Annotated in this window: 55 protein-coding genes and 2 tRNA genes (1 of these 57 only partly in view); 28 read left to right on the forward strand and 29 right to left on the reverse strand. The window is 64.1% G+C overall.

The annotated features are described in order from the left end of the window. The coding region (locus tag OA2633_RS16265; protein WP_009802540.1) for a hypothetical protein at positions 1-551 on the reverse strand (551 nt) is incomplete at its 3' end. Between the two features lie 95 nt (positions 552-646). Beyond that, a complete protein-coding gene (locus OA2633_RS10580; protein WP_009802541.1) occupies positions 647-1384 on the reverse strand; it encodes a creatininase family protein in 738 nt (245 codons plus the stop codon). A 151-nt stretch (positions 1385-1535) separates the two neighbouring features. On the opposite strand from OA2633_RS10580, the gene acs reads away from it, so the two are divergent. The 4 genes from acs to OA2633_RS10600 all read left to right on the forward strand — a co-directional run bounded on the left by acs (position 1536) and on the right by OA2633_RS10600 (position 5364). After that, a complete protein-coding gene (gene acs, locus OA2633_RS10585) occupies positions 1536-3488 on the forward strand; it encodes an acetate--CoA ligase (RefSeq protein WP_009802542.1) in 1953 nt (650 codons plus the stop codon). Between the two features lie 57 nt (positions 3489-3545). Further along, positions 3546-4193, forward strand: a complete 648-nt coding sequence (locus tag OA2633_RS10590; RefSeq protein WP_009802543.1) for a hypothetical protein — start codon at positions 3546-3548, stop codon at positions 4191-4193. 1 nt (position 4194) lies between these two features. Continuing rightward, positions 4195-4536, forward strand: a complete 342-nt coding sequence (locus tag OA2633_RS10595; protein ID WP_009802544.1) for a hypothetical protein — start codon at positions 4195-4197, stop codon at positions 4534-4536. A gap of 162 nt (positions 4537-4698) precedes the next feature. Continuing rightward, on the forward strand, positions 4699-5364 hold the full coding sequence (locus OA2633_RS10600) for a hypothetical protein (protein WP_156776218.1): 666 nt from the start codon (positions 4699-4701) through the stop codon (positions 5362-5364). A gap of 58 nt (positions 5365-5422) precedes the next feature. Here OA2633_RS10600 and OA2633_RS10605 read toward each other — a convergent pair whose 3' ends face one another. After that, positions 5423-7471 (reverse strand): S9 family peptidase, encoded by a 2049-nt coding sequence (locus tag OA2633_RS10605; protein WP_009802546.1) that lies wholly within the window; start codon positions 7469-7471, stop codon positions 5423-5425. Between the two features lie 101 nt (positions 7472-7572). Next, entirely contained in the window at positions 7573-8253 is a 681-nt protein-coding gene (locus tag OA2633_RS10610) for a TetR/AcrR family transcriptional regulator (protein ID WP_009802547.1), read from the reverse strand. A 128-nt stretch (positions 8254-8381) separates the two neighbouring features. Here OA2633_RS10610 and OA2633_RS10615 point away from each other — a divergent pair, with 128 nt between their 5' ends. From OA2633_RS10615 to OA2633_RS10635, 5 genes are all read left to right on the forward strand, one after another. Next, positions 8382-10808: a TonB-dependent receptor gene (locus OA2633_RS10615; RefSeq protein ID WP_009802548.1), complete on the forward strand. Its 2427-nt coding sequence runs from the start codon at positions 8382-8384 to the stop codon at positions 10806-10808. A 20-nt stretch (positions 10809-10828) separates the two neighbouring features. Beyond that, a complete protein-coding gene (locus OA2633_RS10620) occupies positions 10829-12061 on the forward strand; it encodes a parallel beta-helix domain-containing protein (protein ID WP_009802549.1) in 1233 nt (410 codons plus the stop codon). Continuing rightward, entirely contained in the window at positions 12058-13212 is a 1155-nt protein-coding gene (locus OA2633_RS10625; protein WP_009802550.1) for an SO2930 family diheme c-type cytochrome, read from the forward strand. Before OA2633_RS10620 ends, OA2633_RS10625 begins: the two co-directional genes overlap by 4 nt. 84 nt (positions 13213-13296) lie before the next feature. After that, positions 13297-13785 carry a hypothetical protein gene (locus tag OA2633_RS10630; RefSeq protein WP_009802551.1) on the forward strand — a complete coding sequence of 163 codons (489 nt, stop codon included), beginning with the start codon at positions 13297-13299 and terminating at the stop codon, positions 13783-13785. An 81-nt stretch (positions 13786-13866) separates the two neighbouring features. Beyond that, the gene (locus OA2633_RS10635) at positions 13867-14358 is read left to right on the forward strand and encodes a host attachment protein (RefSeq protein WP_009802552.1); all 492 of its coding nucleotides are present in this window, start codon (positions 13867-13869) and stop codon (positions 14356-14358) included. On the opposite strand, the gene OA2633_RS10640 is transcribed toward OA2633_RS10635, so the two are convergent. From OA2633_RS10640 to htpX, 6 genes are all read right to left on the reverse strand, one after another. Then, positions 14355-14921: a GNAT family N-acetyltransferase gene (locus tag OA2633_RS10640; protein ID WP_009802553.1), complete on the reverse strand. Its 567-nt coding sequence runs from the start codon at positions 14919-14921 to the stop codon at positions 14355-14357. The genes OA2633_RS10635 and OA2633_RS10640 overlap by 4 nt on opposite strands. 75 nt (positions 14922-14996) lie before the next feature. Next, positions 14997-15278, reverse strand: coding sequence for a hypothetical protein (locus OA2633_RS10645; RefSeq protein ID WP_009802554.1), 282 nt, complete (start codon positions 15276-15278; stop codon positions 14997-14999). Positions 15279-15297: 19 nt separating this feature from the next. After that, positions 15298-15894 carry a phage tail protein gene (locus tag OA2633_RS10650; RefSeq protein ID WP_009802555.1) on the reverse strand — a complete coding sequence of 199 codons (597 nt, stop codon included), beginning with the start codon at positions 15892-15894 and terminating at the stop codon, positions 15298-15300. Positions 15895-16011: 117 nt separating this feature from the next. Further along, the gene (locus OA2633_RS10655) at positions 16012-17490 is read right to left on the reverse strand and encodes a methyl-accepting chemotaxis protein (protein ID WP_009802556.1); all 1479 of its coding nucleotides are present in this window, start codon (positions 17488-17490) and stop codon (positions 16012-16014) included. Then, on the reverse strand, positions 17474-17806 hold the full coding sequence (locus OA2633_RS10660; RefSeq protein ID WP_009802557.1) for a hypothetical protein: 333 nt from the start codon (positions 17804-17806) through the stop codon (positions 17474-17476). Before OA2633_RS10660 ends, OA2633_RS10655 begins: the two co-directional genes overlap by 17 nt. Before the next feature lie 74 nt (positions 17807-17880). After that, the gene (gene htpX / locus OA2633_RS10665) at positions 17881-18834 is read right to left on the reverse strand and encodes a zinc metalloprotease HtpX (RefSeq protein WP_009802558.1); all 954 of its coding nucleotides are present in this window, start codon (positions 18832-18834) and stop codon (positions 17881-17883) included. A gap of 76 nt (positions 18835-18910) precedes the next feature. Between htpX and OA2633_RS10670 the strand changes: the two genes are divergently transcribed. From OA2633_RS10670 to OA2633_RS10680, 3 genes are all read left to right on the forward strand, one after another. Then, positions 18911-19114, forward strand: a complete 204-nt coding sequence (locus OA2633_RS10670; protein ID WP_009802559.1) for a DUF1674 domain-containing protein — start codon at positions 18911-18913, stop codon at positions 19112-19114. 50 nt (positions 19115-19164) lie between these two features. Further along, complete coding sequence (locus OA2633_RS10675; RefSeq protein ID WP_009802560.1) at positions 19165-19506, forward strand: hypothetical protein; 342 nt, start codon at positions 19165-19167, stop codon at positions 19504-19506. Positions 19507-19580: 74 nt separating this feature from the next. Beyond that, positions 19581-20051: a thermonuclease family protein gene (locus OA2633_RS10680; RefSeq protein WP_083783258.1), complete on the forward strand. Its 471-nt coding sequence runs from the start codon at positions 19581-19583 to the stop codon at positions 20049-20051. Here the strand turns inward: OA2633_RS10680 and OA2633_RS10685 are convergent. The 10 genes from OA2633_RS10685 to aroA form a co-directional block, all read right to left on the reverse strand. After that, entirely contained in the window at positions 20020-20292 is a 273-nt protein-coding gene (locus OA2633_RS10685) for a DUF2061 domain-containing protein (protein WP_009802562.1), read from the reverse strand. The two genes, OA2633_RS10680 and OA2633_RS10685, sit on opposite strands and share 32 nt — an antisense overlap. Before the next feature lie 102 nt (positions 20293-20394). Further along, positions 20395-21717, reverse strand: a complete 1323-nt coding sequence (locus OA2633_RS10690) for a folylpolyglutamate synthase/dihydrofolate synthase family protein (RefSeq protein ID WP_009802563.1) — start codon at positions 21715-21717, stop codon at positions 20395-20397. A 17-nt stretch (positions 21718-21734) separates the two neighbouring features. Then, positions 21735-22610, reverse strand: a complete 876-nt coding sequence (accD, locus tag OA2633_RS10695; protein WP_009802564.1) for an acetyl-CoA carboxylase, carboxyltransferase subunit beta — start codon at positions 22608-22610, stop codon at positions 21735-21737. Positions 22611-22663: 53 nt separating this feature from the next. After that, positions 22664-23455 (reverse strand): tryptophan synthase subunit alpha, encoded by a 792-nt coding sequence (trpA, locus tag OA2633_RS10700; protein ID WP_009802565.1) that lies wholly within the window; start codon positions 23453-23455, stop codon positions 22664-22666. A gap of 4 nt (positions 23456-23459) precedes the next feature. Beyond that, positions 23460-24671: a tryptophan synthase subunit beta gene (gene trpB, locus OA2633_RS10705; protein ID WP_009802566.1), complete on the reverse strand. Its 1212-nt coding sequence runs from the start codon at positions 24669-24671 to the stop codon at positions 23460-23462. 100 nt (positions 24672-24771) lie between these two features. After that, complete coding sequence (locus OA2633_RS10710; protein ID WP_009802567.1) at positions 24772-25422, reverse strand: phosphoribosylanthranilate isomerase; 651 nt, start codon at positions 25420-25422, stop codon at positions 24772-24774. Between the two features lie 56 nt (positions 25423-25478). Beyond that, positions 25479-26330, reverse strand: a complete 852-nt coding sequence (locus tag OA2633_RS15475) for a putative metalloprotease CJM1_0395 family protein (protein WP_009802568.1) — start codon at positions 26328-26330, stop codon at positions 25479-25481. Positions 26331-26405: 75 nt separating this feature from the next. Continuing rightward, positions 26406-26690 carry an integration host factor subunit beta gene (locus OA2633_RS10720; protein ID WP_009802569.1) on the reverse strand — a complete coding sequence of 95 codons (285 nt, stop codon included), beginning with the start codon at positions 26688-26690 and terminating at the stop codon, positions 26406-26408. A 150-nt stretch (positions 26691-26840) separates the two neighbouring features. Continuing rightward, a complete protein-coding gene (rpsA, locus tag OA2633_RS10725; protein ID WP_009802570.1) occupies positions 26841-28538 on the reverse strand; it encodes a 30S ribosomal protein S1 in 1698 nt (565 codons plus the stop codon). 334 nt (positions 28539-28872) lie between these two features. Further along, entirely contained in the window at positions 28873-30222 is a 1350-nt protein-coding gene (aroA, locus tag OA2633_RS10730) for a 3-phosphoshikimate 1-carboxyvinyltransferase (protein ID WP_040613501.1), read from the reverse strand. Between the two features lie 118 nt (positions 30223-30340). Between aroA and OA2633_RS10735 the strand changes: the two genes are divergently transcribed. From OA2633_RS10735 to OA2633_RS10750, 4 genes are all read left to right on the forward strand, one after another. Next, positions 30341-30796: a TIGR02300 family protein gene (locus OA2633_RS10735; protein WP_009802572.1), complete on the forward strand. Its 456-nt coding sequence runs from the start codon at positions 30341-30343 to the stop codon at positions 30794-30796. A gap of 125 nt (positions 30797-30921) precedes the next feature. After that, positions 30922-30997: transfer RNA gene (locus OA2633_RS10740), tRNA-Ala, on the forward strand. A gap of 126 nt (positions 30998-31123) precedes the next feature. Beyond that, positions 31124-31357 carry a DUF1150 family protein gene (locus OA2633_RS10745; protein ID WP_009802573.1) on the forward strand — a complete coding sequence of 78 codons (234 nt, stop codon included), beginning with the start codon at positions 31124-31126 and terminating at the stop codon, positions 31355-31357. 108 nt (positions 31358-31465) lie between these two features. Then, positions 31466-31987 (forward strand): RNA methyltransferase, encoded by a 522-nt coding sequence (locus tag OA2633_RS10750; RefSeq protein ID WP_009802574.1) that lies wholly within the window; start codon positions 31466-31468, stop codon positions 31985-31987. Positions 31988-32008: 21 nt separating this feature from the next. On the opposite strand, the gene OA2633_RS10755 is transcribed toward OA2633_RS10750, so the two are convergent. The 3 genes from OA2633_RS10755 to OA2633_RS10765 all read right to left on the reverse strand — a co-directional run bounded on the left by OA2633_RS10755 (position 32009) and on the right by OA2633_RS10765 (position 34722). Then, positions 32009-33280 (reverse strand): UbiH/UbiF/VisC/COQ6 family ubiquinone biosynthesis hydroxylase, encoded by a 1272-nt coding sequence (locus OA2633_RS10755; RefSeq protein ID WP_009802575.1) that lies wholly within the window; start codon positions 33278-33280, stop codon positions 32009-32011. A gap of 59 nt (positions 33281-33339) precedes the next feature. Further along, the gene (locus OA2633_RS15480; protein ID WP_009802576.1) at positions 33340-34038 is read right to left on the reverse strand and encodes a cupin domain-containing protein; all 699 of its coding nucleotides are present in this window, start codon (positions 34036-34038) and stop codon (positions 33340-33342) included. Positions 34039-34140: 102 nt separating this feature from the next. Next, entirely contained in the window at positions 34141-34722 is a 582-nt protein-coding gene (locus OA2633_RS10765) for a sigma-70 family RNA polymerase sigma factor (protein ID WP_009802577.1), read from the reverse strand. A 166-nt stretch (positions 34723-34888) separates the two neighbouring features. Between OA2633_RS10765 and OA2633_RS10770 the strand changes: the two genes are divergently transcribed. Beyond that, positions 34889-35398 carry an invasion associated locus B family protein gene (locus tag OA2633_RS10770; RefSeq protein ID WP_009802578.1) on the forward strand — a complete coding sequence of 170 codons (510 nt, stop codon included), beginning with the start codon at positions 34889-34891 and terminating at the stop codon, positions 35396-35398. Here the strand turns inward: OA2633_RS10770 and OA2633_RS15485 are convergent. Next, complete coding sequence (locus tag OA2633_RS15485; protein WP_009802579.1) at positions 35395-36264, reverse strand: LysR family transcriptional regulator; 870 nt, start codon at positions 36262-36264, stop codon at positions 35395-35397. The genes OA2633_RS10770 and OA2633_RS15485 overlap by 4 nt on opposite strands. A gap of 90 nt (positions 36265-36354) precedes the next feature. Here OA2633_RS15485 and OA2633_RS10780 point away from each other — a divergent pair, with 90 nt between their 5' ends. Continuing rightward, entirely contained in the window at positions 36355-37149 is a 795-nt protein-coding gene (locus tag OA2633_RS10780) for a sterol desaturase family protein (protein ID WP_009802580.1), read from the forward strand. Positions 37150-37152: 3 nt separating this feature from the next. Here OA2633_RS10780 and OA2633_RS10785 read toward each other — a convergent pair whose 3' ends face one another. After that, entirely contained in the window at positions 37153-37950 is a 798-nt protein-coding gene (locus OA2633_RS10785; RefSeq protein WP_009802581.1) for a DUF6065 family protein, read from the reverse strand. Positions 37951-38000: 50 nt separating this feature from the next. Between OA2633_RS10785 and rlmN the strand changes: the two genes are divergently transcribed. Together rlmN and OA2633_RS10795 are read left to right on the forward strand one after the other, a co-directional pair. Further along, entirely contained in the window at positions 38001-39188 is a 1188-nt protein-coding gene (rlmN, locus tag OA2633_RS10790; RefSeq protein ID WP_040612636.1) for a 23S rRNA (adenine(2503)-C(2))-methyltransferase RlmN, read from the forward strand. Further along, the gene (locus OA2633_RS10795; protein ID WP_009802583.1) at positions 39185-40537 is read left to right on the forward strand and encodes an RsmB/NOP family class I SAM-dependent RNA methyltransferase; all 1353 of its coding nucleotides are present in this window, start codon (positions 39185-39187) and stop codon (positions 40535-40537) included. The genes rlmN and OA2633_RS10795 overlap by 4 nt, the downstream gene beginning before the upstream one ends. 151 nt (positions 40538-40688) lie before the next feature. On the opposite strand, the gene OA2633_RS10800 is transcribed toward OA2633_RS10795, so the two are convergent. Further along, the gene (locus OA2633_RS10800; protein WP_009802584.1) at positions 40689-42176 is read right to left on the reverse strand and encodes an NADP-dependent isocitrate dehydrogenase; all 1488 of its coding nucleotides are present in this window, start codon (positions 42174-42176) and stop codon (positions 40689-40691) included. 138 nt (positions 42177-42314) lie between these two features. Here OA2633_RS10800 and OA2633_RS10805 point away from each other — a divergent pair, with 138 nt between their 5' ends. Beyond that, positions 42315-43184: a LysR family transcriptional regulator gene (locus OA2633_RS10805; RefSeq protein WP_009802585.1), complete on the forward strand. Its 870-nt coding sequence runs from the start codon at positions 42315-42317 to the stop codon at positions 43182-43184. Positions 43185-43190: 6 nt separating this feature from the next. On the opposite strand, the gene OA2633_RS10810 is transcribed toward OA2633_RS10805, so the two are convergent. Next, positions 43191-43871 (reverse strand): tellurite resistance TerB family protein, encoded by a 681-nt coding sequence (locus tag OA2633_RS10810; protein WP_009802586.1) that lies wholly within the window; start codon positions 43869-43871, stop codon positions 43191-43193. A 189-nt stretch (positions 43872-44060) separates the two neighbouring features. Between OA2633_RS10810 and OA2633_RS10815 the strand changes: the two genes are divergently transcribed. The 4 genes from OA2633_RS10815 (at position 44061) to OA2633_RS10830 (ending at position 48234) form a co-directional block, all read left to right on the forward strand. After that, positions 44061-44150: transfer RNA gene (locus OA2633_RS10815), tRNA-Ser, on the forward strand. A gap of 163 nt (positions 44151-44313) precedes the next feature. Next, positions 44314-45606: a tetratricopeptide repeat protein gene (locus tag OA2633_RS10820; RefSeq protein WP_009802587.1), complete on the forward strand. Its 1293-nt coding sequence runs from the start codon at positions 44314-44316 to the stop codon at positions 45604-45606. Positions 45607-45709: 103 nt separating this feature from the next. Further along, on the forward strand, positions 45710-47605 hold the full coding sequence (locus OA2633_RS10825; RefSeq protein WP_009802588.1) for an ATP-binding protein: 1896 nt from the start codon (positions 45710-45712) through the stop codon (positions 47603-47605). Then, positions 47602-48234: a response regulator transcription factor gene (locus tag OA2633_RS10830; protein ID WP_009802589.1), complete on the forward strand. Its 633-nt coding sequence runs from the start codon at positions 47602-47604 to the stop codon at positions 48232-48234. The genes OA2633_RS10825 and OA2633_RS10830 overlap by 4 nt, the downstream gene beginning before the upstream one ends. 5 nt (positions 48235-48239) lie before the next feature. Here the strand turns inward: OA2633_RS10830 and OA2633_RS10835 are convergent, their stop codons facing one another. Beyond that, positions 48240-48884: a glutathione S-transferase gene (locus OA2633_RS10835; RefSeq protein WP_009802590.1), complete on the reverse strand. Its 645-nt coding sequence runs from the start codon at positions 48882-48884 to the stop codon at positions 48240-48242. Then, complete coding sequence (locus OA2633_RS10840) at positions 48877-49815, reverse strand: rhodanese-related sulfurtransferase (RefSeq protein ID WP_009802591.1); 939 nt, start codon at positions 49813-49815, stop codon at positions 48877-48879. The genes OA2633_RS10835 and OA2633_RS10840 overlap by 8 nt, the downstream gene beginning before the upstream one ends. Positions 49816-50167: 352 nt before the next feature. On the opposite strand from OA2633_RS10840, the gene OA2633_RS16545 reads away from it, so the two are divergent. The 3 genes from OA2633_RS16545 to OA2633_RS10855 all read left to right on the forward strand — a co-directional run. Continuing rightward, positions 50168-52786 (forward strand): TonB-dependent receptor, encoded by a 2619-nt coding sequence (locus OA2633_RS16545; RefSeq protein WP_009802592.1) that lies wholly within the window; start codon positions 50168-50170, stop codon positions 52784-52786. Positions 52787-52882: 96 nt separating this feature from the next. Next, the gene (locus tag OA2633_RS10850) at positions 52883-54907 is read left to right on the forward strand and encodes a tetratricopeptide repeat-containing sulfotransferase family protein (protein WP_050752912.1); all 2025 of its coding nucleotides are present in this window, start codon (positions 52883-52885) and stop codon (positions 54905-54907) included. 15 nt (positions 54908-54922) lie between these two features. Next, positions 54923-55973, forward strand: partial view of a BCCT family transporter gene (locus OA2633_RS10855; protein ID WP_009802594.1) — the 5' portion only. 896 nt of this gene lie beyond the right edge of the window; only the first 1051 of its 1947 coding nucleotides appear in the window; the start codon lies at positions 54923-54925; the stop codon falls past the right edge of the window.

The raw sequence follows: 55973 nt of genomic DNA on the forward strand, positions 1-55973 counted from the left end.
TATTCTGATGCGCGTTCGAGCTTTGGCTCGAGCGTCCGCCAGGCCGCGATCAGCGGTTCGATGGCGTCGCGTTCGGTCTGAAGCACGCACAAGCCGCCGTCACGTCTGCGGTCAGCGCCAGTGAGATCGCGGTTCGGGGCGTCGCGCTCCATGTTCCAGCGCTGAAAATCCCCCACCGCAAGGTCGAACGGCAGGCGGTCATCCAGCTGCACATCGGGCGTGAAGATCACATGCTGTTCGGCGACGCCATTCTGGTTCCAGCCCACAAACACGCGGCCATCCCCGCCGCGGGCCGCAAAGGCTGTGCCGGGCTCGAGCAGGGCGGCGAACTCGCCTTCGACGGCGCCGCACAACTCACGCGCCTTGCGGTCGGTGGGGCGCAGATCGTCCCCGGCCTCTTCGAACGAGGCCTCCCCGGCAACGTCCGCGCCTTGTTGCGCAACGCCATCCGGGCCGCCGGCATAGGGCGACAGATCCGGCTCCTGGGGTTCGCCGCAGGCGGCGATCATCAGGGCAAGGGCGGACACACTGAGAAAACGCATGGGATTCATGAGATGTCTCCAGATGAAAAAGGCCGGGCCGAAATCTAGCCCAGCCCTTGCCGCTGCGGGAGGGGAATTGCGCCCTGTCGCTGAAGCTTCAAGCTCTAGCGGCTGAAGAAGGTCTTCACATCGCTGATCAGCGCCTTGCGGGCGGCGGCGACGATGGTCGCGCCCTTTTCCGGGGTGGCCTGGGCAGGGTCCGAGCCGATCCGGCCGTCCGGAAAGCTCTTGCGATAATTGTCTGCGTCGGTGAATCGGCCGTTCGGCGCGATCTTCGGGCTCATCTCGACCGTTTTGACATGCTCGGGATAGGCGTAATAGGTCACAGAGACCTCGGACGCCGTCGCATGACTGCCTTCACCGACGGGGAAGAGCGAGCGGCACACATCCATCACGCCGGGCAATTCCCACCAGTTCATCTGCTTGAGCTCATAGGGGCAGGCTTCGCCGTCATAGGACCAGTTGGCATAGCTTTCGGCGAAAGCGGCGGCGATTGTGGCGATATTGCCGCCATGCCCGTTGAGGAAGTAGATTTTCTCAAAGCCGTGCCGGGCCAGGGAGTCGATCCAGTCATTGATCGCCGCGATCATGGTCGTCGGACGCAGGGTCATCGAGCCCGGAAAACCCAGATGGTGCTGCGCGACGCCCACGTTGAAGGTGGGGCCCACCAGAATGCCCGCTTCCGCGCCGGCTTCGCGGGCGATCACTTCCGGGCAGATGGCGTCCGTGCCCACCAGGCCATTGGGACCATGCTGCTCGGTCGAGCCGATGGGAATGATGATGCCCTTGCTGGTCTTGAGATAGGCTTCCACCTCGGGCCAGGACGCGGTGTGCAGCAGCATGAAAGTCACTCCAGCCATCAATGTTGAGGCGTGACTGGATACCAGACCGTCGCGCTTCACAAGAGGGCGTAACACGTTCGTCTGCCTTGCGGTGGCCCGTCCGGCGCCGCACATCTACATAAAAGACTGACCCCGAGGGAGGAGAGCGATCATGTCCGAGACCGTCATTCCGGTTCCGCAAAGCTTCGCAGACGCCAGGATCAACGCCGAGCGCTACAAGGAAATGTATGAGCGCTCCATCAAGGATCCCGACGGGTTCTGGGCCGATGAGGCCAAGCGGCTCGACTGGTTCACAGCGCCCACGAAGATCTCCGACGTCTCCTTCTCCAAGGATGACCTGCACATTCGCTGGTTCGAGGACGGCGTCCTCAATGTCAGCTATAACTGCATTGACCGGCACCTGCCCAAGCGCGCCAACAAGGTGGCGCTGATCTGGGAGGGCGATAACCCGGCCTTCCACCACTCGATCACCTATGCCCAGCTGCACAACCATGTCTGCCGCTTCGCCAACGAGCTGAAGAAGATCGGCGTGAAGAAGGGCGACCGGGTCACGCTCTACATGCCGATGATCCCAGAAGCGGCCTACGCCATGCTGGCCTGCACGCGCATCGGCGCGGTGCACTCGGTGGTGTTCGGCGGCTTCAGCCCCGAGGCGCTGGCGGGCCGCATCAATGACTGCCAGTCCGAGTTCGTGGTCACCGCCGATCAGGGCGTGCGCGGCAACAAGGGCGTGCCGCTGAAAGCCAATGTGGACAAGGCGATCGAGCATGCTCCGGGCGTCAAGGCGGTGCTGTGCATCCGCCATACGGGCGCGGACGTGCCCTGGGTGGAAGGCCGTGATTTCTGGCACCATGATCTGGCGCTCGAGGTGGACGCCAAGTGCGAGCCCGAACCCATGAAGGCGGAGGATCCGCTCTTCATCCTCTACACCTCGGGCTCCACCGGCAAACCCAAGGGCGTGCTGCACACCACGGGCGGTTATCTCGTCTGGGCGTCCATGACCCATGAATACACCTTCGATCATCGCGAGGATGACGTGTTCTGGTGCACCGCCGATGTCGGCTGGGTGACCGGACACACCTATATCGTCTATGGCCCGCTGGCGAATGGCGCGACCTCTCTGATGTATGAGGGCGTGCCCACCTGGCCGGGGCCGGACCGCTGCTGGCGGATCGTCGCCAAGCACAAGGTCACCACCATCTACACCGCCCCCACCGCCATCCGCGCCCTGATGCGCGAGGGCGACGAGCCGGTCAGCAAGCATGACCGTTCCTCCCTGCGCCTGCTGGGTTCGGTGGGCGAGCCGATCAATCCTGAAGCCTGGCGCTGGTATCATGAAGTGGTGGGCGACAAGCGCTGCCCGATCGTGGACACCTGGTGGCAGACCGAGACCGGCGGGCATCTCATCACGCCTCTGCCGGGCGCCCATGACCTGAAACCGGGCTCGGCGAGCTTCCCCATGTTCGGCGTGCAGCCCGCCTTGATGGATGCGGAAGGCAATCGCCTGCCCGATGACGGCCCGCAGGAGGGCAATCTGGTGCTGCTGGGCAGCTGGCCGGGCCAGATGCGCACCGTCTATGGCGACCATCAGCGCTTTGTGGAGACCTATTTCTCCACCTACGACAACATGTACTTCACCGGCGACGGCGCGCGCCGCGATGCTGACGGCTACTGGTGGATCACGGGCCGGGTCGATGACGTTCTGAACGTCTCCGGCCACCGCCTCGGCACTGCCGAAATCGAGAGCGCTCTGGTCGCCCATGAACTGGTCGCCGAAGCCGCCGTCGTGGGCTATCCCCATGACCTCAAGGGGCAGGGCATCTATTGCTATGTGACTTTGGTGGCGGGCCTGACCCCGACCGAAGACACCGAGAAGACCCTCAAGGCCCATGTGCGCTCCGAGATCGGGCCGGTGGCGACGCCTGACGTCATCCAGTTCGCGCCGGGCCTTCCGAAGACCCGTTCGGGCAAGATCATGCGCCGCATCCTCAGGAAGATCGCCGAGGGCGAGTACGACAAGCTGGGCGATACCTCGACGCTGGCTGAGCCGGGCGTGGTCGAGGATCTGATCGAGGGCCACAAGGTCGCGACCGGCCAGGATTGAATATGTTAATTACCCGCTGATTGGTGTATGCAGGTCTCCTCATTGGGGAGGCCTGCCATGCTGCTAATGGTGAAATCCGTTCTGGCGTCCGGCGTGATGCTGGCGACGTTGGGCATGTGTTCCAGCGTCCAGATCATCGCGCCCTATGATGCGTCGCTGGAGCAGGCGCTGTCGGAGCGAAACGAGGAATTTGTCGAGCTCGTCGCAGCGCTCGAGAGCGATTTGAGCGATGGCGTGCCCGCCTATGCCGAGTATGAACCGCGCTATATCGCTCTGGCCGCCAGGCTCGAGACGGCGTCCACGCGCGCGCGCCTGACCAGTCTGGGCGCCGCCGAACCGGTCTGCGCCCTTCCCGAGATGATGCGCGCGCGCCTTGAGGCCCGTCTGGGCGCCAGCGCGCTCAGAACCATCGCGGCGGGATCGACTCAGGATGAAGCGGATGAGGACACGGTCCGGGGGTGCACCGCCCGGCTGATGAGCAATGTCCAGGAGCAGTTTTCCAACTTCACAAGCATGCATTATTGCGCCTCGGTCAGCCGGCCGGAGGACAGCCTTGCTCAACAGGCCTGGGACCGACGCTGCCCGGATGGGCGCCTGATGCTCAACACGCTGGTGCTGGAAACCGCCAGCGGCCAGATGAAGCAGACTCTGGAATACGCCTGGGCTGTCGAGCTCGCCAAGAAACCGTCGGGTGAGGAGAGCTAGCATGTCCCTGGATGTTGAAGCGATCGTTCAAAAGATGATGTCCTCGGCCAGTACGGCCTTTGGCGAGAAATGGAGCCAGGTCGAAGATTTCGCTGAGTCCGAGTTCAAGGCTCTGGCGACCTCCATGGTCGAGATTTCCAGGAATGTCGCGCGCCATGAGCTCGGACAGGGCGGCTATGACCTGCCCACGGGCAAGGCGCTGTTCCGAATGCACCGCTTGACGCTGGAGCAGGCCTTCGTGGCGGTGACGGCCATGGTCCTTGTGGCTGTGCAGTCCGCTCTGGACGCTATTCTGGGCGTTCTGGCCGAAGCCTTCTCAGAGCTCGTGGATCTGATCCTCTAGGCTCAGGCAGGCTTCGGCTCCGGGCCGACAGAGCCTGCTTGAAGCGGTCAAACCCCTACTTTTCATATCCCTATAATCTGTAAGCGCGCCGGGGTCGCATCCTCGCGCGCGCGTCCAGCGTCTAGATACGGCGTCAGATAACAACAGATGTTGGACGATCTCATGCGACACCTCCCCTACTGGATCGGCGGCTTCATGCTGCTGCCCTTCATGCTCTGGGCCGGGATGTTCCTGGCCTTTCCGGGCGACAAGCCCGGGATCACGGATTCTCCGCTGACTGCGGCGCTTGTGGCGGTCTCCCTGCCGCTGGCGCTGTTTCACTACATTGCCGGGCTGGGCTTTGTGGCCAATTCCATGAGCGGGCAGGCCGGCGAAGTCCTGCCTGTCTGGGGACCGGCGCGCTGGGCGCAGCGGGCGATGGCGCCCCTGACCGTGGTGCTTTCGGTGCTGGCGGTGGTGTTCCTCACTCAGGCGGGCGAGGGCTGGCTGACCGCGCTTGCGGTGGGGCTGGGCGGTCTGGTGATGGCGGGCGTCATGGTCGCCGCGCGTCGTCCCACGCGCTCGGCGGTCCTGCATGTGCGCCCTGGCGAGTGGCTGGACAGCCTTGTGATGGCGCTCGGTCGCGGCTTGCTTTACGTGCCGGTGTTGGGCGGGCTGCTGCGTGAAGCGGGGCGCGACCCGCATCGCGGCGTGCCGATGCTGCTGCTGAATCTGGCGCTTCTTATGGGCGTTCTGGTCGCGCTGTTCGGGTTCTCCGTCCTGGTGATCCCGGCATTCCTGGCCCTGCCCTTTGTCTTCTACGTGCTGCTGGTCCTGGCGGCGGGCTAGGCCATGACAAAGCCCCGGCGCCTGAGGCGCCGGGGCTCATGCTCCGTCTGTCGGCGGATCAGTTGTCGTTGGAGGCGTCTTCCTCGCTCTCGGGTTCGCCATGGGTTTCAAACCATTGGCGCAGATAGAGCTGGGTCCGCATCATGTTGGACGGTTTGGACGTCGTGCCATGATACTCGTCATTCATGGCGATGAGCATGGTGGGCACGCCGCGCCGACGCAGATTGGCGTAGAATTCCTCGGCCTGGGCCAGAGGCGTCCGCAAATCCTTCACGCCGGTCATCAACAGGGTCGGCGTCGTGACCTGATGGGCGTGCATGATCGGGGAGTGGTCCAGCCAGAGCTGGGGGTCTTCCCAATAGTGCGGACGGAAACGCTCGAACGCCCAGGCGGAAATGTCGGCCTGACCGGTGAAGGAGATCCAGTTCGTCACCGGGCAGAGCGAGGCCGCCGCGGCGAACCGGTCGGTCTGGGTCACGATCCAGGCGGTCAGCACGCCGCCGCCCGAACAGCCGGTCACATACATCCGGCTTTCATCGACGAAGCCGCGCTCCAGAACCGCATCCACGCCCGCCATCAGGTCGCCATAGTCGACCGGCCCAGGATAGGCGTTGTCGATGGCGTTTGCGAATTCGGGCGTATAGCCGGTCGAGCCGCGCGGATTGGTGTAGAGCACCACATAGCCGTTCGCGGCCCATTCCTGGAAGCGGTAGTTGAAATCCACACCATACATGGCGTGCGGACCGCCATGGATGTTCAGCACCATGGGATAGGTTTCGTTCGGATCGAAGTCCGGCGGGTAGATGATCCAGCCCTGGATCTGCTCGCCGTCAAAGGACGGGTACCAGATCTCCTCGATGTCGCCGAGCTCGACGCCGTCCAGGATGTCGCCATTGAGATCCGTCAGAAGGCGGATGTCGCCGCGCCGGTCGATCAGGGCCACATTCGGCGTGGACTGCGGCGCGGAGTGGACGGCGGCGGCGACGCCATCCTCGCTGATGGAGGAGACATAGAGCCGGTGCATGCCTTCGGTGATCTGGCGGTCAGAGCCGCCCGTGGTGATGTAGTGCAGGTCCGTCGAGCCATGATAGTTCATGGTGTAGTACAGGCCGCGGCTATCGTCTGACCAGGTGGGGTTGCCCACCCCGTCCGGCAGATCGGCGCGCAGGACGCGCTTGTCCGAGCCATCGAGATCCATCCGCATCAGATGACTGGCGGGATAATTGACCTCGGAGGCGGCGTGGCCGCTATAGACCACATAGCGCCCATTGGGCGAGACGCGCGGATTGGCCCAGTTGCCGTCGCCATCGGTCAGGGTGGTGATATCGCCGCTGGCCAGGACCACCCGATGAATATCGGACTGACGCGACGCCGCTTCGTCCTCGGGGTCCAGAATGCCGTCGAAGACAAGGCTGGCGCTGTCCGGCGTCCAGTCAAAGGAGCCTGCGCCGACGCCTGAAAACTTCGAGGTAGCGTCCCAGTCTCCGGCCGTGATCTGGCGAGGCGTGCCGCCTTCGGCGGACACTACGAACAGATGGTCATACCCGCTTTTCAGACCCTGACGATCGATGCGGTAATTCATTCGGTCGGTGACCAGCGGATCGGCCGTCCATTGCGCGCCCTCGGGGCGGGCCGGCAGGGAGATCTGCATCGCCGGTTCTAGCGGGGTCTCCGCCAGGAACGCGATGGACTCCCCGTCCGGCGACCAGCGGAACTGCTTGATCGTCAGCTGTTCATGGGTGATCTGGGATTCCGCGCCTTCCGCATCCATCCAGCGCACGAAGAGCTGGGTGTGCCCGTCCACGCCGCGAATGAAGGCCAGACGACGTCCGTCCGGAGACCATTGCGCGCTTGAGCCGCGCGTGAGGAAGCGGTGGCGTTCCCCGTCGCTGTCCATCGCCCACAATTCGCTGGCGAAGCCGTCATTGACGGCGTCCACGCGGGTGCGCGTGTAGACGATGTCCTCCCCGTCGGGTGCGATTTGCGGACTGCCCGCCTGCTCCCAGTCGAAATAATGCTCGAGCTGAAGCGTGTCGGGTCGTTCCTGAGCGGAAGCGAGCGACACGCCAGCCACAGCCAGCCCGAAGGCGGCGAGTAATGCTTTCATGAGTGTTCCCCTTGCATGCGAGGCGCTTCTTGTGGCGCTGACGCAAGCCTATGGGTCGCAAGGCAGGCAGGCAAGTTGAGGTTAATAACCCCCGGCCAGGATCAGGGCGCCGGGGCGTCTTCATCGGGCGCCGTGTTCAGGTAGAGCGACAGATAGGCTTCGAGCGCCTTCACAAGTTCGGCGAACATTTCGCTCAGGGCCTTGGGGTCGCGCATCTGGGCGCAGCGCGTTTCGATCGACATGAAGATCTCGACCGTGAACCTCGCCACCAGATCGGGATCGCCGCCAGAAAAGCCATCCTGGCCCTGGCGCCAGCGCGCGCTGAGCATGTCGGCCACATGACCGATCATCACCGCCTTGGCGTCCCGCAATTCCTGGCTGGTCTGCATCACCAGGAGGAGTTTCCAGTAGCCCGGATTCTCCATCAGGAAGAGATGCAGGCGGGTGATGATCGTGCCGGTCACCTCGCGCCAGTCATCCCAGCCGGGTTGGGAATTGGCGAGACACTCCTCGATGACCGCAATGATCTCCTCGTTCAGGTCCTCGAACAGATAGGCGAACACCGCCGACACATTCTTGAAGTAGCGATAGACCGAACTCACCGGAACGCCGGCGCGATCCGCAATCAGGTTGGTGGTGATGGCTTCGGCGTCCATCTCCTCCACCAGCTTTTCAGCGGCGTTCAGAATGGCGTCCAGACGCTGGCGAGCCCGGCGTTGTTGCGGCTTGTCGCGCAGGCGTGATTGCCGGGGCAGGGCGTCATTGGCGGGTGTTCCGGGCACAGGGCGATCCTTGGTTCTACAGGCTCTAACTAGTGTGGCTTGATCCAATTTGCAAAATGAGAATAGTATTCTGTTTCTAAAACCGGGATGAGGGAATACCCCACCGGTCTCTGGGGGAGAGGAACACCATGAAACAGGCGCTCTTTATCGGCGTATCCGCAGGCGTGATGGCTCTGGCCGCACCGCTTGCGCCGGCGACGGCTCAGGAAGGCGTGTCCAATACAGGTGTGGACACGATCACGGTCACCGCCCAGCGACGGACGCAAAGCATCCAGGACGTGCCGCTGGCCATCGAGGTGGTGACGGCGGACAATATCGATGCGATCGCCGCGACCAGCCTCAGCGATCTCGACCAGTTCGTGCCGGGACTTGATGTCAGCGGCGGCAGTCCGACCCAGCCGCGATTTTCCATCCGCGGCGTGTCCACTTCCGATTTCGGCGTAGGCACCGACCCGGCGGTCGGGGTGTATGTGGACGGCATCTACGCCGCCCGTTCGGGCGCGTCCCTGCTGGCGTTCAACGATGTCAGCCGCGTCGAGGTGATCAAGGGCCCGCAAGGCACGCTGTTCGGTCGCAACTCGGCGGCGGGCGCCATTTCGGTGACGTCCAATGACCCTAATGTGGAAGAGGTGGAGGCCGAGCTCGGCCTGCGCCTGGGTGAGAACAATCTGCGCCGGTTCGAGGGTTTGCTGAACATTCCCTTCGCCGAGACTTTCGCCCTGCGACTGAACATGGTGGTGAACCAGCGCGACGGCCTGCTGACGGATGCTGCAACCGGCGAGGATTACGACCGTCAGGATAATTGGGCGGTGCGTGGCGCGATCGGCTGGGAGCCGACGGCGCTCACCGATGTGGTCTTCCGCTACACCCGGGAGAAGCTCGATGAGGACGCGCGTCCGGCCATCGGCATCACGCCTCTGCCCGCCGCGCCGGCGCGGCCCGGCGTGCCGGTGGACCCGTCAACGCTTCTCAATCCGTTCGACACGCCCATCACCAATGACGTGACGTCCAATCTGGAAGCGCGGGACCTGGATGAGGCGTCCCTGCACATCACCCATGACTTCGGTGCGTTCACCCTGCAGTCGATCTCGGCCTTCCGGTATTTTGAAACCTCGAACCGTCAGGACGAGGACGGCACCAACCGGATCGAGCTCTATTTCGACACCAACAATATCGAGCAGAACCAGAGCTGGTATCAGGAGTTCCGGCTGTCCGGCGCCAATGATCGCTTCGACTGGGTCGCCGGGATCAGCTATTATGACGAGAACGCCACCCAGACGAGCGAGACCGACGCCTTCACGGACTCCATCGAGACCGTGTTGTTCAATCTGGGAGCGGGCACGCCCTTCACCGATCTGCAATATGGTCTGCTGATCCCTTACAATCTGCCCCAGCGTCTTCTTGGTCTGAGCTGGGACGAGTCCATGTACAATCGCGGCGATTTCTCCGCGTTTGCCGCCTTTGCGGACGTGGAGTGGCGCATCACCGACCGGTTCTCGCTGATCGGCGGCGCGCGCTATACTCGTGACGAGAAAACTTTCAGCTGGCTCAACGGCCCGCGCGTCGCGCCGGAACTGGATCAGGCCCTGGCCGAACTGGACGCCCTGGGCGTTCTGGCGCTGGCGGGCGTCAGCCCTGCCGATTTCGGCTTTGACGTGGTGTTCGACCTTTCCAGTGCGGCGGGCCTCGCCTGTGACAATGGCGTCACCGTCGCGGAGGGCGTCGTCTGCGAACGGTCAGACAGCTGGAATGATATCAGCCCGCGTCTGGTGGCGAACTTCCGGGCGATGGACAACCTGCTGCTCTTCGCGTCCTACACACAGGGCTACAAGGCGGGCGGATACAATTCGGTCGAAGTGGGCTCACGTTTCGAGAACGAGGATGTGGACAATTTCGAAGCCGGCCTGAAATGGACCGCGCCGGACAATTCCATGCGGGTCGCCGCCTCGATCTTCCACTATCTGTACAAGGACAAACAGGCCGTGCGCTTGGTCAACAATGTGGGCGGTTCCGGCGTGCCGCAATATGTGGTCGAGACGTCTGACGAGACCGGGACCGGCGTGGACTTCCAGGTGGACTGGGCGCCGCTGGCCGGGTTCGAGGCCTATCTGAACCTGCAGTATATCGATGTGACCTTTGACGAGCGGATCACCCGTTCAGGCGTCGACCTGTCCGGTCAGCCCACAGGCACGCCGGAATGGTCCATCTCGACCGGCGCCAGCCAGACCTGGGCGATGCCGAACGGATCCGAGGTCGAGCTCCTGGGCGCTTACGCCTATACCAGCGAACGCCGGTGCAATACCGAAAGCCGCCAGCAGCTCGGTTGCGCCGTCATTGGCGGCGTGCAGAACGGCGAGGCCACGCAGCGTCTGGACCTCCGGGCGTATTGGCGTGACGCCAATGATCGGCTCCAGCTTGGCGCCTACGTCAATAACGTCTTTGATGAGCAATATATCGACGGCGTGGGCACGCTGACGGCGGACACTTTCGGAACCGTGCACGCCCAGATCACTCCGCCGCGCATGTGGGGTGTGGACCTGCGGGTCCGGTACTGATTTCCGGGGAGGATGAACCAATGAAGACCATCAAGACCGCCCTTGTGGGCGCCAGCCTGCTCACCCTCGCGGCATGCGGGGCTCCGGAAGAGAGCCGTGATGTCTCCGGATTTGACCGGGTGTATCAGAACACCCTGATGAACGCCTTGCTGGATGCCCAGCCGGGCGATGTGATCGAGATTCCCGAGGGGGAGTTCATCATTGAACGCGGCCTGTCCCTCACGGTGGACAATGTCACCATACGCGGCGCGGGCATGCATCACACCGTATTGTCCTTCGCCGAACAGCGCCAGGGGGCGGAAGGCCTTCTGGTGTCGGGCGTGGAGGGTTTCACGCTCGAGAATCTCGCTTTCGAGGATACGGTAGGAGATTCCGTGAAAATCTCGGACTCCACCGATGTGGTGATCCGCAATGTGCGCGTTGAGTGGACCAATGGTCCGTCTACGGATAACGGGGCCTATGGCCTCTATCCGGTCCAGTCCACCAATGTGCTGATCGATGGCGCGGTGGCGATCGGCGCCTCGGACGCCGGCATCTATGTCGGCCAGTCGGAAAACGTCATCGTCCGGAACTCCCGCGCCGAATACAATGTGGCGGGGATCGAGATCGAGAACTGCAACAATGCCGACGTTTACGGCAATACCGCCATCAACAACACCGGCGGCATCCTGATCTTCAACATGCCCAACCTGCCCCGTCCGGGCGCCGGAACCCGGGTCTTCGACAACGATGTGTTCGAAAACAACACCAGTAATTTCGGCCATGCCGGGACACCGGTCGCCAGCGTGCCGGCCGGTTCGGGCATTCTGATCAACTCCAATGACGATGTGGAGATCTTCAACAACCGGCTGAGCGATAACCGCACCGCCCACGTGATCATCTCTTCCCTGTACACGTCGGGTTATGAGGATCTGGGCGTGACCGAGGGGTTCGATCCCTATCCGGAAGCCATCTACATCCATGACAACATCTATTCCGGCGGCGGCGGCAATCCGGATGGTCTGGAGCTCCAGGCCCTGCGCGTGGCGCTCTTCGGCCCGACCGGGCGTCTGCCGGGCGTGCTCTGGGACGGCTATGTGGATGAAGAGAAGATGATCAATGGCTCCCTGCCGGATGATCTGCGTCTGTGCGTGACCGACGCCCAGGTCGTCAATGCGGACGCGCCCAACGGCTTCTCCAGCCCGCATGTGGCGGACTCGGCGCTGTTTGACTGCACTCTCGAGCCGCGTCCGGCGGTGGAGCTGGACCTGTGATCCGCAGCCTGCTCGCGAGCCTGTGCCTGTTATGCCTCCTGTGCGCCTGCGCACAGGAGGCGCCGCCCGAACCGCCGACGCCGACCTTTGTTCCTGACGGGCGGCCCGAAGCGCTGTCAGACTGGGGCCAGCTTGCCGTCGGCGGCGGAACGCTGGTTCTGGGCGAGGCGGTGACGCCGTATCATCTGGCGACGGCGCTTTTCACCGATTACGCCCAGAAGCTGCGCACGGTCTGGATTCCGGCTGACGCCGGTCCCGCCGGCTATGACCCCGAGGGCGCGTTCGACTTTCCGGTCGGGACGGTGATCACCAAGACCTTTTACTATCCCCGCGCCGGCGGCGGTTTCGAACGCGTCCTGAAGTCGAATGACGGCATGGCGCATTACACGGATCGCCAGATCGATCTGGACGCCGTGCGCCTGATCGAGACACGGGTGCTGGTGCATCGCGAAACCGGCTGGGAAACCCTGCCCTATGTCTGGAATGCCGAGCAGACCGAGGCCTATCTCAGCCGCGCAGGAGCCTTTGTGGATCTGACCCTGGTCTCGGACGCCGGGGAGGAGGCGCTGGGCTATATGGTGCCCAATGTGAACCAGTGCGCCGGCTGTCACGAGACCGACACCACGGACGGGATCGGCGCCCGCCCCATTGGCCCGCGCGCGCGACACATGAACACCGATTTTGAGTATTTCGACGGTGTGGCGAACCAGATCGATCACTGGTCCGAACAGGGCCTGTTGCGCGGCGCTCCCCCCGCACAGGCGGCGCCCCGCAACGCGTCCTGGCAGGGGGAGCCGCCCCTGATCGGCGCAGCGCTTGATGAGGCTGCGCGCGCCTATCTCGACATCAACTGCTCGCATTGCCATTCGCGAACGGGACCGGCGGACACCTCCGGCCTGTATCTGGAAGCGGATGAACCCGTGGGGCCGCATCTGGGCGTGTGCAAGCTGCCGATCGCAGCCGGGCGCGGCACGGGTGACCGTCGCTATGACATCGTTCCCGGGGCGTCAGAGGAATCCATTCTGACCCACAGGCTCGCCAGCGTGCAGTCCGATGTGATGATGCCCGAACTGGGGCGCGCCCTTGATCATGAGGAAGGGGTGGCGCTCATCACCGCCTGGATTGATGCGATGAGCGGCGGTTGCGGTTAAACCGTCATGGTTTAGCGCTTGGCGGACGGGACAGGTTTGGGCACACTGCGGCCTCTCAGTCCTGTCCCGCTGCCGGAGCCCTCCATGTTCGTTCGCTCGATTTCCGCCTGCGCTCTCGCCAGCATCGCCCTGACCGCCTGCGCGACGTCCCAACCGGTGTGTCGTCCGGCGGATCCGATGGAGCGGGCGGCGTTCGGCGCGGTGGTCGCCCATGACCAGGCGCGCCTGGCGCAACTGATGGCCCAGGGTCCGACGGCTGACGAGGTCCGGGCTCTGGATCCGCGGATCGAGGCACAGGTCTTCGGCCAGCGCATGGGGGACACGGCCGTGCGCACTGTCCTGATGCAACCGCCCCTGTGCGTGGTGGACGGCGCCGCCAGTAATGGCGCCCGGATCAGCTATGTCTTCCCGCAAGCCCGGTTCGACGCCTTGCAGAATCCTGATCTGGAAGGGCTGGAACGTGGACGGCCCGGCCAGGACCACATCGCCTGCCGCTATGAGGAGACGGCGGAAGGCTGGCGCCTGTCGGATGCATGCCTGAGCACCTTCGCGCCGCCGCCGTCTGCAAGCTGAGCCCACGCGACCTTTCGCCGTCTGGGCGCATTGCGACGAGGGTTTACACTGGCTCATCCAACCTGATGGGAGGACGAGCATATGCCATTTCGCAAAGGTCCGCTCTGGGTCGTCGCCTTCGACGGCGGCCAGGCGAAAATCTTCCTCAAGAGCGGGGCGCTGACCGCCCCCGCGCTGGACCTGCTCAAGACGTTCGAGATCGACAACCCGCCCGATCATGAGCAGAGCCGTGACGCCGAGGGGCGTTTCGCGGACGGGGCGGGGCGCAAGGGCGGGCGCGGACTGCCCGCCGGCGTGGCCGTGGGCGCGTCCAGGGTTGAAGGCCAGGATGCGCACGAGCAGGCCGAGACCCGGTTCATTGCAGAGTTGATCGCTCATCTCAACGCCAGGGCTGACGCGGATGCGTTCGCCGAGCTGGTCGTGCTGGGCGCGCCTCAGGCGCTGGGCGTGGCGCGACCATTGATGAGTTCTGAGCTGAGTTCGCGCGTTCGGGTCGAGGCCGCCAAGGATGTGGTTGGTGCGACGCCCGAGGACATCGCCATGCATGTCGGCCAGCTGCTGCGGCCGGATTAACGCGACCCGGCCGGCGTGGCTGTCACGTCCCGCCATTCCATCTCGAGGAACGAGCCAGCCCCGGGCGAATTGTCTGTTCGCGTCCCCAGTTCGCGGAAGCCGAGACGCGTGTAGAGCTGGCGCGCCGGGTTCATGGGATGGACCTGCAAGGTCACGGGCATGCGCTGGGCGGCCGCCTGGGCGCACAGGCTGCGGATCAGGATCTCGCCGATCCTCTTGCCGCGATAGGGCGGCAGGATATTGATGTCGAGCAGGCGGATTTCATGGTCGCGGAAGTCGGCGTACAGGCGTCCGATCGGCTGCCCGCACCACTCGATCACTGCGTAATGGGCCAGCGTGAAGGCATTGAAATAGACGTCGTGCTGGGCGCTGTACTGCTGCTGGTAGATCGTCTCGATCAGCGCATCGTCCACCTGACCCTTGAGCGCCTGGAATTCCCAGGCGCGGCCGGCGTCATGGACGGATTTGAGAAACGCCTCGTCCCGGGCGGAGGCTGGCCGCAAATGCAGGTCCAGCGGGTTCACATCGGCGGAATTGGCGGGTCGGGCGTGAGTCTGGATCATGCGTCAGTACCGGTCAGCGGTCAGTCAGGGACAAGCTTTCGCCCCGGGCCGCAAGGCCCGGGGCGACAGGGCGTCTTAGTTGAAAACGATTTCGAATTGCGCGCCCTTGGGGGACGCAATCCGGTGCACCATCAGCTCAAGTTCGCCGATCGCGTCATGCTGGACCGGGACCACATCCGCCAGTTTCAGGGCTTCGGGACCTGAGAAGATCAGGCTGAACGGAGCGCGAAAATCAGGATGGGGCGCGTCGCGGGTGTCGATTTCCTTCAGAACCAGGGTGTGATTGTGAGCCAGAGTGAAGTTCTGGCCGACCAGCGGTTTGAAATCGTCAACGGTCAGGTTTTCAATGGGTTTCATGGCTTGGACCTCCTCGCGCCTAGGACCGGCTCGGATAAATGCCGTACATGCAGATCTGATAGTTCAATGCCTGATAGGGCGATTGAACGAAGAGCGACTGGCCGCCGCCGGTGTTGTAGGTGGTGCCGGAGACCGACACGGGCTGGCCTGGAATCGGAATCGGACCCATGCTGCCCGGCGGGGTGGAAAGGGTTGTTGAATAGGGCCGCACCGAGCCGCTCGTGACGCCAAGATATGCGCCATCCGGATCCGAACCGATCGCCGCGTCAGAGGAAACCGGCAATTCCGTCGTGGTGGGCTGGGTTGAACCGACCACGCTGAAGGTGTGGCTGTGCGGCGGCAGGTTCACATTGGTGATGGTGGAGTATTCAACCCCGCCCATCTGCCCAAGGCTCATGGGATTGAGGCCCGGGCCATTGCCCCAGCCAGCCGGAGACCGACCCCGCAGATCCGGCAGTCCGAACGTGCTGGTCGCGTTGCCGCCGAAATTGTCGCCCAGCAGCGAGAACAGCGCACTGTACTGCCCCACCGAGAGCAAACCGCCCCAGCAGGCGCCCCAGTTGCGAATGACGAAATTGCACCCGAATGGGGTGATCATGGACATGAATGCTTCCATCTGTCCCTCCCTGTTATCAATGAAGGGGAGAGTGACAGACAGATTTTCGCCCGCAACAAGAATTTCCCCCTTTTGGGGAAATTCTTGTCAGATAATATCGTGTTGCGGGTGCGAAGCTCAGGCGGCGCTGTCGAGATCGGTGCGGAACTTTCCAAGCTCCTGGGAGAGGTGTCGCGCCGCGGTCCGCAATCCTTCCGCCGCTTCATCGAACTGACCGGCAGCCTGGGTGGCGCGTTCCGCCGCGCCCGTCACGGCCGTCACCTCATTGCTGACGCGACTGGTGGACTGGGCGGCGTCGGCCGCCAGACGGGCGATCTCGTCGGTCGCGCTGGATTGCTGGCTGAAGGCGTCACGCGCGCTGGAGGACGCATTGCGGATCTCGCCAATGGTGGAGCCGATCTGGGTCAGCGCCGAGCTGGCTGCATCGGCGGCCTCACGCATGGCGTTGATCTTCTTGTGAATGTCCTCGGTGGCCTTGCCGGTCTGGTTGGCGAGCTCCTTGACCTCGCTGGCGACGACGGCGAAGCCCTTGCCGGCTTCGCCAGCGCGGGCGGCCTCGATGGTGGCGTTCAGCGCCAGAAGGTTGGTCTGCTCGGCGATATCACTCACCAGCTTGGCGATGTCCTCGATCTCGCGGGCCGCTTCATGAAGCTCCTTCATGGAGCCGTCTGCCCGGCCGGCTTCTGATTCCGCGCGAACGGAAATCTCGTCGGCGGTCGTAAGGGTGCGAGTCACCTCGGCAATGGAGGCGGCGAGCTCCTGCGCGGCAGAGGCCACAGCCTCCACATGGCCGCTGGTCTGATAGGCCTGATCAGAAGCCGATCCTGCACTGGCCGCGGTGGCGTTGGAATCCGTGCGCAGCTGGTCAGCCAGCGCGCCCAGCTCCGAGGAGGCGTTCTGCAAGCGATCCAGAACGCTCGCGACGGTCTGTTCAAAGGCGTTGGCGATGCCGGAGATGGTCTGGCGCGACTGCTCGATCTCGGCCTGACGTTCCTTGTCGGCGTCAAACAGCTGGCGCGCCTGGATGTTGGCGGCTTCGGCTTCCGTGACCGCCTGATCGGCGTCAGTCAGCGCCTTGGAGACCGCCTGGGCCAGCCACAGCAGAACGGCCGTCTCCGCGATGACGACAACGGCGTGGAACAACACGCGCAGTATGTCTCCTCCGCCCGGGAAGACTGCGGAGGGCAGGATGAAGTTCAGACCCAGATGGTGAACCGCGGTGACCCCTGCGGCCGCCACCAGCGCCCGCCAGTCGCACATGAGCGTGACCATCGCCAGCGCGGCGAAGAAGGTCATGTGCATGTCGATCTGCCAGGCCTGGCCGCCCATCATGTAGGTGAGCATGGCGGGAAACCCGACCATGCCGGCGCCGACGACCATGCGGCTGGAGGCCTGGCGCGGCGCAGTCTTCCACACAAAGGCGGACATGCCTGCGATCAGGCCCAGCATGACAGCGCCAAATATGGCCTTCCCGGGGTCCAGGAAGACGGCCTTCAACAGATAGAGCGGGATGGCGGCGAACTGGATGCCGACCAGGACCATCATGGCTTTGGTCTGCAGTTGCTCGAGACGGGTCATGTCAGAGAATTCCCCCATTCTGGGATCCAAGTTCCGAGCAGCCGCCCAGAATGACCGGATCCGCAATGATCCAGGCCCCCGCAGCACGCAGTTCGGCGGGGCCTGACGCTGGCGTCATGTTCACGATGACCGCTCCGGGGACTGCGCCGAAGCGGACGAGTTCCGCGCCTGCGTCGGATATCCGGCGTAACTGGTCAGCGCGACTGAGTGACGGATTGAGTAAGACCGCCGCCTGGCCCTGTTCAGGCGCGGAGGCGATGGCGCCCGTAAAGGGCGCGCTGGTGATGAGCGCGACCATCAGGCCGAGACAGATCTGGGGCGGTGACAGGCGCATTCCACTCATTCCCATGCATAATAACATTCAGGAATGACTGAAGAAGATTAACCCAGTATTGAGCTATTTGCGTCTCAACCCCAGGGCCCGCCATAGTTCCCGCCAGAAGATGCGTCTTTGCCGCCAGCCTCGCTCCAGGGGCCCAGATCGCCCCAGGGACCGGAGGCGGAGCCCGGCGCAGCGCCGCCCATCCGACGCAGGCGCGCAATGCGATTCGCGGTCGCCGGATGAGTGGAGAACAGATTGTCAGCGCCCTGCCCATTCAAGGGGTTGATGATAAACATGTGCGCTGTGGCCGGATTGCGCTCGGCCGCAACATTCATCGTGCGCCGCGCGCCGCGTTCGATCTTCTCGAGCGCCGAGGCCAGCCAGAGCGGATCACCGCAAATCTCGGCGCCGCCCTTGTCTGCGTCATATTCACGCGCCCGCGAAATCGCCATCTGGACCAGACCGGCCGCCATGGGCGCCAGGATGGCGAGCGCCAGCGCTCCCAGAAAACCGCCGCGATCGCGACCGCCGCCAAAGAACAGCGCGAAGTTCGCCAGAAATCCGATGGCGCCCGCGAGGGTCGCCGTCACCGTCATGGTCAGCGTGTCGCGGTGGCGGATATGCGCCAGCTCATGGGCCATCACGCCCATCACTTCCTGCCGGTTCAGCGTTGCCAGAAGCCCGGTCGTCGCCGCCACGGCCGCGTTGTTGGGGTCGCGGCCTGTGGCGAAGGCGTTGGGCTGGTCGCTCTCGATCACATAGACCCGCGGATAGGGCATGCCTGCGCGTTCGGCCATGCCGACCGTGTCGGACGCGAACTGGCGAAGCGCCGGATTGCGCTCCTCGGGCGTGATCTCGCGCGCGCCATGCATGCGCAGCACCATCTTGTCCGCATTCCAGTAGGCGAACAGGTTCATGCCGCCTGCGATCACCAGTGCGATCAGCGCGCCGCCGCTCCCGCCGATCAGATAGCCCACGGCCATGAACAGGCCGGTCAGGGCGGCGAGCAGAATGAAAGTGCGAAGCGTGTTTGCGGTCATTGATGCGGTCACCTGTCTTGGCGGAGCGCGCTCCGCGACTTAGGTAAATGGGCGCGAGACAAAAGGACCGCAAGTGATGAGCGATGCACAAACGCCTGAACCGGACGAGCCCCGCAAACCCCTGAGCGAGGCGGCGAAACGCGCCCTGGCCGAAGCCGAAGAGCGCCGCCGGCAGGCGGAGGCCGATGCTGAACGGGAAAAGGAGCTGGGCGGCCCCAAAGGCCCTGAACCCACCCGCTTTGGCGACTGGGAGAAGAAGGGCATCACCTACGATTTCTAGCCGCGCCTGTCCTGGCTTCAGTCTCTTCGGGACTGTGCTATATTGAAACGATGATAACCCTGCTCGCCTTCACCCTGATCACGGTCGAGCCCGCCCAATTGCTGGGCGGCCAGGAGGATGTGCGCGAACAACAGCCTCAGGGCGTCATCGTCTATGAAGAGCAGGCTTATCGCGCCGAAGGGTCTTATGAGCGGTATCGTCATGAGCGGTCCCGCTTTGGCGGATACGCCGACGCCTTGACCGCTGCGCCCCGCAGACCCGTGCAGGCCGGCGACCCCGTACAGCTGGATGAGGCCTTCTTTCAGGGCCCGCTCACAGGCGGCGTCGGCGGCGAACCGCCGCGCCTGATCGTGGTCCGTCATTCCGGACATCCATATTACCGCTGGCGGTAGGATGTGAGCGCAGACGCCGGCCTGACGCGCCAGTGTCGCTTTTCTGAATCTGATAATTTTCCTATATTGGCGACATGATCGGAATTATCGCCAGTATCGCGAGCGCTTTCGCCTCAACACACCTACAGGCTGCAGACCGGATCGCCGGGCCTGTCGCTGCGGATGTGGTCGAGGTGATCGACGGCGACACGATCGCCGTGCGCGCACATATCTGGCCGGGGCATATCGTGGAGACGCGAGTACGGCTCGACCGCGTGGACACACCCGAAACCCGGCGCCCCGATTGTGAGGCCGAGCGCGAGGTGGGCCATCGCGCGACCGCGTTCACCCGTGACTGGCTGGCTCAGCATCCGTCTGTGACCCTGCATCAGGTGCGGCTGGGCAGTTTTGCGGGTCGGGTGATCGCGGACATGCAGGATGAGCAAAGCCATCAAAGCCTGTCGGACGCGCTGCTGGAGGCCGGACTCGCCACACGCTATGGCGAGGACGGACTCTGGTGCCAGAACTCGTCTGTCAGTGGGCCGACGCCGTCGCGTCCACGCTAGGCGCAGGGGCCCGGTTCCAGGCGCGCTCGTGCAGGGTGTAGGCGACCGTCTGCACGGCCGGTTCGATGAGGCCGATCGCCAGCGCCGCCGTCCAGCTGCCCGTCAGAACGAAGGCGACGCTGATCGCGACCACCAGGTGCATAAGCCCATAGGTGACAGGCTTGAGCGCACGCAGCGGCATGGAGACCGGAAAATCTAACAGCAGGCCCTTGCGGGGGATGGCGTTCAGGATGACGGACATCGGGGCTTCCTCATGCGAACCATTCGCAAAAGAAAGATAGAAAACCCACGCTCATTTGTCACATGAATGCTTCTGATCGTTTCTATCGAGAACGCCTATGGCCTAGCCGGGCGTGGATTGCACCGATCCGCCTTCGCTGAGCGCCAGCACTTCGCCTGCCAGATAAAGCGAGCCGCAGATCACCACGCGCGCGCCGGGATAATCGCTGATGGCGTCGCGGACGGCTTCGATCAGGTCCGAGGCGGTCTGGGCGGGCAGGCCCGCCATGCGGGCGGCTTTGGCCACGGCGCCAGGGGGCTGGGCGCCCTCGCGTCCACCTTGAAAATCAATGGCGATAACGCGGGCGGCGAGGCCTTCGAAATACGCAAGGAAGCCCTGCGCATCCTTGTTGTTGGAGAAGGCGCAGATCAGCACCAGCGGACGCTCGCGCCCCGCTTCCATCTCCCCAAGGCTGGCGGCGAGGGATTCCGCGGCGGAGAGGTTGTGCCCGCCATCAAGCCAGAGCGCGCCTTCGCCCTCTGACACGATCTCGGTCAGCGGACCGTCGGTGAGCCGTTGCAGGCGCGCGGGCCAGCGGGCGGTTTCCAGCCCGGCGCTGACCGCTTGCTGGCTGTAGCCGCAGGCGCGCGCCGCAGCGGCGGCGACCCCGGCATTGATGATCTGGTGTGAGCCGGCGAGGCTGGGCGGGTTGAGATCCCACAACTCGTCCTCGGCTTCAAACACCAGCCGTCCATGTTCGGTATAGGCGCGGAAATCCTGCCCCCAGATCGAGACGGGCGCGGCCATCGCCTCGGCCGTGGCGCGGATCATGTGTTCGGCTTCCAGGGTTTGCGGGCCAACGATGACCGGAACATCGCGCTTGATGATCCCCGCCTTCTCCGCCGCAATCAACTCGATGGTGTCGCCCAGAAACGCCTGATGATCGAGGCTGACCGGGGTGATCACCGTGCATTGGGGTTTGGGCAGCACATTGGTGGCGTCCACCCGTCCGCCGAGCCCGACCTCCAGGATCAGCCGGTCCGCCGGGACTTCGGAGAACAGCAGGAAGGCCGCCGCCGTGGTGATCTCGAAGAAGGTGATCTCATGATCGCCATTGGCGGCCTCACACCGTGCAAAGGCGTCTTCCAGCCGGGCGTCATCAACGATCTCACCGGCCAGCACGATGCGCTCGTTAAAACGCACCAGATGCGGGGAGGTGTAGACATGGCAACGTTCGCCCGCTGCTTCCGAAATCGCTTTCAGAAAGGCGCAGGTCGAGCCCTTGCCATTGGTTCCAGCCACATGAATGACGGGCGGCAAGCGGTCCTGCGGGCGGCCGAGCGCTTCAAGCAAGCGCTCGATCCGGCCCAGCGACAGGTCGATCTTCTTGGGGTGCAGGCGCGAGAGGCGTTGCAGCGCCGCCTCGATGGTTTCAGCGGTCGCCACGATGCCGTCTCCGCTCTCTAGGTGCGCGCCGGAGTGTTGTCCGCAGCGGCCGGGCGCTTCAGCATGGTCCGCATCAGATTGCCCAGCACCTTGCGCAGCTCGTGGCGGTGCACGACCTTGTCCACCATGCCCTTGTCCAGAAGGTATTCCGAGCGCTGGAAGCCTTCGGGCAGCTTTTCGCGAATGGTCTGCTCGATCACGCGCGGGCCGGCGAAACCGATCAGCGCGCCGGGCTCGGCCAGATGCACATCGCCCAGCATGGCGTAGGATGCGGTGACGCCGCCCGTGGTCGGGTCGGTCAGCACGACGATATAGGGCAGCTTGGCGTCTTTCAGCATTTCAACGCCCAGCGTGGTGCGCGGCATCTGCATCAGCGACAGGGCGCCTTCCTGCATGCGCGCGCCGCCGGCGGCGGTGAAGACGATCAGCGGCGTGCGACGCTCCACCGCGGTTTCACAGGCCTTGAGGAAGCCCTCGCCTGCGCCCATGCCCAGCGAACCGCCCATGAAGGAGAAGTCCTGCACGAGAACGGTGGTCTCGATATTCTTGATCGAACCCACGCCGATCGCCATCGCGTCCTCGCGCCCGGTCTTCTTGCGGGCGGCGGCGATGCGGCTGGTATAGGGCTTGTCGTCGCGGAATTTCAGCGGGTCCTTGGCGACCTCGGGCAGGGCCACTTCGGTATAATCGCCATCAAACGTGTACTTGAAGCGCAGGGCCGGACCGATGCGCATATGGTGGCCGGCTGGCGTGACGTGCTGGGACGCTTCAAGGTCCTTGTTGAAGACCATCTCGCCCGAAATCGGACACTTCACCCAGAGATTTTCCGGGGTGTCGCGCTTTTCGAACATTTTCTGGACGCCCGGCGGGGTCAGTCTTTGAAGCCAGCTCATATCGCGTCACACCTCTTCAAACGTTTCTTCTGCGCCCGGCGGGGCCGCTTCCGCTAGCGTGCGGAATGGGCGGCGTCCGCCAGCGTGCCGGCGAGATGCAAGGCCTGGTCCACACCCTTTGTCGCCAGCTCTTCCACAATCGCAGAGCCCACGACGACGGTGTCAGCCACCTTGCCGATCTCCTGGGCGCGCTCCGGCGTCTTCACGCCAAAGCCCACCGCCACCGGCAGACCGGAAGCCGCACGCACGCGTGCAACCGCCGCTTCGATATCCCCGGTCGCGCCTGATCCAGCGCCGGTCACGCCCGTTGTGGATACGTAATAAACAAATCCGGACGTGTGCGCGACCACTTGCGGCAGACGCTTGTCGTCGGTGGTGGGGGCGGCGAGGCGCACAAAGGACAGGCCATTGGCGTCCAGCGCGGATCGGAACTCGGTGTCTTCCTCGGGCGGAATGTCCACGCAGATCACCCCGTCCGCGCCCGCCGCTGCAGCGTCGGACGCAAACTTTTCAAAGCCATAGGCGAAGAACGGGTTGGCGTAGCCCATCAGCACGACGGGCGTGTCCTTGTGGGTCTCGCGGAAGCGTTTGACGAGCGCGAGCACGCCCTTGAGCGTCATGCCGCTCTCAAGCGCGCGGATCGCGGCGCGCTGGATGGTCGGGCCGTCCGCCATGGGATCGGTGAAGGGCACGCCGAGTTCCAGCACGTCTGCGCCTTTATCGGCGAGGCCCTGCATCATCTTCAGCGTGGTGTCCGCATCGGGATCCCCCGCCATGACATAGGCGACGAAGCCTGCGCGGTTGTCAGATTTCAAGGCAGCGAAGGTGGGGGCGAGGCGGGTCATGGTCTTACAGCTCCACACCAAGCGCTTCGGCGACGGAGAACACGTCCTTGTCGCCGCGGCCGCACATATTCATCAGGATAACGCCGTCCTTGCCCAGCTCTTTCGCCAGGTCGCGCACGCGGGCGAGGGCGTGGGCGGGCTCAAGGGCGGGGATGATGCCCTCTTTCTGCGAGCAGAGCTGGAACATCTCCAGCGCTTCGGCGTCGGTGGCCGAGCGGTATTCCGCCCGTCCCACATCATGCAGGAAGGCGTGTTCCGGGCCGATGCCGGGGTAATCCAGACCGGCGGAGATGGAGTGGCCCTCGGTGATCTGGCCGTCCTCATCCTGCAGCAGATAGGTCTTGTTGCCGTGAAGAATGCCCGGCCGACCGCCATTGAGGCTGGCGGCATGATCGGGCGTATCAAGACCCTTGCCCGCCGCTTCCACGCCAATCAGGCGCACGCCTTCGTCTTCCAGGAAGGGGTGGAACAGGCCCATGGCGTTCGAGCCGCCGCCAATACAGGCGACCGCCGCGTCGGGCAGGCGCCCGATCCGCTCAAGCATTTGTTCACGCGCCTCGCGGCCGATGACGGACTGGAAGTCACGCACCATGGCCGGATAAGGGTGCGGGCCCGCCACCGTGCCGATGACGTAGAAGGTCTCATCGGGATAGGTCACCCAGTCGCGCAGCGCCTCGTTCATGGCGTCCTTGAGTGTGCCGCGACCGGAGGTGACGGCATGGATCTTCGCGCCCAGTAGGTTCATGCGGAAGACGTTCGGCTTCTGACGCTTCACATCGGTCGCGCCCATGAACACTTCGCAGGGCAGACCAAAGCGCGCCGCCACGGTGGCCGTCGCCACGCCATGCTGGCCGGCGCCGGTTTCGGCGATGATGCGGGTCTTGCCCATGCGCTTGGCCAGCAGCACCTGGCCCAGGCAGTTATTGATCTTGTGCGCGCCGGTATGGTTGAGCTCGTCGCGCTTGAACCAGATCTTCGCCCCGCCAAATTCCTCGGTCAGGCGCTCGGCGAAATAGAGCGGGCTCGGACGACCCACGAAATCACGGCTGAACTCGTCAAACTCGGCGATGAAATCGGGATCGTTCTTGTAGTGCTCATACGCCTCTTCCAGCGCCAGAATGTTCGGCATCAGCGTCTCGGCTACATAGCGGCCGCCGAACTGTCCGAAACGCCCTTCAGCATCAGGCTGTTGGGAAAATGCGTTGGGTTGGGTCATGACGAGGTCTTTCACGACGACAGGGCGGTGGGGTCCACCATCCTGAAAGGGTCAGAAGGTCGGCCTCAGAGAAGCCGGTAAAGGGCGGCGGCGCAAGCCTTCAGGCTGCTTTGACGGCAGTGATGAAGGCCTTGATTTTGTCTACACATTTCACGCCCGGCGCGCTCTCGACGCCCGACACGACATCGACGCCCGGCGCGCCCGATTGCGCGATGGCGTCCGCCACGCTGTCGATGGTCAAGCCGCCCGCCAGAAGCCAGGGCTGGCCGGGATCAAAGCCCTTGAGAACGCCATAGTCCCACGCCTGACCCAAACCGCCGGGACGGTCGGCATGCTTGGGCGGTTTGGCGTCAAACACGAAGCCATCCACATGGTTCTGATAGGCGCGCGCCCTTTCAAGGTCTTGCGCTGTGGACACGCCCAACGCCTTCCAAACGCCCAGCTCGGCATAGTGGCGGGCGTCGAGGCACCGCATCGGGCTCTCCCCGCCATGCAGCTGGATGTAATCGGGCCGCATGGCGCGCAGCACTTCGCCCATCAGCGCTTCATCGGGATCGACCAGCACCGCCACCGATTTCGCAGCGCCCTTGCGAGCCGCGAGTTCGCGCATCTGCGCAAGTGAGACATGACGCGGGCTTTTGGGAAAATGGATGAAGCCCAGATAGTCCGCGCCTGCCGCCACGGCGGCGTCGACCGCCGCGATGGAATTGAGGCCGCAAATCTTGATCTGGGTATGGGATGACGCGCTCATGGAGCGGACTTAGCGCTGAAGCGCGGCGTCGCCAAGTCACAGCTGCAAAAGGCAGCCTATGCGAAGATGGCGCTGGTCTGGCGGATCGCTTGCGCCCGTGTGGTGGCGGTATAGGCGCCATTGGCCTGACTGAGCGCGGCGGGAGCAGGCTCGGCGCCGCTGAAGCCGAAGGCGGCGGCCTGGCTCTGATCGGTGTTGGCCTCTGACGCAGGGGCCACCTCATCGCGAGGCAGCACCGAGCCCGATTGCGTCGGATCATCAGGTTTGTCGCCTTCAAGCGCGGCCTGACGCTCCTCGCGGTCCTGCGCGGCGAGTTCCGCGCGCGCCTGTTGAGCGGCGGCGTCGGCGGCGGCGGCGACCTTGCGGTCCTGACCTGAGGGCTCAGCCGGGGCGAGAGCGGCGGCTTTGACCACGCGCATCTTCTCGATAGTCGCCTCGGGGTCGCCGGCAATCGGGCTTGAATCGATCTGGACCTCGCCGCCCACCGCGTATTGCTGACCGTCCGGGCCCTTCTGGTACTCGTAGGAGGGGGCGCTGGCGTATTGGCCGCCCGCGGCCTGGTGCGCCTGTTCATGCTGGCGCACTTCCCGATCGCGCTTCTTCAGCTCTGCGACCTGCTTCTGTTCGCCTTCGGAGAGCGTCTCGCCAGACGCGGACCGGGCGGCGCCGGGCTTGTCTGACGGCTCGGCGGAGCGCGTAGCGTCCTGAGCGCCGACCTGACGGGCCTGGGCGGAGAGGGTGACGGGATCAGAGATGACGCGGCGGGACGTATCCGCCAGTGCAGCGTCGGATGCAGGTTGAGTCCGCCCGTTCGCCTGGGCGCGCAGCTCAGGCGATAGGGGCGTCGCGCCATACCCGCCCTGATAGGCAAGGTCAGCGCCGCCGGCTGTCAGCGGCGAAAGCGCCATGCATCAACTCACAGGTGCAACCTGTCGATGAGCGTGGCCGATAAATCTTAAGGTTTGGGTAACGGGGGTTAAGGCCTAGGCCTTGCCGTCGACCCGTTCACGCAATTCCTTGCCGGTCTTGAAGAAAGGCACGTGCTTTTCCTTGACCGAAACGGGCTCGCCGGTGCGCGGATTACGACCCTGGCGCGGCGGGCGGTTGCGGACGGAAAACGCGCCGAAACCGCGCAGTTCAACGCGGTCGCCACGCTCGAGCGCCTGAGTGATTTCTTCCAGCACCGTATTCACCACCCGCTCCAGATCCTTCTGGTACAGATGGGGATTTTCTTCTGCGAGCTTCTCGATGAGTTCGGATTTGATCATGGTGCGGTCCCCTTGAAGGCCGTCAGTGTAGGAACACCTGAACAGACCCGTCAATCGGTTAGCCGGGCTGCAACCCAAAAAAGAACCCCCGATGCCGGGCATCGGGGGTTCACGCTCCCTCAGACGGGGAGAAAGTTGAAGATCAGACGATTAGTCCTCGTCTTGACCTTTCAGAGCGGCGCCCAGGATATCACCCAGGGACGCGCCGGAGTCCGAAGACCCGTACTGTTCGACGGCTTCTTTCTCTTCCGCCATTTCCAGCGCCTTGATGGACACCGAAACGCGGCGAGACGCCTTGTCGATATTGGTGACGCGCGCGTCGACCTTGTCGCCGACAGCAAAACGCTCGGGGCGCTGCTCGGCGCGGTCACGCGAGATGTCGGACTTGCGGATGAAGGCCTTGACCAGGTTGTCCGGGCCGAGGGTCACTTCGATGCCGCCGGTGGTGATTTCGGTGACGGTGCAGGTCACGGTCTCGCCGCGCTTGAAGCCGCCCTCGTCCATCGGATCGCCGCCCAGTTGCTTGACGCCCAGGGAGACGCGTTCCTTCTCGACATCGACGTCCAGAACCTTGGCGCGCACGGTGTCGCCTTTCTTGTAGTCCTGGATGGCGTCTTCGCCCGAACGATCCCAATCGAGATCGGACAGGTGCACCATGCCGTCGATTTCTTCGTCGACGCCGATGAACAGACCGAATTCGGTGATGTTCTTGACTTCGCCTTCGACTTCAGAGCCGACCGGGTGCGCTTCCGCAAAGACTTCCCACGGATTGCGCTGGGTCTGCTTGATGCCAAGCGACACGCGACGCTTGTCCGGATCCACGTCGAGCACCATCACGTCCACTTCCTGGGAGGTGGAGACGATCTTGCCCGGATGGACATTCTTCTTGGTCCAGCTCATCTCGGAGACGTGCACCAGGCCTTCGACGCCCGGCTCCAGCTCCACGAACGCGCCGTATTCGGCGATGTTCGTGACGCGGCCCTTGAAGACAGCGCCGTTCGGGTATTTCAGCGCCACGCCGTCCCACGGATCGGACTGCAGCTGCTTCATGCCGAGCGAGATGCGCTGGGTGTCCTTGTTGATCTTGATGATCTGCACCTGAACGGTCTGGCCAACCTCGACCACTTCGCTCGGGTGACCCACGCGCGACCAGCTCATGTCGGTGACGTGCAGCAGGCCGTCAATGCCGCCCAGATCCACGAACGCACCGTAATCGGTGATGTTCTTGACGACGCCTTCACGCACTTCGCCTTCGGCCAGCTGGCCGACGAGCTCAGCGCGCTGCTCGGCGCGGGATTCTTCCAGGACAGCGCGGCGGGAGACCACGATGTTGCCGCGCGGACGGTCCATTTTCAGGATCGCGAACGGCTGTTCCTTGTTCATGAGCGGAGCCACGTCGCGCACCGGACGGATGTCCACCTGAGAGCCCGGCAGGAACGCGGATGCGCCGCCCAGGTCCACGGTGAAGCCGCCTTTGACGCGGCCGACGATGGCGCCGTTGACCGGCTCTTTGGATTCGAACGTCTTCTCCAGACGGTCCCAGGCTTCTTCGCGGCGGGCTTTGTCGCGCGACAGAACCGCTTCACCCATCGCGTTCTCGATACGCTCAAGGTAGATGTCGACCTGATCGCCCAGTTTCGGGGCTTCAGAGCCGGGGCCGGTGAATTCACGCAGGGCCACGCGGCCTTCGGTTTTCAGACCGACGTCGATGACAACGGTGTCGTGCAGGACGGCAGTGACGGTGCCGCGCACCACCGTGCCTTCCATGAGGTCGCGGCCCGCAAGGGACGCTTCCAGCATTGAGGCGAAATCATCGCGGCTCGGGGCCGAGGTGTTGGTTTCAGACATGTTAGAGGATGGCTCCAGGGGTTTTCGTCGTTTCCGGCCGGCCGGTTGTGTCCGGCGGTCTTGCCGCGCGCGGCGGCTGGAAGTCTCCAAATCAGCCGCGAACGGCCGGAATACGCGTTCCAAATGAGCAGAGCGAAGCGGCAGGGCGGCGCGATCGAGCCGTAAGTCAGAACCGACGAACAAGATGAAGGCGCGCCAGGCCGCGGGACATCGCCCGCCCGGCGAATGACTGGCCTCTTCCTGTCCTCAGACGCAACAGGCCAATCGCGCGCGGACTTACCGCAAATTTGCTAGGAGAGCAAGGCTTACAGGGCTGGCTAACTGACTCCAGCCCCTAGGCGATTTCCGCGCCGAGCGCCGCCATGTGGCCAAAGAAGTCCGGATAGCTGGTGGCGATCATGCCGACATCATCCACGCTCACTGGCGCCTGCGCCCCGAGGCCCATGATCAGCGCGCTCATGGCAAGGCGATGATCATGATGGGTTTTCACCATTCCGCCGCCCGGAACGCCGTCCTGACCGCAACCGTGAACGGTCAGGGAATCCTCGCCCAGCTCGATCTCGACTCCGTTGGCTTGCAGGAGCGCGGCGCTGGCAGCCAGCCGATCACTTTCCTTGGCGCGCAATTCCGCCAGCCCCTTCATCACGGTCACCCCGTCTGCGAAGGCGGCGATGACCGAGAGGATCGGGTATTCATCGATCATGGAGGGCGCGATGGAGGCGGGAACCTCGACGCCGTGAAGGGCGCCCGAGCGGACGGTGATGTCCACCAGCTGTTCGCCGCAACGCTCGCCGGCGGGAGTCATCTCAAGGTCCGCGCCCATCATCTTCAAGACCTCGTAGAGTCCGAACCGGGCGCTGTTGGTCATCACGCCGGTGACCGTGATCTCGCTGTCGCGGGTCACCAGCGCCGCAGCCACCGGGAAGGCCGCCGAGGACGGATCGCCGGGAATGGAGACATTCGCCGGGCTGAGCGTCCGTCCGCCGCGCACCCGGGCGATCAGGCCTGCGCCCTGGCGCTCGACGCTCAGATCGGCGCCATAGACCGGGGCCATGACCTCGGTGTGATCGCGGGTCGCGTGGGGTTCGCGCACGATGGTTTCGCCCTTCGCGCCGAGACCCGCCAGCAGGATCGCGCTTTTCACCTGGGCGGAGGCGACGGGCGGGGTGTAATCGATCGCGTTGAGGCTCGACGAACCGCGCAGCGTCACGGGCAGGCGCCCGCCATCGCTCGACTGGCTTTTCACTCCCATTCGCGACAGCGGATCGAGAACGCGCGCCATGGGGCGCGAGGACAGGCTCTCATCCCCTACAAACTCCGCGGTGAGGTCAAAGCGGCTCGCTGCGCCCATCAAAAGGCGCACCCCGGTGCCGGAGTTGCCCAGATCAAGCGGTTCGGACGGGCTGGTCCACTGGCCGCGACCCGTCACGCTCCAGCGGCCAGCGCCTTCGCGCTCCACCTGCGCGCCAAGCGCAGCGACGGCTCGAGCCGTCGCCAGCACGTCTTCACTTTCCAGCAATCCCTCGATGCGGCTCTCGCCATCGGCAAGCGCAGAAAAAATGACGGCGCGATGGGAGCAGGATTTGTCAGCGGCCGCCTGCAGTCGTCCTTTCAGGGCATTGACAGGGCGGGCGGTTTTAGGCCCGCTTACGGCCTTGGACGGGGTGGGCGTGGCGTTGGACATGCAGGCTCCGCGGGCAGGCAGATGACAGAAGGCTTCAATCGGGTTTTGACAGCCGCGCCAGAACATGGCAACTGGCGCGCCGATTTGATCGCCCTTCGCTGTGAAAGGATATGGACTCGTGGCGAAAGCTGAACTTGGGACCAAGCGCGTTTGCCCGGAAACCGGCAAGAAGTTCTATGACCTGAACAAGGACCCGATCGTGTCCCCGTTCACCGGCATGGAATATCCTCTGTCGTATTTCGAGGAAGTCTCTGTCCCCACCAAGGCTCCCAAGCCTGAGAAGGAAGCCGAAGAGGATACGGACGCTGAAGCCGAAGACGAGTCCGACGAGGACGAAACCGAAGACGACGACGCCCCCGAGCTTGACGAGGAGCCGATCGATCTGGGCGGTGATGACGATGAGGACGAAGCGCCGGTCACCAAGCGCGCAACCCCGGCGGATGATGATCTCGACGGCTTCTCCGACGATGAATCCGATCTCGATGATGATGACGATGACAGCGTCCTTCTGGACGATGACGACGATGATCTGGACGATGATATCGCTCTGGACGATGATGAGGACGACGTCTGATCGCGCGCACTGTCATTGAGGGGATCGAGTGCTGAAAAACAGGCTTGATTGCTCTCAAACGCGCGGCTAGGTTCCGCGCTCTCGAAACGGCGGGGCCCCAATCCCGCCCGCTTCGCAAAGGTTTCGGGGCCATAGCTCAGTTGGGAGAGCGCTTGAATGGCATTCAAGAGGTCGGCGGTTCGATTCCGCCTGGCTCCACCAAAAAAGAACCCCTGCGCTCACGCGCGGGGGTTTTTCATATCGTCTGGTTTGCGCCGGCGCATGCCTTGAACGTTCTGATAAGAAAACCCATGTGATAGTCTAACAAAGCAATGCATGGGGCGTTGGATGGATACCGAAACCGAACTGATGCTGGACACGACGCCGACGGTGTATGTGCGCACCATCGACGCGGCCGAAATCATGGAGCAGGCGGCGAATGCCGGGGTCAAACTCGATTCCGACGCGACGCTCTACGCCATCCATGACGAGAACGGTCAGCGCATGGCTGTGTTCTCGGACCGTGAAGCGGCGTTCGCCGCCGCGCGCGACCATGGCGCCGAGCCGGTGAGCGTGCACTAGCCTTCAATCCTGACAGGATGACGCGAAACGCCCCCTGCGCTGCAGGGGGCGTTTTCGTGTGCGCTTGGCGGTTTGCCACAGACGACGGGCGCGGCTAAAGGCACATCCATGAGAGGATATTTCGCAGTCGGCGTCGAAGGCATTTCCAAGGCGCGCAATCTGGGCGCGGTCATGCGCACGGCGCACGCCTTTGGCGGCAGTTTCGTGTTCACCGTGGGCGCGGCTAATCGCGCGCGCGAGATGTTCCAGACCGATACCGCCAAGACCACCGAGAACCTGCCCTATTACGACTGGGAGACGGTGGACGACATGGCCTTGCCGCGCGGTTGCCAGATTGTCGGCGTCGAGCTCACCGATGATGCGGTGGAATTGCCGAGCTTTCGGCATCCGCGCATGGCGGCCTATGTGCTGGGCAAGGAGCGCGGCGATCTCAGCCCGGAAATGCTCGAGCGCTGCGCGCATGTGGTGAAGATCCCCACGAAATTCTGTGTGAACCTGTCCGTTGCGGCCGCGATTGCGCTCTATGATCGCACATTGTGTCTTGGGGGCTATCCCGAGCGCCCGGTGATGCCGGGCGGCCCGCTCGAAGACAAACAGCATGTCTGGGGCGCGCCCAAGAAGCGCACCTGAGCCTCTGACGCTCTCGATCCTTTACAGGTGCAGGCTGTCCCCGCGCAGGAGCGCTGGCAGATCGCCCACCTCGCCGCCCGCGGTGCGCATGAAGAAGCGTCGGGCGACCGGAATCTGGTCGACAATCGACAGGCCCAGCCCGCGTGCGGTGCGGATCAGGCTGTGATCATTGGAGAACAGCAGCGTGAACAGGTGCGAGCCCAGCCCGACGGCGGCTGAATCCGTCCGCCGCCAGCGTTCATAGCGTTGCAGGGTGGCGGGCGCGCCCAGATCCAGCCCGGCGCGCTTGGCGTCCACCAGCACATCGGCCAGCACCGCTGCGTCACGGACCCCGAGATTGAAGCCCTGGCCCGCAATGGGGTGAATGCCGCGCGCGGCGTCGCCCACCAGAGCCAGCCGGTCATCAGTGAAGCGTTCGGAGAATTTCAGCGTCAGCGGATAGGTCCAGCGAGGGCTGACCGGCTTCACCCAGCCCAGAAAATCGCCAAAACGCGCTTCCAGCGCTTCCTGGAAACCTTCGTCGTCCATGTCCTTAAGCGCATCCGCCGCCTTGGGCTTCTCGCACCAGACCAGGCTTGAGCGATTGTTGGGCAAGGGCAGGATGGCGAACGGGCCGGTGGGCATGAAGAATTCATACGCCACGCCCTCATGGCTGAACTCATGCTCGACGGTCAGCACCACGGCTTTCTGGTTATAGGCGTGATCGACGGTGCGCACGCCCGCCTGTCGTCGCAGACCGGACTGGCGCCCCTCACAGGCCACGATGAGCGGCGCTTCGAGAACCTTGCCGCTTTCGAGCACCAGCCGGTTCCTGCCCGGCGTCGCATCGGGTTGCATATGGCGGGCGCGTTCTGGCGCAAGAACCGTCAGGCCCGCCTCGTCAGCCGCCTTGGCCAGCGCCACGCGCGTCCAGCGGTTCTCGGCCATGTAGCCCAGCGCCTCGCCGTCATCCTCGGGCGAGATCTCGCGGCGATCAAAATGCAGCTGGTCATGGCCCGGCCCGCCGGGCTTCAAACCGTCATAGGGGCGGCCATCAACGACCAGTATGTCTTCGATTGGCTGCACGTGTTCGCGCAGATGCTGGCCGGCGCCCACCGCGTCGAGCATGCGCATGGAGGTGTAGGCGAGCGCCGAGGAGCGCCCGTCAAATTCGGGCGTGACGTGCTGGGACAGCTCCATCGCGTCCACGACAGCCACAGCCAGCCCGGCTTTGTGCAGGGCCAGCGCCAGGGTGAGGCCGGCGAGCCCGCCGCCGGAAATCACCACATCGCCAGAGAAGATCGGTTTGCTCATGGGGGACAAGATAACAACGCCCCCGCCGAAGGAAAGCGGCGCGGCGCCGCAGGCCGCGTCTAGCGGCTCAGCGCCCGCTGGATCCAGCCCAGAGCGCCCGTGAAGGCGAGAGGGCCATCGGTGACGGCGAGCACGATGCAGACCTCGCCTTCATCAGCGACAGGTTTGTGGATCGTGTCGGGATTGGCCATGCACACCTCGCCCGGGCCATAGCTGGCGCGGCCATCGGAGAAGCCGCCGGTCAGCACGAGCGTGAATTCGGTGCAGTCATGGCCGTGATGAGGAACGCCGCGGCCCGGCTCGATACGGATCAGTTCGGCCTTGGCGCCGTCCTCATTGAGCAGGGTCATGTTGCGTACGCCAGGGCCTGCGAAGGACCAGCCGCCCTGATCGAGGGCCAGGTCGCGCACCGGGTCGGGCAGGTTCAGCAATTCGTCGATCGCCTGGCCGGCCTTGCTTGCGGCGTTGCGAGAGCGTTCGGAGCCCGCCCTTGAGTCAAAGCGCGCCGGACCGGCTTCGCCCAGCCCTGCTTCCTCGCTGTCGATCACGTCAAACAGGGTGGCCAGCGCGTCGGGCATCATCGAGGCCGGCGTTTCCTGTTCCAGCAATATGCCCGCCATGGTTTCCACGACGTCGCGCGCCTGCGCCACATCCGCGTTCACCGCGGCCTGGGCGTCCAGCAGCAGGCGCATCGGAGCCGACAGGGCGCCCGAAGCGTATGCGGTATAAATTTCGTCACCCAGCGGATGGTTTGTCATGGTCGTTTCTGGTCGTCGTCTGCTACAGCGTCGCGGATATTGATCAGTTTTGCCTGATATCAAGTCTGCGGGCCATATTTCTTCTCAAGCGTTCAGTTTTGTTTACAGGGTGTCGGAATCCAGCACCCGTCTGAGTTTGTCGAACGCCAGCCTGAGCCTTGATTTCACGGTGCCCAGCGGCATGCCGAGCTGGTCGGCGATGTCGCGATGGGACAGCCCGTCAAAGAAGGCCAGCCGCAGCAGCGCCACCTGCTCGTCCGGCAAATCCAGCATGGCGGCGCGCACCCGATCATCGCGATCGCTGGCGTGCACGGCGTCGTCAGGGGCCTCGATCTCCGGCGGGCGCAGGCTCGGATCCTCGCCGTCGAGGGCGGGTTTGTTGGCCTGTCGCGCGGCGTCGATGCGCCGGTTGCGGGCGATGCGGAAGATCCAGGTGGAGGCGGACGCCTGGTCGGGATCAAACTGGCTTGCCTTGCGCCAGACGGTCAGCATGATCTCCTGGGTCAGCTCCTCGGCCAGGCTGTCATGGGCGTTGAGCCGCAACAGATAGGCCTTCACCCGGGGCGCATAGAAATTGAACAGCGCCGCAAACGCCTGTCGGTCCCGCTGCGCGGTGGCCAGAACCAGCGAATTCAGGGTCGTGCGGTCCGGCGTTGCGCCGGAAGAAAAGGGGGCGTCAGGCAAGTTTCACCCTTGAAGCTCTTTGCAGATCACTCTCACATCCGCACTCATGACGATCAAGCCACATCCTGCCTTGAAACCGCCGTCTCAGACCGCTTTAAACAGGGACGCGGATCTGCGCCAGCAGATCTGCCAGCGCCAAACCGCTTAAACTGAATGGAAATTCGCTATGCGCGTGCTTTTAGCCAGCCTGTGTCTGTCCCTGACGAGCCTGACGCCCGCTCTGGCGCAGGACGCCTCCGAGCCTGAATTCCAGGGCGCGCATCGCGACTGGCGCGTGTTCACACGCGGCGAAGGCGAGGCGAAGGTCTGCTATGCGCTGAGCCGGCCGCAGGAAGCGCTGCCGAGCAATGTCGATCATGGCGACGTGTTCTTCCTGGTGGCGAGCTGGGCCAGCGGGGCGGCGGACAACCAGCCCAGCTTCCTGGCCGGGTATCCGCTGCGTCCTGACAGCCCGCCGCGCGTGCGGGTCGGCTCGGATCGCTTCCAGATGTTCGTGTCCGAGCAGGAAGGCTTCCTCGAGGAGACAGGCGAGGAATCCCAGCTGGTGCGGGCCATGCGGCGCGGGTCCGACATGCGGGTTGAAGCCACCAGCAATCGCGGCACCGCCACCGCCTACACCTTCTCGCTGCTGGGCGTGACCGCGGCGCTGGAGCAAGTGGACGATCTCTGCGACTAGGCGCGTCGCGCCGCCGCTTCAAAACAGTCAAACAGATGATCGCGCGCTGCGCTTTGCGGGGCGTTGGCGCGATAGATCAAGGCGGGCCGCAGGCGCAGGCCGCTCGGCGTGTCGGGCAACGGGACCAGCCCGTGCTCGGCCATCAGCCGGTCCATGACCGAGTGCGGCGCCGCCAGGATATGGTCAGACGCCGCGCACGCCAGCGCCAGCACGGTGAAATCGTCGCAGACCAGACCCGGCCGTTCCCCGCCCCAGGGCAGGGGCTGGCGGGCCAGACGGTCCGGCGGGGTGGCCGTCGCCAGCGGAAACCGCTCCGGCGGGGCGCTCGCAAGGGCCGGGTGGCCGGGGCGCACCAGGGCTGCGACGCCTTCTTCGGGCAGGGCGTGGACCCTGAGCGCCGGATCGTGCTCGGCTTCACCCATATCCGCCGCCACCAGATCAAGCGCCCCGCGCCGCACCTGGTCGAGAAGCGCGTTCGCGGCTCCGGCGCGAATGGTCAGCTGTACGGTGCGGCCTGCACGGTAGAAGCGGGCGACCGCCTCGGGGAGCAGGCGATAGGTGACGCTGGGGCCGGCCCCGACGCTGAGCACGCCATCCTCACCGCTGCGCCAACGCTCCGCTTCAGATTTGAGATCCTCCGCCTGTTGCAGCAGCGCGCGTGCGCGCGGCAGCAGGGCTTCTCCCATGCGGGTCAGCACCAGCTTGCGCCCGGCGCGTTCAAACAGCGCGCCGCCCAGATCCGCTTCCAGCTGGGCGAGAGACTTGGTCGCTGCAGGCTGGCTGACATGCAGCCGTTCGGCGGCGGCGGTCAGCGTGCCGGCGTCAGCAGAGGCGACAAAGAGGCGGGCCGTGCGAAGGCTCAGCATGGGTTATAATCCATGGTTATGTCATCATGTAAAACTTGTATTGGAAGTTATGGCAAGCCTCGCCCAATCTGAGGCTGGGAGGCGACCGTCATGATCAATGAGAAAATCCTGGTTCCGGCCATTTTCGCGGCTTTCATCCTGCTGGAAGCGGTGACGGGGAGGTTCTTCCAGAAGGAGAAGGGCTCGACGCGGGATGTGGTGATCGAGGTCTCATCCTCGCTGACAATCGTGCTGATCACCGTGCCGCTGATCTTCGCGGTCGCGCCCTTGCTGGTCGAGGCGGTTCGCCCCGGATCAGAGGATGCGCTGGCCTTTCTGCCCTGGTGGGCGATGCTCGGCATCCTGCTCGTGGCTGACGACATGACCCAGTACTGGTGGCATCGTGCCAGCCACACCTTTCCTGTGCTCTACAATCTGCACCGGGCGCATCATTCGGGCGGATATCTGTCGATCCGCACCGCCTATCGCAACAACCTGTTCTATTACCTGTTCATGCCGGGTCTGTGGCTGGCCGCCATCCTCGTGCATCTGGGCTTCTACCCGGTCTATGCCGTGTATCTCGTCGTGAAGATGACGGTGATCTTCGGCGCGCATTCCGCCTGGCGCTGGGATGAGGCGCTCTACAGGGTTCCGGCTTTCACACCGGTGATGTGGGTGCTTGAGCGCACCATCTCCACGCCCGCCACCCACAGCGCCCATCATGGTCTGCACAAGGAGGACGGCGTCACTCACTACAAGGGCAATTACGGCAATCTGCTGTTCTTCTGGGATGTGCTGTTCGGCACCGCGAAGATCACCCGCCGCTATCCCGAGACCTATGGCATTGAAGGCATGGAGCCGGTCAGCGCCGGGCGTGAATTGCTCTGGCCTCTGGTGCGCAAATAGGGGCTAGCGAGTCTTTGGTGCGGCCTTGGTGAAGGGTTTGATGTGCAGCTTGGTCTTGTGGCTGGGCGCGCCCTTGCCGCCATCGGGCATCAGGCCCCGATAATAGCCCTTTTGCCATTTTTCCTCAGCGGCGTCGGCGTCGTTCTCCCGCAGGCGACCAGCGAAATCGGCGCGGCTTAGTCGCCATGTCTCCATCGCTTGCGCGGTTTTCGGATCAGACTGGATGGGGCGGATCTCGGGCGTGATCTTGTCAAACAGATCGCGCCGGACCGGGAAGATATGCGCAATGGCTTCATCGGCCTCAAAGCGCACCTCGCCCGGGCGGGTGAAGCGCCAGTTCATGGTGAAGCTGTAGGGACTCCAGTCGGTCTCGATCACGCCGGACAGGGGCGCTATGCCGTCCTTGACCGCGTTGACCGGGCCCTGGACCCAGATGTTCCAGCCGGGCGGGGTGCGCAGCAGGAACCCCATCTCGAAGGTCAGGATTCCGGAGCCGAAATTGCTCATCGGTCTGGCGGGGGCCTGCCCGGACGCTGCGTCGGGGTGAAGGCTCACATCCTCGACCCGATCTCCGCCGGTCCAGCGAGCGGTGAAGCCGGACGGGGTGAAGACCTCCCAGCCATGCTGGTTCCCGATCACCAGTGGCAGGCAGCGATAGGCATGGCTCTCGGGCGTGTCGTCCATCCAGGAGCGACGCGATGAGGCGGGACGAACAGGCGGGTCAAAGGCGGTCAGCGGATGGCAAATCAGTTTCATGGCGGGCATGAGACCGACCGCGTGCGGCGGACGCAACCCCGCCATGCGTTCTCGCCCCTCGAACTTTGTTCAGTTTTCCATTATATGACGCCGCCATGAACGCACCTTTGAAAACCCTCGACCTGTCCTTCTCCAACCGGCCGGAAACGACCGGTCCCATCGCCCTTGTCGGCATGACGCGTCCGCAATTGCGTGACGCGCTCGTCGAGCATGGCCTTGTGGACGAGAAGAAAGCCAAGATGCGCGCCGAACAGCTCTGGCGCTGGATCTACCATTACGGCGTCACTGAGTTTGATCAGATGACGAACGTCTCCAAGGATCTGCGCCAGCAGCTGGAGGCGAAGTTCACCCTTGCCCGCCCGGAAATCACCGAGCGTCAGGTCAGCGTGGATGGCACCCGCAAATACCTCATCCGCATGGCGTCGGGTGTTGAGGTCGAGACGGTCTTCATTCCCGCCGTGGCGCGGTCGGGCGCGCTGTGCGTGTCGTCCCAGGTGGGCTGCACGCTCAACTGCACCTTCTGCCATACCGGCACCCAGCCGCTGGTGCGCAACCTGACCGCCGCCGAGATCGTCGCCCAGGTGATGATCGCGCGCGATGATCTTGGCGAATGGCCGACCTCCAACGAGGACCGCCAGATCACCAATATCGTCTTCATGGGCATGGGCGAGCCGCTCTACAATCTCGACCATGTGTCGGATTCGATCGATGTGATCTCCGATCATGAAGGCATCGGCATTGGCCGTCGCCGCACCACGGTGTCGACCTCGGGCGTCGTGCCGAAAATCCCCGAACTGGGCGAGCGCACCCGGTCCATGCTGGCGATCAGCCTGCACGCCACCAATGATGAATTGCGCAACGAGCTGGTGCCGCTGAACAAGAAATACCCTATCGCCGAGCTGATGGACGCGATCCGCGCCTATCCGGACCTGTCCAACTCCAAGCGCGTGACGTTCGAATATGTGATGCTGAAGGGCGTGAACGACAGCCTCGCCGAGGCGCGGGCGCTTGTGAAACTGCTCAAGGGCATTCCGGCCAAGATCAACCTCATCCCGTTCAATCCCTGGCCGGGCAGCCCCTATGAGTGCTCGGACTGGGATCAGATCGAGGCCTTCGCCGATGTGGTGAACCGGGCGGGATACGCCAGCCCGATCCGTACGCCGCGCGGCCGGGATATCTTTGCGGCCTGCGGTCAGCTGAAAAGCGAAAGCCAGAAGATCCGCGCCAGCGAACGCCGGCGTCTGGAACGTGAGGCGGAAGCGGCGCAAGAGGATCAGGCGTGAACCGGCAGCAGGACCGCCGCCAGCCGCGCAGATCTGGACCCGAGCCCAAATCCTCCACCAAGAACCTGATGCCTCGCGCGGTTGCACTGGGCGCCGTCGAGGGCGTGCTCGCCAAGGCCGTGCCGCTCGATGGGGCCTTGGCCGGGCGACCCGAATGGAAGCGGATGGAGCCGCGAGACCGCGCCTTTGCGCGCGCCATCGCCTCCGCCGTCATTCGTCGTCCCATCGCGCTCGACGCGGCTTTGATGCAGGTGCTTGACAAGCCCTTGCCGGATGAAGAGGTGCGCGCCCATCTCATTCTGCGGTGCGGCGCGGCGGAACGCCTGATCCTGGACACCCCGGCGCATGCGGCCGTGGACGCCTGGGTCAGCCTGATGGCGCAGGATCGCCACACCGCGCGTTTCAAGAATCTCGCCAATGCCGTGCTGCGCCGGGTGGTTGATCAGGGGAAGGATGCCTTCCTTGATTCCGATCCGCTTGAGGACCTGCCTGACTGGCTGGCCGAGCGCTGGGTGGAGACCTATGGCGAGCCCACCGCGCGCGCCATCGCCATCGCCCGCTCTGTCCCGCCGACGCTCGACCTGACCGCCAAGCCGGGCTTTGACGCCCAGAGCTTCGCCGAGGAGATCGGCGCCAGCGTGCTGGAAACCGGGACCATCCGCCGCCCAGACATTGGCGCGGTCGATGGCCTGCCCGGTTTTGAAAACGGGGACTGGTGGGTTCAGGACGCTGCCGCTGCGCTGCCCGCGAAACTGCTGGGCGTGAAGGCGGGCGAGACAGTCGCTGATCTCTGCGCCGCGCCGGGTGGCAAGACCTTGCAGCTCGCTGCGACCGGCGCATCCGTGATTGCGGTCGACGCCTCGCCCAAGCGCCTGAAACGCCTGGAAGACAATCTCGAACGCACAAAGCTCAAGGCCGAGATTGTCGCCGCGGATGTGGCTGACTGGACGGCGCCCGAACCGCTGGACGCCATCCTGCTCGACGCGCCGTGTTCTGCGACCGGTACGCTGCGCCGTCGCCCGGATGCGGCCTGGGCCAAGCAGCCCGGCGACATCGCCAATCTTGCGGACATTCAGCGCCGACTGCTGGATGCGAGCTTCAATCAGCTCAAACCGGGCGGCCGCCTCGTCTACTGCACCTGTTCGCTGGAGCGCGAAGAGGGGGAAGACCAGATCGAGGCCTTCCTCAAGCGCACGCCCGACGCCCGCCTTGATCCGGTGACGGCGGACGAATTGCCGGGGCTCAAGGCTGCGATCACGCCAGACGGCGCCGTGCGCACCCGCCCGGATTTGTGGTCCGAGCGTGGCGGCCTGGACGGGTTCTACATCGCCCGGATCGTGAAGGGGTAGGGCGCTCCCGCCTTTCCCATTCCTCTGAGTTCAAACTGAAAAACCCCGGCCGGGCATGGCGCCGGGCCGGGGTTCTTTCAGGCTGACATGTGTATCGCTGGCGGAGCTCCCGGGTGCTGGAGGCAGGCCCGGGAGTCCAACACGTTCAGCCCTACTGGCCCTGACCGAGCGAATAGCCGGGCTTGCCGTCAAACTCGTAGAGTTGCTCGGTCTTCACGAAATCAATGCCGGCGGCCTCGATGCGGCCCAGAAGGTCGACCACATCGGCGTTCTTGCTGACGGCCCCGCTCATGAAGCGGCAGCGCCAATGGTCGGTCTTGAAGGTTTCCGGCAAACCGTTCGGCCAGACCTTCACGCCACGATTGGTGATCATCTTCAGGCTCAGGGATGCATCGCCCGCTGCGGCGTTCAGCGCGTCGGCGAGTTCATCGGGGTTCTGGGTCGGCATGTCGACGAAGACATCCACGCCCACCAGCGTCTTGGTCTGGCGCTCACGGCGCTTGTAGGGCGCGATCTCGACGCCGCCAGCATCCGCATTATAGCGCACCGGGGTGAAGGTGCTCGGCTCCTGACCCAGACGGGCGATGACGGCGTCGGCAAAGGCGTCGGTGCCCACTTGTTCCTTCGTCATGTCTTCAGACGCGATATCGACGGTGTGAACGCCGTCCTCCAGCGTCTTGAGCCAGGCATTGTGGATTTTCTCCGCAACATCGGCCTGACCGATATGCACCAGCATCTGCACGCCGGCCAGCAGCAGGCCGGACGGGTTGGCGATGCCCTGACCGGCAATCATCGGGGCGGAGCCGTGAATGGCTTCGAACATGGCGCAATGCTCGCCAATATTGGCCGAGCCGCCCAGGCCGACCGATCCGGTGATCTCGGCGGCGACGTCAGAGATGATGTCGCCATACAGGTTCGAGGTGACGATCACGTCGAACTGTTCGGGCGCGTCGGCGAGCTTGGCGGTGCCGATATCGATGATCCAGTGATCGGTCTTGATGTCGGGATACTCCTTGGCGATCTCGTCAAAGACCTCATGGAACAGACCATCGGTCAGTTTCATGATGTTGTCCTTGGACAGGCAGGTCACCTTCTTGCGGCCATTGGCGCGGGCATAGTCGAACGCATAGCGCACGATCCGCTCGCAGCCCGGACGCGAGATCAGCTTCAGGCACTGCACCACTTCATCGGTCTGGCGGTGTTCGATGCCGGCATAGAGGTCTTCCTCGTTCTCGCGCACGATCACCACATCCATGTCCGGATGGCGCGTCGCGACGAACGGGGAGAGCGCCGCACAGGGGCGCACATTGGCGAACAGGCCCAGCGATTTGCGCACGGTCACATTGAGCGATTTGAAGCCGCCGCCCTGGGGCGTGGTGATTGGCGCCTTGTAGAAGACCTTCGTGCGGCGCAGGGAGTCCCAGGCGCTGTCCTCGATCCCCGCGCTCACACCCTTCAGATAGACCTGCTCGCCAATCTCGATCGGCTCCGGCGCCAGCGCCGCGCCGGCGGCGTTGAGCACCTTCAGGCTGGCCTTCATGATTTCCGGGCCGATGCCGTCGCCATAGGCCACGGTGATCGGGGTCGGGGTGCGGGTCGCCGTAGCGGCGGACTTGGAGGCGGAGACGTGGACGTTCATGTGGGTTTCCTCATTCCAGCGTGAGACTTTGCAAACCGGCGCCGGGTGGACGAAGCCGGGATGGGGGCTGTTTAGCCGTATGCATGTAAATTTGAAAAATTGATTGTCATGCGTCCATGCATTTGAAAAACTCATTCAATGCAAACTGACCGTCTCGACCTTGATCTGTTGCGCGCCTTCGTGGCGGTGGCCCAGTCCCAGAGCTTCACCCGGGCGGGGGAGCTGCTCTTTCGCAGCCAGTCCGCCATCTCGCTACAGATCAGGAAACTCGAACAGATCACGGGCGAGCGTCTGTTCAGCCGCACCGCGCGGCGCGTGACGCTGACGCCTGCGGGCGAGCGGCTGATGGGCTATGCCGAACGCATGCTGGCGCTGCATGACGAGGCGCTCTCGGCGTTTCGCGATGGCGGCGCGCGCGGCACGGTGCGCCTGGGCACGCCCGAAGACATCGCGACGGCGCACCTGCCCAAGGCGCTGGCGGAATTTTCCCGCGCCCATCCGGGCATCCAGCTCGAGGTGACCTGCGACCTGACGCTGAACCTGATGAAGATGTATCACGCCGGCCGGCTTGATGTGGCGCTGGTGAAACGTGAGCCCAGCGCCGCTGTGGATGGTCAGCGCGTCTGGTCAGAGCCACTCGTCTGGGTGGGGGCGAATGACGGCGTGTTTGAAACAGGCGGCGTGACCGCTCTCGTGGTCAGTCCCGAACCCTGCGTCTATCGCAAGCGCGCCGTGGAAGCGCTGGGCAAGGCCGGCGGCCGTGCCCGGGCCGCCTATGTGTGCGGCTCGCTCGCCGGTGCGCTGGCGGCCGTGCGCGCCGGTCTTGGCGTGGCGGTATTGCCACGGGACTTTGCGCCCGATGATCTCGCCATTGATGATGGCCAGCGCATGCCGCCGCTTGCGGATGCCGAGGCGGTGCTGCTGACCGCGGCTGACGCCGGGCTTGCCGCCCGACGCCTCGCCGATCATCTGGCGCACGCGCTGGAGGACGAACCGGCGCGGTTCTAGAGCGCTTTAGGCCGTCTGGGCGTCCGCTGCCTTGTGAATCTCGTTCACGAGGTCTGCATCAAGATTGAGCCGAGCCGCCAGCATCTGCAGATAAGCTTGCTCTGCAGGGGTGTCGATTTCGATGGCCACCAGAGACGCGGCGTAGATTTCCGCGGCGTGTTCGGGCGTGTCGGCAGCGTCCACCACGGCGTTGATGTCGAGCGGGGCGGACAGTTCGTCAAACACGAAGGCCTTGTCCTCGGCGCTCAGATCCATGGCGTTCAGGCGCGCGAAGATGGCGTCCTTCTCCTCGGCGTCGACCTTGCCGTCGGCCTTGGCGGCCGCGATCATCGCGCGGACGAGCGCCTTGCCCAGCTGATCGACCGCAGCCTCATCCGTCGGGGCGGGCAGGAAGGCGGAGTTTTCCGGCGCGGGTGTGAAAGCGACGTCCTGGGGAGCGGCCGCAGACGGAGCGGCGCCCTGACCCTGCTTGTTCTGCTGGGATTTCTGCCAGGCATGGTAGGCGATCCCGCCAATGGCGGCGACCGCGCCATACTTGGCGGCCGTGCCCATCATCTTGCGCCCTTTCTTGCCCATCAGCATGGACGCGGCGAAGCCGGCGGCCAGTCCGCCGCCGCCCGCGAGCGCGGTGCGCTGGGCGTTGGGGTCAGTCTGAAGGGCGGTGATGATCTTGTTCACGTCAAACATGGCGGACCTTTCAAGAAGAGGCTGGCGCAGCGCAGAGCCGAACGTCCGTCTGGGCGCGGAGGAATGGGTCAGAAGCACTTGGGAATACGGCAATTCCAGCGCAAGAACCCGTTACCGCTTTTTCACGCACATGGAGCAGCCCTCCGCGCTTGACTGCCGCCTCTGATTGGGTACTTTCCGCCGCCTTACGGTGAGGTGGCCGAGTGGTCGAAGGCGCACGCCTGGAACGCGTGTAGGCGGGCAACCGTCTCGTGGGTTCGAATCCCACCCTCACCGCCATTCTTCTTTTGACGACGTCAAGACAGGTCCCGTTCCGGGGCCTTTTTCTTTGCGCGAACCTGGCTGGCGCGCCCGCTTATCACCCTGCCGCCCCCTGAACAGGGGAGGCGCGGGGGATGCGTGCCGGTCTAGCCTCCCCGCTCTGCTGAGATGGGAGGCTCACATGTTCCGATTCCTGATCGTTCTCGGTCTGCTCTGGGGGGCGGGCGCTGCGGCCGAGGCCCGGCAATCGCAATCCGAAGCGGGTTGCCGCGCCAATGACGCTGAAGCCTGTTTCTATACGGGGGCGGAATATGCGCAGGGCATGGGCGTGCCCGAGAACAAGCAACGCGCGGTCGAGTTCTTCCTGCGCGCCTGCGATCTGGGCGTGCCTGACGGATGCAACACGGCGGGCGTTCTGGTGAGCCGGGGCGACGGCAATGTGGCGCGCAATGTGATCCGCGGCGTCGAGTATATGGAGCGCGCCTGTGCGATGGGCCATGCGGACGGCTGCAGCAATGGTCTGGGCCACCGCATCAGCAGATCGTCTGAGGCGGGCAATCTCAATCGTGTGCTGCCGACTGCTCGCGCCGGCTGTGAAGCCGGGGTGGAGAATGCGTGCCTGTGGGGGCTGGATTGGTCCTATGACGGCAATGAGGGTGAGTTCATTCGCCTCATCAACATGGATGAAGCGGCCTGGTTCGCCGAGCAGTCGTGCGACCGGTATCGCGACATCAAGGGCTGCGACGTGGCGGCGCGGCTGTACGCCAACCCTGAATTCCCGACCTTCGACGCCGAGAAGGGCATGCGCTATTCGCTGATCCGCTGTGACGAGCAGAATTCATCCGGAGACTGCCGGAATGTGGCGGCGGTCTATGTCCTGATCGAGGAGCATCAGCTGGGCGCGCGGTACTATGAGCGCGCCTGTTCGCTGGGGCATGAATTCTCCTGCGGCATGGCGCAGGAATGGCGGACCTATTTTGCCGAGGTCGCCGAGTATGAAGCCCGTCAGGCCGCACAGGCGGCGGAGGTGAACGCCGCCTTGTCCCAGGGCCGGTATGGCGATGCGGTGTCTGTTGCAATCAATTCGGCGCGGTCCCAGGACCTGGCTCAGCGCGCCATTCTGGCGGCGCGCAATGCGGGACGTATGGGAGATGTGGCGACCAATGATCTGTACGCCGCCGCCCTGTGGTTTTCCTCGGGGCCGGTGCGGCAGGCTGCGGATGCGGAGATGGCTGCGCGCGGCACGGGACTGGAAGGGACGTTCGGGACCGGAACCAACACAGCGGGCGCTGCAGACGCCCGATGGCGTGAACTCTATGGTTCCAGCGCCCCCTCCTACCGCTCAAGCGCGTCCAGTGTGACGCCGCCCAGCGTGGCGAGCGCTGCGGAGATTTCCGCCGCCACGCGGGATCGTTATCGCTATGCGCATTGCGTGATGAGCGGTAGCAATACAAGCGCATCGGTCTGCCAATAGGCGGATTACGCGCGGCCTGCGACCCTCGCGCCGATTACGGCGCAAGTGACGATCGGGGACGCTCGTCATGGGCAAGCAGGTCGCGCGAAGGGGGCGAAGGGGCATGCAGCAGAACTTGAAGACGGAGGCGGTGCGTCTGGCCGCCACACCCTTCACGCGGTTGATCGTGTTGACGGCCCTGGGGCTGGCGGCCTTTGCCCTTCTGAGCCTTCTGTCCCTTCAGCCCCAGACCGGCTGGTCCTGGTCGCCTGCGGACTGGCGCAATCCCTTCACCATTGATCCGGGGATCTGGAGCTCCTTGCTGACGGGGCTGGTCGCCTATCTGCTGTCAGCCTGGGTGTGGGCGCTCAAGCCCGCAAGCCTGCCGGCCAGCCTGTTCGCCATCAGCGGTCTGGCCACTTTGGCCTTCTGTTTCTCCTCGTTCTCCTTCTCGATTGCCCTGCCTCTGACGGAAGACACGATCGCCTGGTTCTGGATCGTGAACATGCTGGGGGCGTCTTCGTTCGGGATCATCATGATCAGCCTGTTCCTGATTTACCCGACGCGGTTGCCTGGTTGGCGGATGCTGATGGCGCTCACCGGTCTGGGGTTCGGGCTGTGGACCCTGCTGCGCACATTCGGTCCCTGGCGCGAATTCGCCGAGGTGCAGCTGATCACTACGGTGGAGATGCTGGTGATTGTCGGCGTTGTGGCCTGGCAGATGTGGGCGAGCGCCCATGATCCCCGCGCCCGCGCGATAGCGGTCTGGCTGGGCGTGTCGGTGCTGCTGGGCGCGGGCGCCTTCATTGCAACCGTCGCCGCGCCCCTCAGTTTCGGCTTCCAGCCGCTGGTGCGGGAGAACTACGCCTTCGCCTTCTTCCTGGCGATCTATGTGGGTCTGGCGGTCGGGCTGATGCGCTTTCGCCTGTTTGACCTCGGCGCCTGGTCCTATCGCATCATCTTCTATTCTGCAGGGGTTCTGCTGATCTTCGCCCTGGATCTGGGCTTGATCACGCTTCTGTCCATCGGGCCGTCCCAGGCGCTTGGCGTGTCGCTGCTGGTGGCGGGCTTCGCCTATCTGCCCTTTCGCGAGCGCATCTGGCGACACTTCGCGATGAGCGCGCGCCCCGAGGATACGCCCTTGTTCAGCGGCGTGCTCGAAGCCGCCTTCAAGCCGTCGGCGGCGGAACGGTCCCAGGCATGGACGGACTTGCTGAGAGCGCATTTCCGCCCGCTTTCGCTGGATATCGACTCCCGGCCAGTAAGCGAGCCTCAAATCGAAGAGGAGGGGTTGGTGCTTCGTCTTCCCGCCAGTGACGATGCGCCAGTCCTCCGCCTTGCCTACAAGCAGGGCGGGCGCGCCCTGTTCAATTCGCGTGATGTTCTCTTGGCGAAGGAGTTGATCGCCCTGGCGCAAAAGGCGCGCGAGAACCGGTCGGCCTATGATCGGGGCGTCAGCGAGGAGCGGGTCAGGATCGCGCGCGACCTGCACGACAATATAGGCGCTCAGCTGATGCGCGCCCTGCACTCGGCAGCGACCGAGAAAAAGGATGCGATGATCCGCGATACGCTGTCGGATCTGCGCGACGTCATCAATCATGCGCATGGCGCGGAGTTGTCCCTGGATGAATTGCTGGCGGACTTGCGGGCTGAAACCTCTGACCGGCTTGAGGCGCATGGCGTCCGGCTGAACTGGACGCTGGAGGCCGCCGCGGGCCACAGGCTGATGCCGGGCCAGGTCCACGCGCTGCGATCTGTGGTGCGCGAAGCGGCGAGCAACACCATCAAGCATGCAAACGCCCGGATGCTGTCGATCAAGGTCAGGGCCCGGCAAGGACAAATCCAGATCGAGATCCGTGATGATGGCGTCGGGTTCGATCCGGCGCAAAGCTCGTCCGGTCAGGGCGTGTCGAACATGCGGGCGCGCATGGAGAGCGTGGGCGGCGCGTTCGATGTGGTCAGTCAGAAGGCCGGCGTCGCCCTGCACGCCAGCTTTCCCTGCCAGGGACTGTCATCATGAAGACGATCTTGCTGGTCGAGGACATCGCAGAAACCCGCGCCTGGCTGCGCGAAGCGGCCGAGCTGGCGTTTCCGGGCTGCCGGATTTCCGAAGCGACACGCGTGCGCGACGCCTTGGGACTCATGCAGAGCCGGGCCTTCGACCTCGCCATTGTGGACCTGGGATTGCCGGACGGCGATGGCGGTCAGCTGATCCAGGCCATGAAGGACCACCATCCTGCCGCCACCATCGTTGTGGCGACGGTCATGGGCGATGACGCCTCGGTGATTGCGGCGCTTTCAAACGGCGCGGACGGTTATCTCCTGAAGGATGCGCGGCAGGACGTCTTTGTGCGGCAACTGACCGCCATTGATCAGGGCGAGCCTGCGCTCTCTCCCTCCATAGCCCGGCGCATCATCGAGCATTTCCGGCGCACGGCGCTGGTGGAGACCGATGGCGGGGATCTGACCCCGCGTGAGCGGGATGTGCTCAGCCTGATCGGGCGCGGTCTGCGCAATGCCGAGGCCGCTTCGGCGCTGGGGTTGAGCGAGCACACCATCGCGGGCCACATCAAGTCGGTCTATTCAAAGCTCGGCATCTCCACCCGGGCCGAAGCGGCGCTTCTGGCGTCACGGCTGGGCCTGACCTGATGGCGTCAATCCTGACGCCCGGCCGCTGATTTGAACAGGTCATGCTTCTGCATGATGCGCTTAAAGCGGTCCGAGTTCAGATGATCGTCGAGCCAGCGCTGAAGATTGGGCCAGGGCTGGGCGTCAAACCAGTCCCGATCGGTATTGGCGAACTGGCGCACGAACGGAAAGAGCGCAATATCGGCAAGGCAGGGCGCGCCGCCCAGAAGCTGGTCGGACTGACCAAGCCGGGCTTCAAGCGCATCCAGATGCCCGCTGGCGGCGGCCCGGTGCTCGCTCGCCACCGCGCCTTCATATCGGGTGTCGTACTTGTAGCGATCGAGATGATGCTTTAACGGGCCGTCATTGGCCGCGATCAGCGCCTCCATCTCCGACCGGTCGCCCGAAGGCGGGGTCAGCCAGTTTTCGGGGTCATTCTGCTCAAGCGCCCAGAGCATCACATCCAGGCTTTCCTCGATCACGCCTCCATCGGGCCGGACAATCACCGGCACCGTACCCTTGGGCGAGGCGGCCAGCATTTCGGCGGGCTTGTCCTTGAGGAGGATCTCGCGGTGCTCGACCGCGATGCCGGCGACATCCAGCGCCATCCGGCCGCGCATGGCATAAGGGCAGCGACGGAAGGAGTAGAGGATCGGGCGCGCGTCAGTCATCCGAAGCGGCCGAGGCGTCCAGCACAGCCCCTACATGTCGTTCGCCGCGGGCGGCGGCGCGGGCTTCCTGACGCTGGCGCTCGGCATAGCGCTGGCGTTGTTCCCCGGTGCGGGATTCATGGCAGTGCGGACAGCTGACGCCGGGGGAGAAGAACGCCGATTTGAGGTCTTCGGGGCCGAGCGGTTCGCGGCAGGCGTGACAGGTGGTGTAATCGCCTTCCTTCAGGCCATGGCCGACCGCCACACGCCGGTCAAAGACGAAGCACTCGCCTTCCCACAGGCTGTCCTCCTCGGGCACGGTCTCGAGGTATTTCAGGATGCCGCCCTTGAGGTGGTAGACCTCATCCAGCCCTTCAGCGAGGGCGAAGGCGGTGGATTTCTCGCAGCGAATGCCGCCCGTGCAATACATGGCGATGCGGGCGTTGGGCCGGGTCTGGCGGAACTTGCGGAACCAGTCGGGAAATTCGCGAAAGCTCGTGGTTTCAGGATCCACCGCGCCCTTGAACTGGCCAATGCGCACTTCATAGGCGTTGCGCGTGTCGATGGTGACCACGTCCGGCGCGCTGATCAGGTCGTTCCAGTCTTCAGGCTCCACATAGGAGCCTACGGCGCGGGTCGGGTCCACGCCTTCGACCCCCAGCGTCACGATCTCCTTTTTCAGCCGAACCTTCAGGCGCAGGAAGGGCTGCTCGCTGGCGACGGAATCCTTGTGTTCGATGTCGGCGCAGCCAGGCAGGGAGCGGATCACATTCAGGACCGCCTCGATGCCGTCCGGAGAGCCGGCAATCGTGCCGTTGATGCCTTCGCGGGCGAGCAGCAGCGTCCCCATCACGTCATGCGTGCGGCAGGCGCTCAGCAGATGGTCCTGCAGGGCCTTGTCGGCCTGCAGCGGGGTGAACTTGTAAAGGGCGGCGACGCGGAACTGGGTCATGGCGGTCTTATGCCAAAATCAGCGGCTCAGGGGTACTGGCGGATCGCAGGCTGCGTCAATCCTGCGCGCATAGCCTCCTGTGCCGAGCCTGTCGGGCGTTAAGTTCGAACACGAACCAAGATTGTTGCGAAGGTGGAGGGGAAGACCTGCGTTCTGGAAACGGTTTCAGCCTGTTGTTTCAAAGCAACAACTTGATCCCACTTAATGTAAGATAACAGAAATATCGAACCGGTCTCGTGCGTGGCCGGACTTTTGATGCACCGCAAAAGCTTTGTGGCGAAAGCTTGGCTAGTCAGGGGCGAATGGTTTGTTTACATCGGAATAATCATAATCAATCGGAGAGCGCTAAACGATGAGTCTCAAGAAACGAGTTCTCGCCAGCACCATGTTGTCCGCCGCCATGGGCGTCGTGATGGGCGGTGCGGCAGTCGCGCAGGTGGACCGCATTGTCGTCACCGCCACCAAGACCGAACAGGATTCCCAGGATATTCCGGTCGCCGTTTCCGCCATTGGCGAAAACGATCTGGAAGAGCTCGATGTGGATGTGTTTGCGGACTATCTGGTCCAGCTTCCCGGCGTCACCGCCGGCGGCAGCGGGCCGGGCCAGAACACCATCTACATCCGGGGCATCGCATCGACCACGCCGAACATGACGACGGCCGGCGTGGCGGGTCTTGCGCCGAACGTGGCGTTCTATCTGGATGAACAGCCGCTCGCCCAGCCGGGCCGGAACCTTGACGTCTACGCTGTCGACCTTGAGCGCGTGGAAGTGCTGCCCGGACCGCAGGGCACGCTGTTCGGCGCCTCCTCACAGGCCGGCACAGTGCGCATGATCACCAACAAGCCGGCCATCGGCCTTTATGAAGCGGCCGCCAATTTCGGCGTCTCCTTCACCGAGGGCGGCGAAGCCAGCTACAAGACCGACGCCATGGTCAACCTGCCGGTCAGCGACAATTTCGCGCTGCGCCTGGTGGGATTCTGGGATCAGCAGGGCGGTTATATCGATAACGTCCAGGGCACGGTGAACACGTCGGAGTCCGCACGCTTCCGCCCCGCGGGCACCGTGCGCGCAAACGGCGTTCCGGTGAGCGCGCGTCGCGCCGGTTTCCAGGCCGGCTCCGACCTGTCGGGCGTGACCTTCATCGATGCCGACAATTCCGCCCTGGTCGAGGATGACTTCAACGACACCACGTATTCCGGGTTCCGGATTTCGGGTCGTTACGAGTTCAATCCTGACTGGCGCCTGACCGTGTCGGCGATGAGCCAGCAGCTCGATTCCGATGGCGTCTTCTTCCAGGATCCCGAGCTCGACGACTATGAAGTCTCGCGGTATTCCGACGAAACCCTGCAGGACGACTTCGTCAACGCCGCCTGGACGCTGGAAGGCCGCGTCGCCATGCTGGACGTGGTCTACACCGGCGCGTTCACCGATCGCGACACTGATCAGATCATCGACTACACCGAGTACATGTTCGTGGGGCAGTATTTCCCGTACTACACCTGCGAAGGCTCTGTGACCTATCCGGGCGCGGCTGCGCCGTCGGGCACCTGTTACAGCCCGCAATCGCTGGTGGATTCCACGACCAACACTCAGGTCGAAAGCCACGAGCTGCGCTTCAACACCCCGCAATCGGAACGCCTGCGGGTGACGGCCGGCGGCTTCTATTCCAGCACGGAAGTCGAAGAGCGCAACGATTTCACCTATTTCGGCATGATCCAGGCGGATCCGTTCGGGCCGTTTGCGCCGAACTTCCCGTTCACCACGGGCTTCACCTCTGATCCGGGGCCGTTCCCGGAAGGCGTGATCTTCCGCAATGACGTGCGCCGCACCGACGAACAGCTCGGCGTGTTCGGCGAGGTGAGCTATGATCTCGTGCCGGGCGTGTTCTCCGTGACGGCGGGTGCGCGCTACTACGACATCGAGGTCGATCTGGCCGGCAGCGCCAACGCCTCGTTCTGTAACTCTGGCGGGACCGATGCGAACGCGTTCGGCACCGACATCTCCGACCTTTACAACGGCGATGGCCAGTACACCTTCCGGGGCACCTGCGACACCAGCCGCCACATCACCTATAACGACACCCAGTCCATCGCCGACATCATGGCGATCGACCCGGCGCTCAGCATGTCGCAAGCCCAGCAGATCTTTAACGCCACGCGGGCGCCGGATGTGGCCGCGACCGATGGCGCGATCTACAAGCTGACGGGCACCTGGACGCCTGCGGCGGGCGTGCTTCTGTACGCCACCTATTCGGAAGGCTTCCGTCCGGGTCTGCTGAACCGTCCGGGCGGTGCGCCGGGACCGAATGGCTACACCGTGCCGTTCGCGATCGATTCCGACGAACTCACCAACTATGAGCTCGGCTGGAAGCTGGATCTGTTCGGCGATCAGCTGCGCTTCAACGGCAACGCGTTCTTCGTGGAGATCGAGGACCTGCAGACCACGATCTTCGATCCGTCGATCGTGAACCTGTTCTTCTCCGATAACGCCGCGGACGCTGAAATCATGGGCGTCGAGGGCGATGTCACCTGGGCGCCGGCGGATGTGCCGGGTCTGACGGTGTCGGGCGCCTTCTCGGTGCTGGACAGCGAGATCACCGAGGTGCTGACCCCGACCGATGACGTCGTCGAGGGCGAGGAGCTGGCCTATGCGCCCAGCCTGCAGCTCAATGCGCGTGCGCGCTATGAGTGGCAGCTGGAGAACAGCTGGACCGCCCACGTTCAGGGCCAGGTGATCTATTCCAGCGACAGCCGGTCCGACATCATCGAGATCAACGCGATTGATGTGGACAGCTACGCCACGCTGGGTCTGCGCACCGGCCTGACGTCCGATAACTGGACCGCGGAAATCTTCGTGGACAATGTCACGGATGAGAACGCCGAGCTGGCCAACAATTTCGTCAACGATCGCGAGCGCGTCACCGTGATGCGTCCGCGGACCTACGGAATTCGCTTCGGCATTTCCTACTAGGACGAAAACACCCGGCCTGACGATCAGGCCGGGTGTTCTCACGATGTCGGCGCTCCATTTCCCATGGGGCGCCGGTTCGTGTTTTATGGAGATGTGATGTCCGCTGACGAAACCCAGACCCAGGCCCTCCGCGAGGCGGAGACGCATATGCGCAAGGGCGCCTTCGAGGCGGCCTTGCAGGTTCTGGAGCCGGTCCTGAGCGATGCGCCCGACCATGTGGACGCGCTCTACATGCGGGCGGTCTGTCAGCGTTATCTCAAACAGGGGAATGACGCCCGCGCGACTCTCGATCATTTACTGCGCGTCGCGCCCGAATTCGGCCGCGGGCTGCAGGAAGACGGACATCTGTTCCGTGATCAGGGCGATCGCGATCGTGCTCTGGGCAGTTACCGCGCTGCGGTGCGCGCTAATCCGGCGCTTCACGCCGCCTGGTCCGCCCAGGCGCAGATTCTGGCTGAGCAGGGCCGTGCGGATGAAGCCCGGCTGGCGCAGGCCCAGGCCGATCAGATCAAGGCGCTGCCGCCCGCGCTGCAGGCGGCCATGCATCATCTTCACGAGAACCGGCTTCTGAAGGCGGAAAACCTGTGCCGGTCCTGGCTGACCCAGAACCCGAAGGACGTCGCCGGCATGCGGCTTCTGGCCGAGATCGGCTCGCGGCTGGGCGTTCTGGAAGATGCGGAGTTTCTGCTTGAAAGCGCTGTGACCTTCGAGCCGGGCAACGCCGATCTGCGGGTGGACTATATCCGCATCCTCAGAAAGCGTCAGAAGTTCGGCAAGGCGCTTGAGGAAGCCCAGACCCTCTATGATCGCGACCCGGACAATCCGGTCTTCATTTCCCAGCTCGCCATCGAGCGAATGCAGACCGGCGACTATGCACGCGCCGTCGAGCTGTTCGACCGGGTGCTGGAACGCGCGCCGGGCGATCCGGCGACCCTGACTTCACGCGGGCATGCGCTGAAGACCTGGGGGCGGTCGGAGGAGGCCATTGCTTCCTACCAGGCGGCTTGCCAGAGCGACCCCGCCCATGGCGACGCCTGGTACGGGCTTGCAAATCTGAAGACCTATCGCTTCGACGCGGACGAGCGCGCCATTATGCAGGCCGAGGACTCGCGTCCCGGACAGCCGCTTCAGACCCGGATCAATCTCAATTTCGCGCTGGGCAAGGCGTTCGAGGACGAGGGTGATTTCGCTTCCGCCTTCGAGCGCTATCGCGAGGGCAATGCGCTGAAGACCCGCCAGACCCGCTACACGACCGATCAGATCGAGCGCGAGTTCGAGGCGCAAAAGAAATACTGCACGCCGGACCTGTTTTCGCCGTCCGCACCCAGCGGCGACCCGTCCCCGGACCCCATCTTCATCGTCGGATTGCCGCGGGCGGGCTCGACGCTGCTGGAGCAGATCCTCGCCTCCCACTCCCAGGTGGACGGCACGCTGGAATTGCCCAACATCATCTCGATCAGCCATGCCTTGCGCGGACGCCAGCGCGCCAGCGACAAGACCCGCTATCCGCGCATCCTGTCAGAACTGGATTCAGAGGCGCTTGAAAAGCTGGGACGACGCTATCTGGAAGAAACGGCGATCCATCGCAAGGGCGCGCCCTTCTTCACCGACAAGATGCCGAACAATTTCCGCCATATCGGTCTGATCAAGGCGATCCTGCCCAATGCGAAGATCATCGATGCGCGCCGCCATCCCATGGCGTGCTGCGTGTCAGGCTTCAAGCAGCTCTTCGCCGAAGGGCAGGAATTCACCTACGGACTCGAGGAGATCGGCGCCTATTACCGCGGCTATGTGGAGCTGATGGATCATTGGGACCAGGTCATGCCCGGTCAAATCCTGCGCGTGATTCACGAGGATGTGGTGAACGATCTCGAGGCGCAGGTCCGGCGCATCCTCGACTATTGCGGCCTGGAGTTCGAGCCGGGCTGCGTGGCGTTTCACAAGACCAAACGCGAAGTGCGCACCGCCAGCTCCGAACAGGTGCGCCAGCCGATCAACACGAAAGGCCTCGAGCAATGGAAGGCGTATGACGCCTGGCTCGATCCGCTCAGAGACGCGCTGGGCCCGGTGCTCGACGACTGGCGTCGGGACACGCCGTTGCAAATCGCCGCCTGCTCATAACGAGAGGACCACCCCATGAAGAAGTTTGAACCCGCCGTATTCATACCGGCCGCCGTCCTCATATTCGCCGGGGTGGGCTATGCGGTTCTGGCGGGGGATCAGGCTGAAACCCTGTTCGTGCATCTTCGCATGATGATCACAGAGAAGGCCGGCTGGGTCTATTCGGTGGGCGTGGGCGTCTTCCTGGTGGCTTCGGTGTTCGTCGCCCTGTCGGATTGGGGGCAGATCAAGCTCGGGCCGGATGATTCCGAACCCGAGTACGGCTTCCTGGGGTGGTTCGCCATGCTGTTCTCGGCGGGCATGGGCATTGGTCTGATGTTCTTTGCGGTCGCCGAGCCTCTGACCCACTATATCGCGGCGCCGCTGGGCGATCCCGAGACGGTCGAGGCGGCCGAGCAGGCCATGGTGCTGACCTTCTTTCACTGGGGCATTCACGCCTGGGCGGTCTATGCGATCGTGGGGCTGAGCCTGGCCTATTTCGCCTTCCGCCATAACCTGCCGCTGACCATCCGCTCGGCGCTCTATCCGCTGATCGGGGACCGGATCTATGGCCCGATTGGTCATGCGGTGGATGTGGTCGCCATCCTGGGCACGCTGTTTGGCGTGGCCACCTCGCTCGGCTATGGCGTCAACCAGATCAATGCGGGGCTGAACACGCTGTTCGACGTGCCGATCTCGCCTGTCGTGCAGGTGGTGCTGATCGGCCTGATCACGGCGCTTGCGACCACCTCGGTCCTGGCGGGGCTGGACGCCGGCATCAAGCGTTTGAGCGAGTGGAATCTCTTCCTGGCCATCGCCCTGATGCTGTTTGTCTTCATCGCCGGGCCGACGCTGTTCCTGATTGGCGCCTATGTGCAGAACATTGGCGACTATATCGACCAGCTGGCGGTTCTGACCTTCAATGTGGACGCTTATGGCGATGGCGTCTGGGTCAATGACTGGACCCTGTTCTACTGGGGCTGGTGGATTTCCTGGTCACCGTTCGTGGGCATGTTCATCGCCCGAATCTCGCGCGGCCGGACAATCCGCGAGTTCATCTTCGGCGTCCTGTTCGGACCGACCCTGT

It is taken from the genome of Oceanicaulis sp. HTCC2633 (genome assembly GCF_000152745.1).
In the GTDB taxonomy this organism is placed as follows: Bacteria; Pseudomonadota; Alphaproteobacteria; order Caulobacterales; family Maricaulaceae; genus Oceanicaulis.

Bases quoted from the DNA above. Each gene is read 5' to 3' on its own strand.
- htpX (WP_009802558.1), bottom strand. From the start codon at position 18,834: ATGACCGCAAACACGCTTCGCACTTTCATTCTGCTCGCCGCCCTGACC.
- accD (WP_009802564.1), bottom strand. From the start codon at position 22,610: ATGAGCTGGCTTCAAAGACTGACCCCGCCGGGCGTCCAGAAAATGTTC.
- OA2633_RS15485 (WP_009802579.1), bottom strand. From the start codon at position 36,264: ATGCTGAGCCTTCGCACGGCCCGCCTCTTTGTCGCCTCTGCTGACGCC.
- OA2633_RS10750 (WP_009802574.1), top strand. From the start codon at position 31,466: ATGAGAGGATATTTCGCAGTCGGCGTCGAAGGCATTTCCAAGGCGCGC.
- OA2633_RS10850 (WP_050752912.1), top strand. From the start codon at position 52,883: ATGTCCGCTGACGAAACCCAGACCCAGGCCCTCCGCGAGGCGGAGACG.
- OA2633_RS10800 (WP_009802584.1), bottom strand. From the start codon at position 42,176: ATGAACGTCCACGTCTCCGCCTCCAAGTCCGCCGCTACGGCGACCCGC.
- aroA (WP_040613501.1), bottom strand. From the start codon at position 30,222: ATGTCCAACGCCACGCCCACCCCGTCCAAGGCCGTAAGCGGGCCTAAA.
- OA2633_RS10645 (WP_009802554.1), bottom strand. From the start codon at position 15,278: ATGAAACCCATTGAAAACCTGACCGTTGACGATTTCAAACCGCTGGTC.
- OA2633_RS10680 (WP_083783258.1), top strand. From the start codon at position 19,581: ATGATCGGAATTATCGCCAGTATCGCGAGCGCTTTCGCCTCAACACAC.
- OA2633_RS16545 (WP_009802592.1), top strand. From the start codon at position 50,168: ATGAGTCTCAAGAAACGAGTTCTCGCCAGCACCATGTTGTCCGCCGCC.
- OA2633_RS10755 (WP_009802575.1), bottom strand. From the start codon at position 33,280: ATGAGCAAACCGATCTTCTCTGGCGATGTGGTGATTTCCGGCGGCGGG.
- OA2633_RS10745 (WP_009802573.1), top strand. From the start codon at position 31,124: ATGGATACCGAAACCGAACTGATGCTGGACACGACGCCGACGGTGTAT.
- OA2633_RS10835 (WP_009802590.1), bottom strand. From the start codon at position 48,884: ATGACTGACGCGCGCCCGATCCTCTACTCCTTCCGTCGCTGCCCTTAT.
- OA2633_RS10675 (WP_009802560.1), top strand. From the start codon at position 19,165: ATGATAACCCTGCTCGCCTTCACCCTGATCACGGTCGAGCCCGCCCAA.
- acs (WP_009802542.1), top strand. From the start codon at position 1,536: ATGTCCGAGACCGTCATTCCGGTTCCGCAAAGCTTCGCAGACGCCAGG.
- OA2633_RS10720 (WP_009802569.1), bottom strand. From the start codon at position 26,690: ATGATCAAATCCGAACTCATCGAGAAGCTCGCAGAAGAAAATCCCCAT.
- OA2633_RS10600 (WP_156776218.1), top strand. From the start codon at position 4,699: ATGCGACACCTCCCCTACTGGATCGGCGGCTTCATGCTGCTGCCCTTC.
- OA2633_RS10580 (WP_009802541.1), bottom strand. From the start codon at position 1,384: ATGCTGCTGCACACCGCGTCCTGGCCCGAGGTGGAAGCCTATCTCAAG.
- rlmN (WP_040612636.1), top strand. From the start codon at position 38,001: ATGAACGCACCTTTGAAAACCCTCGACCTGTCCTTCTCCAACCGGCCG.
- OA2633_RS10840 (WP_009802591.1), bottom strand. From the start codon at position 49,815: ATGACCCAGTTCCGCGTCGCCGCCCTTTACAAGTTCACCCCGCTGCAG.
- rpsA (WP_009802570.1), bottom strand. From the start codon at position 28,538: ATGTCTGAAACCAACACCTCGGCCCCGAGCCGCGATGATTTCGCCTCA.
- OA2633_RS10710 (WP_009802567.1), bottom strand. From the start codon at position 25,422: ATGAGCGCGTCATCCCATACCCAGATCAAGATTTGCGGCCTCAATTCC.
- OA2633_RS10655 (WP_009802556.1), bottom strand. From the start codon at position 17,490: ATGGGGGAATTCTCTGACATGACCCGTCTCGAGCAACTGCAGACCAAA.
- OA2633_RS10620 (WP_009802549.1), top strand. From the start codon at position 10,829: ATGAAGACCATCAAGACCGCCCTTGTGGGCGCCAGCCTGCTCACCCTC.
- OA2633_RS10660 (WP_009802557.1), bottom strand. From the start codon at position 17,806: ATGCGCCTGTCACCGCCCCAGATCTGTCTCGGCCTGATGGTCGCGCTC.
- OA2633_RS10630 (WP_009802551.1), top strand. From the start codon at position 13,297: ATGTTCGTTCGCTCGATTTCCGCCTGCGCTCTCGCCAGCATCGCCCTG.
- OA2633_RS10830 (WP_009802589.1), top strand. From the start codon at position 47,602: ATGAAGACGATCTTGCTGGTCGAGGACATCGCAGAAACCCGCGCCTGG.
- OA2633_RS10640 (WP_009802553.1), bottom strand. From the start codon at position 14,921: ATGATCCAGACTCACGCCCGACCCGCCAATTCCGCCGATGTGAACCCG.
- OA2633_RS10785 (WP_009802581.1), bottom strand. From the start codon at position 37,950: ATGGCGGGGTTGCGTCCGCCGCACGCGGTCGGTCTCATGCCCGCCATG.
- OA2633_RS10770 (WP_009802578.1), top strand. From the start codon at position 34,889: ATGCGCGTGCTTTTAGCCAGCCTGTGTCTGTCCCTGACGAGCCTGACG.
- trpB (WP_009802566.1), bottom strand. From the start codon at position 24,671: ATGACCCAACCCAACGCATTTTCCCAACAGCCTGATGCTGAAGGGCGT.
- OA2633_RS10780 (WP_009802580.1), top strand. From the start codon at position 36,355: ATGATCAATGAGAAAATCCTGGTTCCGGCCATTTTCGCGGCTTTCATC.
- OA2633_RS10635 (WP_009802552.1), top strand. From the start codon at position 13,867: ATGCCATTTCGCAAAGGTCCGCTCTGGGTCGTCGCCTTCGACGGCGGC.
- OA2633_RS10595 (WP_009802544.1), top strand. From the start codon at position 4,195: ATGTCCCTGGATGTTGAAGCGATCGTTCAAAAGATGATGTCCTCGGCC.
- OA2633_RS10605 (WP_009802546.1), bottom strand. From the start codon at position 7,471: ATGAAAGCATTACTCGCCGCCTTCGGGCTGGCTGTGGCTGGCGTGTCG.
- OA2633_RS10825 (WP_009802588.1), top strand. From the start codon at position 45,710: ATGCAGCAGAACTTGAAGACGGAGGCGGTGCGTCTGGCCGCCACACCC.
- OA2633_RS15475 (WP_009802568.1), bottom strand. From the start codon at position 26,330: ATGGCGCTTTCGCCGCTGACAGCCGGCGGCGCTGACCTTGCCTATCAG.
- trpA (WP_009802565.1), bottom strand. From the start codon at position 23,455: ATGACCCGCCTCGCCCCCACCTTCGCTGCCTTGAAATCTGACAACCGC.
- OA2633_RS10615 (WP_009802548.1), top strand. From the start codon at position 8,382: ATGAAACAGGCGCTCTTTATCGGCGTATCCGCAGGCGTGATGGCTCTG.
- OA2633_RS10650 (WP_009802555.1), bottom strand. From the start codon at position 15,894: ATGGAAGCATTCATGTCCATGATCACCCCATTCGGGTGCAATTTCGTC.
- OA2633_RS10820 (WP_009802587.1), top strand. From the start codon at position 44,314: ATGTTCCGATTCCTGATCGTTCTCGGTCTGCTCTGGGGGGCGGGCGCT.
- OA2633_RS10810 (WP_009802586.1), bottom strand. From the start codon at position 43,871: ATGTTTGACGTGAACAAGATCATCACCGCCCTTCAGACTGACCCCAAC.
- OA2633_RS10590 (WP_009802543.1), top strand. From the start codon at position 3,546: ATGCTGCTAATGGTGAAATCCGTTCTGGCGTCCGGCGTGATGCTGGCG.
- OA2633_RS10805 (WP_009802585.1), top strand. From the start codon at position 42,315: ATGCAAACTGACCGTCTCGACCTTGATCTGTTGCGCGCCTTCGTGGCG.
- OA2633_RS10670 (WP_009802559.1), top strand. From the start codon at position 18,911: ATGAGCGATGCACAAACGCCTGAACCGGACGAGCCCCGCAAACCCCTG.
- OA2633_RS15480 (WP_009802576.1), bottom strand. From the start codon at position 34,038: ATGACAAACCATCCGCTGGGTGACGAAATTTATACCGCATACGCTTCG.
- OA2633_RS10685 (WP_009802562.1), bottom strand. From the start codon at position 20,292: ATGTCCGTCATCCTGAACGCCATCCCCCGCAAGGGCCTGCTGTTAGAT.